This window comes from Dyella sp., assembly GCF_035486915.1.
In the GTDB taxonomy this organism is placed as follows: Bacteria; Pseudomonadota; Gammaproteobacteria; order Xanthomonadales; family Rhodanobacteraceae; genus Dyella_B.
Genome location: NZ_DATHMR010000017.1, coordinates 1 through 57,671, shown reverse-complemented (window position 1 = coordinate 57,671; position 57,671 = coordinate 1). Strand labels below are relative to the sequence as shown.

At 58.2% G+C, this 57,671-nt stretch carries 46 protein-coding genes, 1 pseudogene and 1 riboswitch (1 of these 48 running past the window's edge); of the genes and pseudogenes, 9 read left to right on the top strand and 38 right to left on the bottom strand.

Annotation, left to right across the window (positions count from 1 at the left end):
• From VK725_RS02060 to VK725_RS02040, 5 genes are all read right to left on the bottom strand, one after another.
• Positions 1 to 276 carry part of the coding region annotated (locus VK725_RS02060) for a DHA2 family efflux MFS transporter permease subunit (RefSeq protein WP_325316398.1) on the bottom strand (this coding region is incomplete at its 3' end). Its footprint begins 1,239 nt before the window's first position, so 276 of the 1,515 annotated nt are shown.
• A gap of 11 nt (positions 277 to 287) precedes the next feature.
• Positions 288 to 1,526 carry an HlyD family efflux transporter periplasmic adaptor subunit gene (locus VK725_RS02055; RefSeq protein WP_325316397.1) on the bottom strand — a complete coding sequence of 413 codons (1,239 nt, stop codon included), beginning with the start codon at positions 1,524 to 1,526 and terminating at the stop codon, positions 288 to 290.
• Between the two features lie 43 nt (positions 1,527 to 1,569).
• Positions 1,570 to 3,060 (bottom strand): efflux transporter outer membrane subunit, encoded by a 1,491-nt coding sequence (locus VK725_RS02050; RefSeq protein WP_325316396.1) that lies wholly within the window; start codon positions 3,058 to 3,060, stop codon positions 1,570 to 1,572.
• 45 nt (positions 3,061 to 3,105) lie between these two features.
• Positions 3,106 to 3,615: a MarR family winged helix-turn-helix transcriptional regulator gene (locus tag VK725_RS02045; RefSeq protein WP_325316395.1), complete on the bottom strand. Its 510-nt coding sequence runs from the start codon at positions 3,613 to 3,615 to the stop codon at positions 3,106 to 3,108.
• Positions 3,616 to 3,722: 107 nt separating this feature from the next.
• Positions 3,723 to 4,313 (bottom strand): TetR/AcrR family transcriptional regulator, encoded by a 591-nt coding sequence (locus VK725_RS02040; protein ID WP_325316394.1) that lies wholly within the window; start codon positions 4,311 to 4,313, stop codon positions 3,723 to 3,725.
• A gap of 137 nt (positions 4,314 to 4,450) precedes the next feature.
• On the opposite strand from VK725_RS02040, the gene VK725_RS02035 reads away from it, so the two are divergent.
• Entirely contained in the window at positions 4,451 to 5,161 is a 711-nt protein-coding gene (locus tag VK725_RS02035; protein ID WP_325316393.1) for an SDR family oxidoreductase, read from the top strand.
• Positions 5,162 to 5,283: 122 nt separating this feature from the next.
• Here the strand turns inward: VK725_RS02035 and VK725_RS02030 are convergent, their stop codons facing one another.
• From VK725_RS02030 to VK725_RS02010, 5 genes are all read right to left on the bottom strand, one after another.
• Positions 5,284 to 7,368 carry a S46 family peptidase gene (locus VK725_RS02030; RefSeq protein ID WP_325316392.1) on the bottom strand — a complete coding sequence of 695 codons (2,085 nt, stop codon included), beginning with the start codon at positions 7,366 to 7,368 and terminating at the stop codon, positions 5,284 to 5,286.
• Between the two features lie 139 nt (positions 7,369 to 7,507).
• Positions 7,508 to 8,500: a DedA family protein/thiosulfate sulfurtransferase GlpE gene (locus tag VK725_RS02025; RefSeq protein ID WP_325316391.1), complete on the bottom strand. Its 993-nt coding sequence runs from the start codon at positions 8,498 to 8,500 to the stop codon at positions 7,508 to 7,510.
• A 154-nt stretch (positions 8,501 to 8,654) separates the two neighbouring features.
• The gene (gene aqpZ, locus VK725_RS02020; RefSeq protein WP_325316390.1) at positions 8,655 to 9,356 is read right to left on the bottom strand and encodes an aquaporin Z; all 702 of its coding nucleotides are present in this window, start codon (positions 9,354 to 9,356) and stop codon (positions 8,655 to 8,657) included.
• Positions 9,357 to 9,639: 283 nt separating this feature from the next.
• Positions 9,640 to 11,028: an HdeD family acid-resistance protein gene (locus tag VK725_RS02015; RefSeq protein WP_325316389.1), complete on the bottom strand. Its 1,389-nt coding sequence runs from the start codon at positions 11,026 to 11,028 to the stop codon at positions 9,640 to 9,642.
• A 40-nt stretch (positions 11,029 to 11,068) separates the two neighbouring features.
• Positions 11,069 to 12,241: an MFS transporter gene (locus VK725_RS02010; RefSeq protein ID WP_325316388.1), complete on the bottom strand. Its 1,173-nt coding sequence runs from the start codon at positions 12,239 to 12,241 to the stop codon at positions 11,069 to 11,071.
• Between the two features lie 121 nt (positions 12,242 to 12,362).
• Between VK725_RS02010 and VK725_RS02005 the strand changes: the two genes are divergently transcribed.
• On the top strand, positions 12,363 to 13,067 hold the full coding sequence (locus VK725_RS02005; RefSeq protein WP_325316387.1) for a class I SAM-dependent methyltransferase: 705 nt from the start codon (positions 12,363 to 12,365) through the stop codon (positions 13,065 to 13,067).
• 85 nt (positions 13,068 to 13,152) lie between these two features.
• Here the strand turns inward: VK725_RS02005 and VK725_RS02000 are convergent, their stop codons facing one another.
• From VK725_RS02000 to VK725_RS01985, 4 genes are all read right to left on the bottom strand, one after another.
• Complete coding sequence (locus VK725_RS02000) at positions 13,153 to 13,524, bottom strand: HU family DNA-binding protein (protein ID WP_325316386.1); 372 nt, start codon at positions 13,522 to 13,524, stop codon at positions 13,153 to 13,155.
• Positions 13,525 to 13,666: 142 nt separating this feature from the next.
• Positions 13,667 to 14,437, bottom strand: a complete 771-nt coding sequence (locus VK725_RS01995; protein ID WP_325316385.1) for a sulfite exporter TauE/SafE family protein — start codon at positions 14,435 to 14,437, stop codon at positions 13,667 to 13,669.
• Between the two features lie 195 nt (positions 14,438 to 14,632).
• Positions 14,633 to 14,983, bottom strand: a complete 351-nt coding sequence (locus VK725_RS01990) for a hypothetical protein (protein ID WP_325316384.1) — start codon at positions 14,981 to 14,983, stop codon at positions 14,633 to 14,635.
• Between the two features lie 97 nt (positions 14,984 to 15,080).
• Positions 15,081 to 18,536, bottom strand: coding sequence for a response regulator (locus VK725_RS01985; protein WP_325316383.1), 3,456 nt, complete (start codon positions 18,534 to 18,536; stop codon positions 15,081 to 15,083).
• A gap of 377 nt (positions 18,537 to 18,913) precedes the next feature.
• Here VK725_RS01985 and VK725_RS01980 point away from each other — a divergent pair, with 377 nt between their 5' ends.
• Positions 18,914 to 19,849 (top strand): MBL fold metallo-hydrolase, encoded by a 936-nt coding sequence (locus VK725_RS01980; protein ID WP_325316382.1) that lies wholly within the window; start codon positions 18,914 to 18,916, stop codon positions 19,847 to 19,849.
• Here the strand turns inward: VK725_RS01980 and VK725_RS01975 are convergent.
• The 13 genes and pseudogenes from VK725_RS01975 to cmk all read right to left on the bottom strand — a co-directional run bounded on the left by VK725_RS01975 (position 19,839) and on the right by cmk (position 39,001).
• Positions 19,839 to 20,285, bottom strand: coding sequence for a GNAT family N-acetyltransferase (locus VK725_RS01975; RefSeq protein ID WP_325316381.1), 447 nt, complete (start codon positions 20,283 to 20,285; stop codon positions 19,839 to 19,841). The genes VK725_RS01980 and VK725_RS01975 overlap by 11 nt on opposite strands.
• Before the next feature lies 1 nt (position 20,286).
• Positions 20,287 to 20,640, bottom strand: coding sequence for a tRNA-binding protein (locus VK725_RS01970; protein ID WP_325316380.1), 354 nt, complete (start codon positions 20,638 to 20,640; stop codon positions 20,287 to 20,289).
• Positions 20,637 to 21,926 carry an FAD-binding oxidoreductase gene (locus tag VK725_RS01965; RefSeq protein ID WP_325316379.1) on the bottom strand — a complete coding sequence of 430 codons (1,290 nt, stop codon included), beginning with the start codon at positions 21,924 to 21,926 and terminating at the stop codon, positions 20,637 to 20,639. The genes VK725_RS01970 and VK725_RS01965 overlap by 4 nt, the downstream gene beginning before the upstream one ends.
• A 63-nt stretch (positions 21,927 to 21,989) precedes the next feature.
• The gene (gene pbpC, locus VK725_RS01960; RefSeq protein ID WP_325316378.1) at positions 21,990 to 24,386 is read right to left on the bottom strand and encodes a penicillin-binding protein 1C; all 2,397 of its coding nucleotides are present in this window, start codon (positions 24,384 to 24,386) and stop codon (positions 21,990 to 21,992) included.
• Between the two features lie 56 nt (positions 24,387 to 24,442).
• The gene (locus tag VK725_RS01955; protein WP_325316377.1) at positions 24,443 to 30,499 is read right to left on the bottom strand and encodes an MG2 domain-containing protein; all 6,057 of its coding nucleotides are present in this window, start codon (positions 30,497 to 30,499) and stop codon (positions 24,443 to 24,445) included.
• A 238-nt stretch (positions 30,500 to 30,737) separates the two neighbouring features.
• A complete protein-coding gene (gene galU / locus VK725_RS01950) occupies positions 30,738 to 31,607 on the bottom strand; it encodes a UTP--glucose-1-phosphate uridylyltransferase GalU (protein ID WP_325316376.1) in 870 nt (289 codons plus the stop codon).
• Positions 31,608 to 33,503 carry a nucleoside-diphosphate sugar epimerase/dehydratase gene (locus VK725_RS01945; protein WP_325316375.1) on the bottom strand — a complete coding sequence of 632 codons (1,896 nt, stop codon included), beginning with the start codon at positions 33,501 to 33,503 and terminating at the stop codon, positions 31,608 to 31,610.
• Positions 33,490 to 34,536 (bottom strand): glycosyl transferase family 4, encoded by a 1,047-nt coding sequence (locus VK725_RS01940; RefSeq protein WP_325316374.1) that lies wholly within the window; start codon positions 34,534 to 34,536, stop codon positions 33,490 to 33,492. The genes VK725_RS01945 and VK725_RS01940 overlap by 14 nt, the downstream gene beginning before the upstream one ends.
• A complete protein-coding gene (gene lapB, locus VK725_RS01935; protein ID WP_325316373.1) occupies positions 34,529 to 35,704 on the bottom strand; it encodes a lipopolysaccharide assembly protein LapB in 1,176 nt (391 codons plus the stop codon). Before lapB ends, VK725_RS01940 begins: the two co-directional genes overlap by 8 nt.
• Entirely contained in the window at positions 35,701 to 35,961 is a 261-nt protein-coding gene (locus VK725_RS01930; RefSeq protein ID WP_325316372.1) for a DUF1049 domain-containing protein, read from the bottom strand. The genes lapB and VK725_RS01930 overlap by 4 nt, the downstream gene beginning before the upstream one ends.
• Before the next feature lie 156 nt (positions 35,962 to 36,117).
• Positions 36,118 to 36,444: pseudogene (locus VK725_RS01925) on the bottom strand (integration host factor subunit beta); the annotation flags it as partial.
• Positions 36,445 to 36,485: 41 nt separating this feature from the next.
• A complete protein-coding gene (gene rpsA, locus VK725_RS01920) occupies positions 36,486 to 38,159 on the bottom strand; it encodes a 30S ribosomal protein S1 (RefSeq protein WP_325316371.1) in 1,674 nt (557 codons plus the stop codon).
• A 161-nt stretch (positions 38,160 to 38,320) separates the two neighbouring features.
• Entirely contained in the window at positions 38,321 to 39,001 is a 681-nt protein-coding gene (gene cmk / locus VK725_RS01915; protein ID WP_325316370.1) for a (d)CMP kinase, read from the bottom strand.
• 108 nt (positions 39,002 to 39,109) lie between these two features.
• Between cmk and VK725_RS01910 the strand changes: the two genes are divergently transcribed.
• The 4 genes from VK725_RS01910 (at position 39,110) to ykgO (ending at position 42,801) form a co-directional block, all read left to right on the top strand.
• Positions 39,110 to 39,367: an acyl-CoA-binding protein gene (locus VK725_RS01910; protein ID WP_325316369.1), complete on the top strand. Its 258-nt coding sequence runs from the start codon at positions 39,110 to 39,112 to the stop codon at positions 39,365 to 39,367.
• Between the two features lie 82 nt (positions 39,368 to 39,449).
• Positions 39,450 to 41,468, top strand: coding sequence for an NADPH-dependent 2,4-dienoyl-CoA reductase (locus tag VK725_RS01905; protein WP_325316368.1), 2,019 nt, complete (start codon positions 39,450 to 39,452; stop codon positions 41,466 to 41,468).
• 232 nt (positions 41,469 to 41,700) lie between these two features.
• Positions 41,701 to 42,612 carry a LysR family transcriptional regulator gene (locus VK725_RS01900; RefSeq protein WP_325316367.1) on the top strand — a complete coding sequence of 304 codons (912 nt, stop codon included), beginning with the start codon at positions 41,701 to 41,703 and terminating at the stop codon, positions 42,610 to 42,612.
• A 63-nt stretch (positions 42,613 to 42,675) separates the two neighbouring features.
• Complete coding sequence (ykgO, locus tag VK725_RS01895) at positions 42,676 to 42,801, top strand: type B 50S ribosomal protein L36 (protein ID WP_008215056.1); 126 nt, start codon at positions 42,676 to 42,678, stop codon at positions 42,799 to 42,801.
• 81 nt (positions 42,802 to 42,882) lie between these two features.
• Here ykgO and VK725_RS01890 read toward each other — a convergent pair whose 3' ends face one another.
• Positions 42,883 to 43,530 carry a TetR/AcrR family transcriptional regulator gene (locus VK725_RS01890; protein ID WP_325316366.1) on the bottom strand — a complete coding sequence of 216 codons (648 nt, stop codon included), beginning with the start codon at positions 43,528 to 43,530 and terminating at the stop codon, positions 42,883 to 42,885.
• A gap of 60 nt (positions 43,531 to 43,590) precedes the next feature.
• On the opposite strand from VK725_RS01890, the gene VK725_RS01885 reads away from it, so the two are divergent.
• Complete coding sequence (locus VK725_RS01885; RefSeq protein WP_325316365.1) at positions 43,591 to 44,370, top strand: CPBP family intramembrane glutamic endopeptidase; 780 nt, start codon at positions 43,591 to 43,593, stop codon at positions 44,368 to 44,370.
• Positions 44,371 to 44,455: 85 nt separating this feature from the next.
• Here the strand turns inward: VK725_RS01885 and greA are convergent, their stop codons facing one another.
• From greA to carA, 3 genes are read right to left on the bottom strand one after another with little or no spacing between them, the layout of a single operon-like run.
• On the bottom strand, positions 44,456 to 44,932 hold the full coding sequence (greA, locus tag VK725_RS01880; protein ID WP_325316364.1) for a transcription elongation factor GreA: 477 nt from the start codon (positions 44,930 to 44,932) through the stop codon (positions 44,456 to 44,458).
• The gene (gene carB, locus VK725_RS01875) at positions 44,929 to 48,156 is read right to left on the bottom strand and encodes a carbamoyl-phosphate synthase large subunit (protein WP_325316363.1); all 3,228 of its coding nucleotides are present in this window, start codon (positions 48,154 to 48,156) and stop codon (positions 44,929 to 44,931) included. The genes greA and carB overlap by 4 nt, the downstream gene beginning before the upstream one ends.
• A 1-nt stretch (position 48,157) precedes the next feature.
• Complete coding sequence (gene carA / locus VK725_RS01870; protein WP_325316362.1) at positions 48,158 to 49,285, bottom strand: glutamine-hydrolyzing carbamoyl-phosphate synthase small subunit; 1,128 nt, start codon at positions 49,283 to 49,285, stop codon at positions 48,158 to 48,160.
• A 215-nt stretch (positions 49,286 to 49,500) separates the two neighbouring features.
• Here carA and VK725_RS01865 point away from each other — a divergent pair, with 215 nt between their 5' ends.
• Entirely contained in the window at positions 49,501 to 50,205 is a 705-nt protein-coding gene (locus VK725_RS01865; RefSeq protein WP_325316361.1) for a 2OG-Fe(II) oxygenase, read from the top strand.
• Between the two features lie 12 nt (positions 50,206 to 50,217).
• On the opposite strand, the gene VK725_RS01860 is transcribed toward VK725_RS01865, so the two are convergent.
• The 7 genes from VK725_RS01860 to hrcA form a co-directional block, all read right to left on the bottom strand.
• On the bottom strand, positions 50,218 to 51,225 hold the full coding sequence (locus tag VK725_RS01860) for a sodium:calcium antiporter (protein ID WP_325316360.1): 1,008 nt from the start codon (positions 51,223 to 51,225) through the stop codon (positions 50,218 to 50,220).
• A gap of 1 nt (position 51,226) precedes the next feature.
• Positions 51,227 to 51,456: riboswitch (yybP-ykoY riboswitch) on the bottom strand.
• Positions 51,457 to 51,501: 45 nt separating this feature from the next.
• Positions 51,502 to 52,317, bottom strand: coding sequence for a 4-hydroxy-tetrahydrodipicolinate reductase (gene dapB, locus VK725_RS01855; protein ID WP_325316359.1), 816 nt, complete (start codon positions 52,315 to 52,317; stop codon positions 51,502 to 51,504).
• 78 nt (positions 52,318 to 52,395) lie between these two features.
• On the bottom strand, positions 52,396 to 53,520 hold the full coding sequence (gene dnaJ, locus VK725_RS01850; protein WP_325316358.1) for a molecular chaperone DnaJ: 1,125 nt from the start codon (positions 53,518 to 53,520) through the stop codon (positions 52,396 to 52,398).
• On the bottom strand, positions 53,517 to 54,095 hold the full coding sequence (locus VK725_RS01845) for a TMEM175 family protein (protein WP_325316357.1): 579 nt from the start codon (positions 54,093 to 54,095) through the stop codon (positions 53,517 to 53,519). Before VK725_RS01845 ends, dnaJ begins: the two co-directional genes overlap by 4 nt.
• Before the next feature lie 62 nt (positions 54,096 to 54,157).
• Positions 54,158 to 56,092, bottom strand: a complete 1,935-nt coding sequence (gene dnaK / locus VK725_RS01840; RefSeq protein WP_325316356.1) for a molecular chaperone DnaK — start codon at positions 56,090 to 56,092, stop codon at positions 54,158 to 54,160.
• Positions 56,093 to 56,211: 119 nt separating this feature from the next.
• Entirely contained in the window at positions 56,212 to 56,748 is a 537-nt protein-coding gene (grpE, locus tag VK725_RS01835; protein ID WP_325316355.1) for a nucleotide exchange factor GrpE, read from the bottom strand.
• 80 nt (positions 56,749 to 56,828) lie between these two features.
• Positions 56,829 to 57,671: heat-inducible transcriptional repressor HrcA (gene hrcA, locus VK725_RS01830; RefSeq protein WP_325316354.1), on the bottom strand; the 843-nt coding region annotated here is incomplete at its 5' end.

Below are 57,671 nucleotides of genomic sequence, written 5' to 3'. Positions count from 1 at the left end.
CATTGTCGCGGTTAGAAAAAGCTTCACCTGCCCGATGCGCTGCGACAGCCACCCTGTGAGAGGCAGCGCAATGGCATTGGACACCGCGAACGACGTAATCACCCACGTCCCCTGGTCCGGCGACACGCCAAGATTGCCGGAGATCGTCGGAATGGAGACATTGGCGATCGACGTGTCGAGCACGTTCATGAAAGTCGCCAGCGATACAGCAATCGCTCCGATGGCGAGCTTCGCGCCCTGCAACGGCGGATGATCGATATGTTTGTTGTCGCTCATGGCAAGCGCTCTTAGTGAGCCACCGCGACGCGGGGTGCGTTACGTAAAGCGGGCGCTCCGGCGATCACCGCCTCCGCATCGCTACCGGCATTCTGCGCAATGATCTTTGCGATTTCCCCATTGGCCTCAGAACCGTAGTCTTCGAAAACCGGTGTCTGATAAACCGTATTCGGCGCTTGCTCCAGCGCAGGTCCATTCTGGTTGTGCAAATCGACTTCGGCCAGAACGGACAAGCCTATACGCAGCGGATGTGCCTGGAGCTCCTTGGCATCCAGCGCAATACGCACCGGCAAACGCTGCACGATCTTGATCCAGTTGCCCGTCGCATTCTGCGGTGGCAGCAGCGAGAACGCAGAGCCCGTGCCGGCCGAAAAACCCACGACTTGGCCGTGATAGGTCACCGATGAACCGTAAACGTCGGCGTGTAGCGTCACCGGCTGGCCGATGCGCATATGCTCGAGTTGCACTTCCTTGAAGTTGGCGTCGACCCAGATTTCGTTCAGCGGAACGACCGCCATGAGCGGCGTGCCCGGCGCGACGCGCTGCCCCACCTGCACGACACGCTGAGCCACATAACCGGTAACCGGTGCCGGCAATGTATTGCGTGCATACGCGAGGTACGCATCGCGCACTTTTGCAGCGGCCGCCAGAACATCGGGATGATTGGCAATCGAGACATTCCAAGTCAACGCCTGATTGGCGGCCAATTGTTGATTCGCGACCTCATAGGCTGCTTCTGCATTGCTCAAGGCATCGCGTGCATGCGTGATCTCTTCGGTCGAGATCGCACCCGATTGCGCGATATCCATGCGGCGATGATAGTCATCCTGCGCACGTGCAAGATCCGACTTGCGCTGCGCCAGCACGGCTCGGTACTGGAGGGTGTCCACGTAGAGCGTGCGCACCTGGCGCACGGTTTGACCGAGCGCAGCTTCAGATTGCTGCAACGCGATCCGCGCATCGGCCGGATCGAGTTTGACCAAGGGCTGACCTTGCTTAATCGTCTGCGTGTTGTCCGCGTTCACGGCAATCACCGTGCCGGTCACCTGCGGCGTAACTTGCACGACGTTACCGTTGATATACGCGTCGTCGGTCGACTCGTAGTAACGCGCGACAAGCACGTAATACGACACCGCAGCTGCCGCGACAACCGCGATACCAAGGGTAATAAGAGCGAGGATACGGCGGCGAGGACCTCGACTCGGCGGTTCACCGCTTTCGGTGGAGATCGATGAAGCTTGGGCGTTCATGGCAATGTCCGGGGGATATGAGGAGAGATTGACCAGCGTTGAATTACGGGGAGGCTTGCGTGCGATTGACGGCAGCAACGTCTTGGGATGACGCGATGTATCCGCCACCTAGCGCTTGAATGAGGGCAACCTGCGCATCCAGCCGCTGCATGCGCAGAGTCGCTACGCGCTGACTCTGCTCGAGGCGCGCGACGTCTGCCGAAAGCACTTGCAATTGCGGATCGAGTCCGGCCTTGTAGCGGATGATCTCCAGATCGTAAGCACGGCGGCTTGCGTCATAGGCGCTTTGCGCCGTGACTTGCTGCTGCTCGACGGCGTGAATGGTCGCAACCTGCGTGGCCACATCGTTTAATGCACCAATCAGCGTCTGGTTGTAATCGGAGATGGCGGCGTCATAACCGGCATACCGGTCTTTCAACTGTGCACGCAACGCACCGCCATCGAACAATGGCAAGTGGATGGCCGGACCGGCTTGCACCGATCGGCTGCTTGAATTGAACAGGCGACCGAAGCCGAATGCGTCGTAACCAACTGCTGCCGCCAGATTGATGTCGGGGAAAAAATCGGCTTTGGCAACTTTGACATCGTGATCCGCCGCATCGATACGCCAGTGCGCGGCAACAATGTCAGGGCGGCGCGCCAGCAGGTCAGCTGGCAAGCTATCCGGCAGTGAACTGTCTGGCGCGGCCAGCAAAACGGGTTGTGTTATCTGCAGACCGCGATCCGGGCCTTTGCCAAGCAACGCGGCAAGCTGATAACGCGTAGTGGCAATCCGGCCATCCAGCTCCGAAACATCGGTTTGAGTGGCGTCGATGGTGACATCGATGGTGCGGCTTTCGACTTCGTTGTCGAGCCCGGTTTGCACGCGTGCCTGCGTAAGCGAGCCGATCGACTTGCGGCTGGCGACCTCGTTCTGAGCAACGTCGCGCAATGCATATAGCAGGGCGAGATGCACGTACGCATGCGCAACAGAGGTAGAAAGAACCAGTCGTGCCTGTTGCTCTTCGGCTTCGGCGGCCTTGCGTTCGGAAATGGCCGAGCGCAGTGCTTCATGATTCTTGCCCCAGATGTCCAGGTCATAGGAAGCGCCGAAAATCAGCGAATTTTCGTTCTGCCAGCTATTGCCGACCGGTGGCGGCAAAAAAGTGTTGCCGCTGAAGTGCTCGCGGGAAAAAGTATCCTTGACGTCCGCGCTCGGACCGGCGGCAGCGTGTGCCTGTTCGGCATAGGCGGATGCTTTTGCGACGCGAGCTTTCGCTTGGGCAAGCGTTGGGCTATTGGCGACCGCTTCGTTGATCAAGGCCGTCAATTGCGGATCGCCGAATCGGTAGGACCAATCCATAGCCGGCCACGTGCCGCCTTGTGCAGGGATACTTATCGCGGTCGTGTAATCGGAAACAGATGCCGGATGGCTATCGCTGCGAATACCGCGATAGTTCACGCACGCACTGAGTGCAACGGCCAGCAAGGAAACACCCAACACGCGCATCACTTTGCGCGGTGGCGTTGAAGCGACGAAGCCGGACGGGTTCATAAAGGATGTATCTCAAGGAGGAAGGCAATACCGTGCGCAATGACGTCACGAATTTCGGCGGGAGCGAAAGTCATGGCTTTGCATGGGGGAACGAACATGGTTCTGGCAGTTGTCGGCCATGCGCTCCAGGCCGCGTTGCAAAGCCAGCAGATCCGTCTTGCTGATGCCGGTAGTCAGGGCATCCACAATGTGCTGTGTGATCTCGACCGTACGGCGCGCAATACGCTTTGCCTGGTCGGTGAGTGCGATGCGTACAATGCGCCGGTCGTCCGTGCAACGACGGCGCTTCAGAAGGCCGCATTTTTCCAGCATGTCCAGCGCATGGCTCACCGTGCTGGCATTCACACCCACGACTGCGGCAAGGTCATTGCCAAGCATGGCCGGTTCAGTCGCGAGCAACATCAGAATCTCGGCCTGTATGCCGGTGATGTTGAATTCCTCTTTCATGTGCTGCGTCGTCAGACGCTTGAACGCAGACGATGTACGTACCAGTGCATGAGCAACATTGTCGTGCTTATGACGCGCAGCAAATCGGCGCGCTCTGTCTGTCTGCATGCACGCAGCACCCTGATGGGTCACTAAGGCAAGCGCACCGCGAGCGGGTGCGTCGGAAGCTTTCTTGCTGGTTCTTGAAGTAGCCACGTCGCATGCCTGCCTGCTTGCTATAAAGCGGCAGCTTCGGCAACAACAAGGGCGACGCGACGGCCGGATTCCAGAAAGCGATCGGACATCTCCGGATCATCCATAGCACGCGCAAGAATCATCGTGCCGATCAGACACGACACCACGGCACGGGCATTCGCCTCTCGCTGCTTGGGCTTGAGCGACTCGGGAAGCACTGAACCGACGAGCTTCACCATTTCCTTGATGCTGTCGGTCAGTTGCGCGCGCACAGGGCCTTCCGCGCGACCCGCTTCGATAGCGAGCGTAGCGAGCATGCAACCGTTACCGACGTTGTCGCGATGCGAGGTACTGAGATACCCGTTGATCAACTCTTCCAGGTTCGGACGACCCGTTTTGCTGCTGACTTTGAGCCAGCGCTCGCGCATGCGCCCTTGCCCCACCGCGAGCGCTTCGCGAGTCAGATCGTCTTTCGATTCGAAGTGATTGTAGAAACCGCCTTGCGTCAAACCGATTTCGCTCATCAGGTTGGCAACGCCCACATTTGCAATGCCTTCTTTGCGGAAGCGTTCGGCAGCCGTTTCGATGATGCGGCGACGCGTCGTTTCTTTGTGACCTTTCTCGTAGCGCATAAGCCTGATACCGGTGATTGGAATAGCAATGATTGCAATTGAATTACGGTCATCATATTATATGATACACATCATGTAAAGACCTCGGCCACCAACTGATTGGTCACCGACCTCCCCACCCCTTCGAGAGTTTTCTAATGAAAATCCAAGGCAAAACTGCCCTCGTGACTGGCGCCAACCGTGGTCTTGGCCTGGCTTATGCCAAGGCCCTCCTCGCCGCCGGAGCCGCCAAGGTCTATGCTGGCGCGCGCGACCCCTCCACAGTGACTCAGCCTGGCGTGGTGCCGGTAAAGCTGGATGTCACCTCGTTGGACGACGTGACCAAGGCGGCGGCGCAACTGTCGGATGTCGATATCGTCATCAACAACGCCGGTATCGCCCTGATGGGTACGAATTTGCTTGAAGACGGAGGCGAAAAGGACCTGCGCGCGCAGTTGGACACCAACGTGTGGGGCATCCTGAATGTGAGCCGTGCGTTTGCGCCAGTACTACGTGCGAATGGCGGCGGCGCCCTCGTCAACATGCTTTCGGTGTTGAGCTGGCTGAGTCGTCCGCATTCGGCCACTTATTCCATATCGAAAGCGGCCGCATGGGCATTGACGAACGGATTACGCAACGATATGCGCGATCAGGGAACGCTGGTGATCGGCGTGCACGCCGGACTGATCGACACCGACATGGCCAAAGAGCTGACAGGCCCGAAGACGAGCGCCGACGACATCGCACTGCGCGTTATTGAAGGGCTGCAAAATGGCGATGAAGAGGTGCTTGCCGATGCAGTGTCGCAAAAGGTAAAAGCAGGATTTGCCGTTTCGCCGTCGCCTTACCTGCTCGATCAACGCGGCTGATCGCACCGAACCCCACCTGCACGGTAATTTGCTTGCGCGGTGCCAGAGACGCACAAGTGTCGGCACAGAAACATTCACAAAAAAACCGCCTCACAGTTGAGGCGGTTTTTACGTGTAGCCGGTTAGAAATGACCTTGTGTCAACTCATCTGCCAGTCGCGGCTGGTTGTAAACCTTGCGGACCGCTTCGATTAGCGCTGCCGTATCCACCGCAACAGCGCGGTTACTGCTGTCGTCAAATACGAAATCGCCGCCGATGGAATGAATGTTTCCATCGAAGATCAGACCGACGGCGTGTCCTTGCCTGTCGATGACGGCACTCCCTGAGTTACCGCCAATGATGTCGTTGTCCGACACAAAGTTCATAGGCGTCGCCATATTCAGTTTGCTTTGCGCCTGCACCCAGCTATCGGGGAGCTTGAACGGATCGGCACCGGTTGCGCGCTTGTACAGGCCATCAAAGTGCGTGAAAGGCGCAACCGCCACTCCTTTTTCATTCCAGCCTTCCACTTTACCGTACGACAGACGCAACGTGAACGTCGCATCGGGATAGGTGGACATGCCATCCCGATCGAAACGCGCTTTTGCAATCGTCTCATCCGCTTTGTCGGTGGGAGCTTTGACGTCGTCCTCATACGCTTTGCGGATCTTGCGCGACTCCGGGTCGATCGCACGCGCCAGCACGATCATCGGATCGTTGGACGCTTCGATGGCCTTCTCGCCGCCCTCCCACAACTGTTTACGCAAGCTCGCGTCAGACAGTTTGCTTGCACTTACCAGTTGCTGCGCCAATTGCTCGGGAGATTGTTTGCCAAGTATCTGATGCACGGTTAGATCGTCCGCACCAAGTGTCTGCCGAAGTTTTTCGAGCGACCACGAAAGCACCGTTTGCTCGTATTGTGGATAGAAAGGAACGTCCGATTCCACCTGCTGTTGCACGGCCGGGAGATTGGCATCGCGAAACTCCGGCAAACGCTCACCGTCAGGCTTGATGCGCTCTGCTGCGGCGCGCACCAGCGTGCGTGCGTCGTCAAAAAGTTGGGCGCTTCGGGCACCAAACCCGAATCCGGCTTCGAGCTCTATATAGCGCGACTGCAAATCTTTCCTGCGTTCTTGAGCACGCTGTAGATCGGTCCACGGATCGCCATATTTGACATGCCGTTCGGGTGTGGCCGCCATCCACTGACGCAAGGCATCGTCCTGTTGTTTCTTGTGGTCGATAAAATTCTCGTTTGCAAGCGTATCAAGCCATCCATTGAACACCTTGATTGAATTTTCCCACGAGAATTTTTGTTCTTGAGCCTCCTTCGCCTGCTCAGCGCCCTGGCGACTGTATTGCCAAAGAACGCCGCGTAATTCGGAAGCCACTCGATCCAGTGGAATAAGAAACGAGTCGCGCATGACAGACAGTTGCATCCACGGGACGCCACGTTGCGTCATACCCGGATTGCCAATCACAAATGTCATGTCGCCCGCTTTGGGGCCCTGCGGGTCGAATTTGAAAAATTGCGGCGTATTCGCTGGCTTGTTGTCGACGTATGCGCGAAAGAACGCGACATCCAGGTCGTAGCGCGGAAAGTTGAAGTTGTCCGGATCGCCACCGAAAAATGCGATGCTTTGCTCTGGCGCAAAGACCAGTCGCACATCCTGATAACGGCGATACTTGTACATCGCATAACGCCCGCCGTTGTAGAGCGTGACCATATCGCAACGCCACATCTTGGCATCGCCGCTCACACAGGCCTGTTCCAGTTTGCTACCGATCGCGCGCTCGGCCTTGATGCGATCTGCACCGGTTTTACCATCGGTGGCGGCATTCACTTGCGCAGTGACGTCGGTGATCGACTCAAGCTGATTGAGCTCGACGTCGGGGCATTTGGGCTCATCGTCCTGCTTCAACGCACTGTAGCCATTGGACATGAAGTCTTCATGCCCTTTGGAGAGTTGTGACAGGCAGGAGTTTGCGCAATGGTGATTGGTCATCACCAAACCATTGGCGGAAACAAACGAGCCCGAACAGCCTTCTGCGAGCCGCAAGGCTGCGTGCTGCACCAGATCGATCCATTGCTGGCTGGGTGTAAACCCGTAACGCTGTTGCATCTGTGTGATAGGCAGGTGATCCAGCGTCCACATGCCTTCATCCGCCATCGCGGCGCCTGCCCCACTGGCAAGCAGGCCCGCCAACGCACAACAAAGCACTTGCTTCATGACGATCTCCTCATGGTCTGAGGGACTCGGCAGCAGTCCGCGGCAATGTTGCTTCGAGTATGAGATCGTTGTTACGGCATAACAACGTGACCAACGGCAGAGGGGCGATTTGGCCTTATCGGCAGCAGCGTGTTGTGTATCAGTGCACGTGGCCTGGCACTATGGTTGCTTCACTGAGATCGACCTGCTCCGAAAGCGGCAGCTGACCGATGTCATAACCCGCGTCCGCCCATGCATCGAGACCACCCAGCAGCGGACGCACACGACGATAGCCTTGCATCAGCAGACCTTTCGCCGCTTTTGCAGCAGACACTTCGTTAGGGCAACTGCAATAGATCACCACTTCCTGTTCGATCGAAACGTGGTTGAGCTCCTGATCGATACCCCGCAAGTCAGCCATCAGCGCGCCGGGAATAACGCGGGTATCAATCAGCCGCGAGGCTTGCGAACGCACATCGACCACGATGGGCGCCTTCCCTTCTTGGATCAACTGATGCAGTTCATCCACGCTGATGCGGGCAAGACGCAACGCGAGCAGTAACCGCCGACGCTGCCACCATTTGAGCAACACATAAGCCATCAGCAACGCAGCCAGAAATTCGACGGCAAGCGTGCCTGCGCTCGCCAGCGCCATCAATACGCGGTCGATCTCATGCGCAAAGGCATAACCCAGCCCGACGACCACGCCGATCCAGAGCAGAGAGCCAAGGCTGTCGAACCACACGAAGACGTGCGGTCGCAGCTTCATCGCACCGACCAGCGGCGGCGCGATGGTGGAAAGGCCCGGTACGAACTTGGCGATCAGCAGGATCTGCCCACGCCAGCGTTGAAAGCGCAGCTCCGACTGCTTCACACACGAATCGGGCGAGAGAGAAATGCGGCACAGCGTGCGCATGACCGTCGCGCCATAATGGCGCCCGGCCCAATACCAGGCCAGATCGCTGATAAGACACGCAATCAGCGCGACTGCGATGACCGCAACCAGCGGCAACTTGCCTGCAGACGCCAACGCGCCGGCAACCACCAGGGTCGGCACCGCGGGCACAGGCACACCTGCCTGCTCCACCAGCACATTGAGGAAGACCAGTAGCAAACCGTATTCGGCGATCAACGCGATAATCGTGTGCGTCACCGTAGTGACCCTCGATGAGGAATTCCGCAAATCGGATGCCTGCATCGTTGGGGCAAATGACGCTGAATGCAAGATGCACGACTGCTTGCCGCAGTGCAAAAAAGTCATTCCGGCCTAAGCCGGAATGACGGGATAGCAAACGTGCCCGATGGCGTCAGGGCTTCGCGTCTTCAGCCAGCAGCGCACGATAAATCAGGCCGCCTACGGCACCGCCGATCAACGGGACCAACCAGAACATCCACAGCTGATGGACCGCCCAGGTACCCTGGAACAGCGCCACGCCCGTGCTGCGAGCCGGGTTGACCGAGGTATTGGTCACCGGGATGCTGATCAGGTGGATGATGGTTAAGGTAAGGCCGATGGCCAGCGGGCCAAAGCCCACCGGTGCGCGGCGGTCGGTCGAGCCATGGATGACGATCACGAACATGGCCGAGAGCACGAATTCGCTAACCATACAGGCCTGAAGCGAGAAGCCACCTGGCGAGTGCTCGCCGTACCCGTTGGAGGCAAAGCCGCTGGCGGTAGCATCGAAGCCTGCCTTGCCGCTGGCAATCACATACAGCACCGCCGCCGCAGCGATGCCGCCGATGACCTGAGCCACGATGTAGGGAATGACATCCTTGCCGCTGAAACGACCACCCGCGAACAAGCCGACGGTCACGGCAGGATTGAAATGCGCCCCTGAAATGCCGGCGCAGGCATAAGCCATGGTCACCACGGTGAGCCCAAAAGCCAGTGCAACACCCAGGAAGCCGATACCCAACCCCGGGAAAGCAGCCGAGATCACTGCGCTGCCGCAGCCTCCAAGTACCAGCCAGAACGTTCCGAAAAATTCGGCACTGAGTCGCTTGAACATGGTCGTCTCCAATCAATGAAATGGTTAGCGGAACACGCGCTATGTATTTCTTTCTTGCGACGCCTGCTGCCCTGGAATCATGGTATCCAGTGCTGCCTTCCGAAGGCTGCCCGCCTAATACCACGACGATGAGCCAGTAAGGAAGTGGTTTCTCGTATCAAGAACCAAGCCTGCGCAAAGCGGGCGATATTGCTCTATTTGTGCAACAAAAAGCTGTCGGAGAAAGATGATTTTCATCGGCCTTTAGCCATTTCGCGAACGGGTTCGCCCAGATATCGAACGATCACTGTTGCGCACCACCTTTGCGCTTGCGTTCGTTTATTTCGTGACGAATCGTTTCGATGTTGCGCATAGGCTCGCGGCGGCGAACCATTTGTGCATAGCGCCAGAACCGGCCGCTCTGACTGAATAATGTGGACCAGCCCAACGGCGTCGGCTGAATAGCGGCGCGCAAGGTACGTGCGTAATCGAGCACGAGGCCAGGCGTCCAGGCCATCGCTCGAGCGCGGCGCTCCAACTGCGCTGCCACCCATAACTCCGGATTGAACATGGCACGCAGCAACGCACCGAGGCCAAGGCCGGATTTGGCCAGTGATCCCTCCAGCGCCGCCTCCAGGGCATGCGCGACCGTGCTGGAGCAATTGCGGCTGGTCAGGTTGTACGTGTCGTTGCTGCGATAGCGTTCCCAGAACGCCGCCAAGCGAGCGCGGTTATACCGTCCAAAGCGTACTTCTGCGCTGGAATCGCACCAGCCTGCCGCCTCGATGGCATAACTGGGTTGAAAACGGCCGGGCACATCGTTGTCGGCCGTCGCGCGAAGCGCGCGCGAGAAATCCGTTTGCGAGCGATCGATTTCAACTTTGGGGTAATGGCTGATGTAGATATCCGGCAGTGCTTCCAGCGCAGCATGTCCCGTTGAAATCACGCCTTTGCTGTCTATCGCAGCGATATAGCGATCAATTACGGGTTGCGGCACGACATCTTCAACTGATCCGGTGGGCGTCCACACGTGGACGATCAACTCGCCTTCCTGCTCTGCAACACCCCCTTCCACCTCGGGAAGCGCCGCATCATCGGCGGCGAGGTCGTTTGACAGCCACAGTGAAGCTGCCGCATGCAGCGGAAGTCTTTTGAGGCGAAATGCCTGGCGCAACAAGCCACACCCCGAAAGAAAGATGCCCATACCAATGCAGTAAGGCACGGTGCCTGCGTAGAACGTGGGATACGGTTCGAACATGAAGACGGCAAAACCGACTTCCAGCAGTCCGGTCAGAAAGGATAACCGCCAGCCGAGGAAACGCACCACGACAGCCGCAGCCATACGGAAAATGCCATCGGCCAGAAACGCGATACCAAACACCATGGCGAGAATGACGCTGGCCGCGTGATGCTCATCCACCACCAGAAGACCCAACAGCAGAAACACTACTCCGCGTGCTTTGCGCAATACCACGCGTGTATCGGCACCCGATGGCGATACCACCAGCGTGACAACGGCTTCGATCAACAACAGATAGCCGAAAACGTGGATCGGGAAATACGTCACGCCATCCAGTGCATCGATGAAAATGGCCGCGCCCAACGCAGCCCAAACCAGCCCGACCAACGCCAGCATCAACCAGCGGCGTCGAATGAAATCGTGACCTAAAAGCAGCAGGATCAGGCGAACCACGATGGCACCTCGTGCATGTTTTTTGGCCAACGACCGGCTCTCACGTGCTGCTCCGTGATCGCATCATGAAAACGGCGAACAAGGCGCAGGCGGCCGCAATCATGCCGGGCAATCCAAATTGTGCGCTGCCAAGCATCGCCACACCTGCCACAGTCGGGCCGACCAACGCTCCGGCGCCCCACGCCAAGCCCATGACTGCGTACACGCCGACAAGATCGCCCCCCTGAAAACGGCTGCCCACCATTGCAAGCATCACGGTGTAAATACCGACGAACAAACCGCCCCAGACGAATACCATCGCGAATGCCAGGTGCGTCTCCTTCAGTGCGAACGGCCACAACAGCGCCGTCACGGCGGAAATCCAAGCAAGAATCAGCGCGAGTCGTCGCTTATCCATCTTGTCGGCCAACCAGCCGATCGGGATTTGCAGAAGGATCGCGCCAAGCATCAGCGTAGAGATCAGCTGCATCGCGCGGTGTTCGCTCCAACCCATGCCGGTCGCGTACAAGGCTATAAACGATAAACCTGCCGTTTCCACGCCGGCATTGAGAACCGTTGTGGCCATGGCAACCGGCGCGAGCTTCATGTAACGCATCGGCTGGGTTCGTTCGGCTTCGCTGCGCGCTGGCGCAAGCACCCAGGGCGGGATCACGAAGACGACCGCGGCGACTGCGATGATCGCGCCGATGGCGAAGGCGCGATCGTTCACGCCAACCTGAGACAGCAAGGCGGGCCCAAGCACCATGCCGAGGGACAAGGCGGCGGTGTAGATTGCCATCGTGCGCCCACGCGACCCTTCATCACTCAACACGTTGGTCCATGTTTCTGACATCACGAACAGCACTTCGGCGGACGCGCCCAGTGCGATGCGCAAGGGGAACCAAAGCCAGACGATCGGCCATAGCCTAAACAGAAAGAGCAGAACGCCAGCGAGGACCAGTGCACATACTGTCAGTGTGCGCGCACCGAATCGCGCCGCCAATCCTGGCAATAACGGGGCTGCCAACAACACCCCCAGCGCATGCATCGCTGCATTGATGCCGATAAACAGACTGGAATGACCGCGCGCAACGAGACTCATCGCGATCAGCGGCGCAGAAAGGCTGTACGTCAATCCAAAGGTAGTAGCCGCTGCCACGACGGCAGCCACGGATAGCTGGCGCCTCCAGCGCGGTGACGCCATCGTCGCAGTGGTTTGCGTGGAAGCCTGCATGCGACTGCCGCACCCCATCGGTTCGCAATAGCTACCGTCTTTATAACCGAAAAAACTTGCCTACCACGTCCTCGCGCTACCCCGTAGGATGCTGAATTGCATCTTCCACCGAGGTCGAGGCATGTCATCAGCCCCCAACGATCAGATTCATGAGAGGGCCATACTGCACAGCTGGGGCGAAAATGCCAACGCATGGACGCAGACGGTGCGTGAGGGCCATATCGAAAGCCGGCGCCTGATCACCGACCAATCCATCCTCGATGCGGTACTGGAGGGGCGCCCGCATTCCGTGCTCGATCTGGGATGCGGTGAGGGTTGGTTGGTTCGTGCGCTGGCAATGCAAGGTGTGCAGGCCATCGGCGTGGATGCAGTGCCCGAGCTGATCCATCGCGCGGCCCAAGCGGGTGGTGATTTTCGCGTCGCGTCCTACGAGGACATCATCGAAGGGCGGCTTCCCATACGTGTCGACACGCTGGTGTGCAACTTCGCCCTGCTCGGCAAGGAATCCGTCGAACGACTTGTTGCGTGTCTGCCGCAACTACTCGAAGAAGGTGGCCGTTTTATCGTGCAAACGGTTCATCCGTTGGTCGCGTGCGGCGACCAACCTTATATCGACGGCTGGCGGGAGGAGAATTGGACCGGATTTTGGGCTGCATTCACCGTGCATGCGCCCTGGTATTTCAGAACGCTATCAAACTGGATAGCAATGTTTGCCGCGTCAGGGTGGCGGCTAAGCGAGATGCGCGAACCGCTGCATCCGGAGACAGGTCGACCGGCTTCGGTGATGTTTATCCTGCAGGATGGCGCGCAGGATATCTTGCTTTGAACTCCGACACAGAATGCGTTGCCACGAGGTAACGCATTCCGTGATTTCCAGGCCGGAGCAAAAAGCATCCGGCCTGGAATGAAGATCAGAGCGCCGCGTCCTTCAGCTTCTTCAGCGGACGGATCTTGACCTTCACGGTTGCAGGCTTGGCAGCGAACCACTGCTCTTCCTTCGTGAAGGGATTGATGCCCTTACGGCGCGGCTTGGCCGCCACGCTAACAGCGGTGATCTTCAGAAGGCCCGGTAAGGTGAAAATGCCAGCGCCTTTCTTGTGGATCGATGCATGAGCAGTGCTTTCGAGTGCGGACAGCACTGCGCGCACGTCCTTCGATGCGACACCCGTCGACTCGGCCAAGTGAGCTACCAGACCGGACTTGCTCAGTGCTTCCTTGATCGGCTTCGGAGCGGCTGCGGCTTTGGAAGCCGACTTACCTTTTGCTGCCTTCGTCTTTGCCATGGACTACCCCATCGTTTATTGGTTTGTAGAGAAATGCCTCTCGGCGAGCAGAAATGTAGGGGAAATTTGTGGTCTCGCCAACTAGCAAATGCAAAAAAACGCATAAAAGATGCATTCAGTGGCGATTGGCACGCCCAAGAGCCTAGTGAGGCAGGCTTTTTGCCAGCATAAAGATGGCGACGGCGATGATCATCACAGCAAAGAGTATGGTCAGCGCACCACGCGTTTTGGACAATTTGTTAGCAGCCAACATGCCGAACCATCCCCCGACAACACCGCCAGCAATGAATTCGAAAGCGATGGGCCACGCCACCAGACCCGACGACGCATAGTTGAGCGCCGCGGTAAGACCGAAAGAACCCACGCAGAACAATGACGTACCAATCGCTTCGATCAGCGCCATACCACTGGCAAAAACCAGTCCTGGCACGATCAAAAAACCACCACCAATACCGAAAAAACCCGCAAGACAACCGGCCCCCAGCCCCACCGCACCCAAGCGGGGGAACATGTGCTTACGCGGATAACCGCTGCCAGAATGGCCACGACGTCCGCGCAACATCAGCACGGCGATGACGATCATCAGCAAGGCAAACAACACCAGCAGCCGATGCCCATCGATCACTTTACCCAGGCTCGATCCCAGAAATGCACCCACGACACCGGTTGCCGCAAACATAAAAGCAGCGGGCCAACGCACATTTCCTGCGCGGGCGTGTGGAATCAGATTGGCATAGGCGTTCGCGGCCACGGCCAGTGCACTGGTACCGATGGCCATGTGAGGGTCGCGCACACCCACTATATAGAGCAGCAGGGGCACGGCCAGAATCGATCCGCCACCACCTATGAGCGCAAGCGAGAAACCGACCAGAGATCCGCACAGGACGGTAAGCAAGTTATGCAACAAGGGCATGGGGTGTCGCTTATGGTGCCTGGATGGCGCTCATTAAACCTCACTTAAGGTGCTGCCATGGCTGCTTGGCCGCTTATGCCCCCGTGGTCATCGAACGAAATGATGTCCGCGCGCATGAGCGATAGTACGCTTGGTCTATAGCGCCATAGCGTCCATGTCAAAAAACCAAATACCCTTGATTAGGGTCAAATCAGCTCAATGCACCATCGCTGCCTGACTGTAGGCCATGTAAAGGCCTATCTTGTCGCCCGCTTTCAGATTAGCCATCGAATCCGGCGGAAAGTGCACTCTCAGCGCCATACCGTCGGCCATCACGTCGACGATGCCTGTCTTAGCGTCAGTGTGCGTCACTGTAGCCGGCATCGTGTGCATGCCATGCATGTTGACCATGGCGCTCGTTCGCGGGGTATGCGTCATATGCACGCCCGCCGCCTCCCCCGCACTGGGTGTGGAACCTGGTGGCGTAGTGTCCTGGGCACCTACTAACCCAGAGAGTAACAAGCTCGACAAGGACAACAAAAGACACGCGGACTTCTTCTTGCTCATGATTTGTTTGCTCATCGCACGATAAAAGCATTCAGGCCCGCAGTATGCGGGCCCAAATGTTCAGACAGTCTGAAATTGTCAGCAAGACAAATGGGTTCTAACTGTTAATTCCACATGACTCAGCGTAGCGTTGAAGCACATCGCGCATATCTGACTCAAGCTTTTCCAAGTGTGAAGTCGCTTCTTCGATACCTTTTAATTCAATCAACTTCTCGAGCGCCACACACTGATCAGCGACACTTTTCTCGCCAAGCATCAGCAACGCGCCCTTCAACGAATGAATACGTGCAAGCAGCCCTTCTTCATCATGCTGTTGCGTGGCCAGAAGAATGGCGTTCAAGTCGCGCGTGCCCGACTCCACAAAAACGCGGCAGACTTTCTCGGGAAACTTGGATTTCCACGGCGCACCGGCAGAAGGAGCGTGCGACTGACTTGTGCGCGGAAGATGCTGGAGCAACGCTTCGCGAAGCGTCTCCAATGAAAGCGGCTTGAGCAGAAGATCGGTGATGCCCGCACGCTTGCACTGGATCTTTTCGCTCGCCAACGCCGTTGCGGTAACAGCAAGGATGGGCATTTTGACGCCACGACCACGCAGCTCCTTTGCCAATTCGTAACCGTTCATGTTAGGCATGTTGATGTCGGTAAGCACAGCGCTATAACAACCATCGCGCCACAGATGCAACGCTGCCACACCGTCTTCCGCAGTATCCACCATGTAACCCAAGGCTTCGAGCTGTTGCTGAATCAATTCGCGATTAACGGGATTATCGTCAACCAGCAGAATGACACCACCGTGTTCCGAATCGCGTCCTGGTGTTTCAGGCACTGTAATCTCAAGCGACGGAAGAATTGCACGGGTTGTTTCGCCGAGGATGCTCGTGAGAAGCGCCTCACTCGAATAACAGGAAATGAAGCTCATAGGGCCGTGCTGCTCTGGCAACAGCGGCCCATCTGCCGTCGCCAGTACAACGCGCGTAGCGCTTTCTACTAGCGCTCGCTCTTCTTCTTCATCCCATGGACGCTGCTTGCCAAAAATGACTAGTGCATCGGCCTGCTTGAGCCATTCGGAATCCACATCCGAGGGTTTGGTTGCGACCTGCAATCGAGCGCCCCAGCGAGTAAGAAGCGCCGTGATCTCTGTACGCCACTCTGCTGCCGCAGAAAGAAACACAATTCGACGCTTCGCCAGGGGATGAGGATCTGCGGCTTGATGCGACGCGTCTATAGCAACAGGCAACTCGAACGCGAATACGCTACCAACACCTTGTGTGCTTTGGACGTCGATGGATCCGTCCATCAACTCGCTGATCTGCTGGCACAGCGTCAATCCCAAACCGCTGCCACCGAATCGCCGCGAGATGCTGGCATCGGCCTGGGAAAATGGCTGAAAGACCTGCGCTCGCTGTTCCTCGGTCATACCAATGCCCGAGTCGATAACTTCGAAACGCAGTCGGGCTGTTTCGCCAATGCGGGGCGACACCGATCGAGCGCGAAGAATGACGCGCCCAGACTCCGTAAACTTGACGGCATTACTGATCAGATTGTTGAGAACCTGACGGATGCGGTGAACATCGGCGGTATAAGCTTCTGAAAGATCCGCATCGATCCCATAGTAAAGCTTCAACCCTTTGTGCTCAGCGGCCGGCGCATAAAGCAACGCCGTTTGTTCTATCAGCGGCCTAACTTCAAATGACACCGGATCAATGTCCAGCTGGCCAGCTTCGATGCGTGAGAAATCCAACACGTCGCTGATGATGTTCAGCAGCGTTCCCGCCGAAAAGCGAATGCGTTCCAGACGCTCACGCTGGGAAGGTTCCAGCTTCGATCGTCCAAGCAATTCAAGATGACCGAGAATGCCATTCAGCGGCGTACGTATCTCATGGCTCATCGTTGCTACAAAGGCTGTTTTTGCGCGGCTCGCGGATTCCGCCGCCAATTTTGCTTGTTCCGAATCTTCTCGAGCCTTGCGCAAATTCTCCTGAATTTCTCTTCGCGCTGTGACATCGCGGAACACACAAAACAATGCGGCACGATTTTGGTAAATGATGGGCATGGCTGCAACAAGCAGATGCAGTTCCCCATCGCCCCCCTGACTTGGCAGCGCGAGCTCGAACTCCCTGGCATCAGGACGACCACTAAGTGGTTCTGTTGCGTGGGCATATTCACGAAGTACTTGCCGATAAAGCGTTGCCTCGGAGTCCGCAATAGCAATCGCGAAGCCCTGCACCGCGTCGTTTTGCAATAGCGGCACCGCATTGTCCAATCCAATGACGCAGAGACCGATTGGCGAAGTCTCTATCATCGTGCGGTTGAGCTCTTCGCTCTGATACACGCGTTTTGCACGGGCGAGCGCAGGCGCGAACACGCTGCGATCCTGCCTGATCAACAACAGCCACAGTGCTGTGAGCAGCAATATGGCCAAAGCAATCGTTGCGAGAAGCGGCCGTTTCTCTCCTTGCAAAACGTCCCACCAGCCATACCCGCGTACGAGTGTCCAAGGCGTCCCGGGAACTCTTTGCGCAATAAAAAACGCGCCTCCCTTCCGATAATGAGCGATCTTGTCCTCCGACGGCTGTAAAACCAGCAGCGGCTTGATGGCTGCTGCAACGTTCTGGCTCTTTTCGGACGTACCCGTTCCAAACACCACCTGACCATCGTTCGTGATGACAGCCAAATCCGCCGAATTGACCTGTTGCATCTGATCGACGAACGGCTCGATCGGCTCATAGATCACGAAAGCGCCAATGGGCGTATCGCCATCCATCGCAACAAGGGAACCAACGATGGAAGGTCTTCCGGTCGAAGGATTGGTACCTAGGGAGGAAAGTATCTTCGGCAACTCGGTGCCGTAGAAAGGCAACCTTGGATTTCCCTGATGCAGATCTTTCAGTGCCTGCAAATCATTGAAATCGATGTTGGGAGCGGCAAGCTTCGAAAACAGTGCGGCATGATCGGTCCGACCTGCCGCCGCATCCAAATCGACGGCCTCCAGGTTGTTTCCGAAAGCAAACAAGGTTCCGCTTGGGTCGTAGAAATAGCCCATTGTCCCGGGTCGCTTGCCACGATGAATAATAGACGTGCCGCTCACCATGGACAGTTCTTCGGCGAGCCCAAGGTAACGGCTGACCTTCTCCCGCGACCAATTCTCCACTCCACTGCCCACGACGAGATAAGGTACGGCATTGGGGCTAGCCTGCATGACCGCTTGATCATCGTGCGCGACAAAGTTGTCTACCTCCTTTTCGCCTGCGGACAGCAAATCAGCGGATTTGTTTTTCCACGCATACTCGATCAAATTGAGAGAGCGCACATACCCCGCATCACGCTGGATGAAGACCGAATCAAGCGCGAGCTTGGCATTGCGAAAATCGTCCAGCTGATCGGCCTTGTAGTCTTCGATGCTCAAGAAGATTGCGGCTAGCATGATCAGCAGGATGACCGCCGACAAAAAAGCGCCGCCACCGTAAAGCAAGTGCCGCTGATGCCGCTCCAGGGCAGCAATGTCTTGCTGACCTGTCGGGGCGTCACGATGCGCGGGCTCGGGTATTGTCATCTCGATGGTCCGGTAACTCTGGGTAGGTATTCAGCACGGCGCGGCAGAGAAAGAGAGGTTCTACCGATCACAAAGCGGAAGCATCGACATATGGGCAGTTTAAATCCCCGCATCGCTGCCCTGGCATAGGCACGTAGAGGCGCCAGTCCCGCTCCTATTCGGATGGCCTTCCCTGTAGGAAAGCTCCCTTTTACCGCGCCATCCTTAGTCGAAAGAAGTGTTAAGGAATTAACACGATTTTGAGGATCGTACGAGGCAATCGCACTCAGAAATATCGGACACTTCTTAAAATCGGACCGACGTGCGGGGCCACACGCCTTTGTTGGGCTACCCGGGCATCCTTGGCGCGAACGATGCTTTTGACTCATGGAAACATTATGACTTCACACGACATTTACACTATCGATACCGGCTTCGTCCGACCCCGATTCGATGCGGCTTACCTTCTCGTCCATGACGGGCATGGCGCCTTTATCGATTGCGGCACCAATCACTCGGTGCCACGGCTGCTCGATGCGCTTGGAAAAGCGGGTTTGGATCCTGAGCATGTCGACTGGCTGATCCTCACCCACGTTCATCTCGATCATGCGGGTGGCGCAGGTGAGCTGATGGCACAGCTTCCTCGTGCGAAGTTGGCCGTCCATCCGCGCGGTGCGCGACACATGATCGATCCATCGCAACTTTGGGCAGGTGCGATGGTGGTCTACGGTGAGGAGGTCATGTTGAAGTCCTACGGCCGTCTGCGCCCCGTAGCGGGAGAGCGCGTTGTGGAGGCGCCTGATGGTCACGTCATCGATCTCCGCGGGCGCAAATTGCGATGTATCGACACACCCGGTCACGCGCGCCATCACATGGCCATTTACGATCAACAGGCCAATGTATGCTTCACCGGCGACACTTTTGGACTTTCCTATCGCGAATTCGATACGGACAAAGGTCCTTTCATTTTACCCACCACAACGCCCGTGCAATTCGATCCCGACGCACTGCATGCATCGATCGATCGACTTGCCGCGCTCACGCCCGATGCCATGTACGTCACTCATTTCGGGCGCATTGAAGGTGTCCCACACCTGGCCGCAGATCTGCATGAATCGATCGATGCGATGGTGTCGGTTGCGCAGCAAGCGAATGGCAAATCCGACCGGCATGCCGAATTGACCAGAGGACTGACTGAACTCTATGCCGATCGCACAGCGAAGCACGGCTGGCACGGCGATCGCGAGGCGCTGATCCATTGGCTCGGCATGGATATCGAGCTCAACGCACAGGGGCTTGGCGTGTGGCTTGATCGGGCAGCCCCTAGCAAATAGTCAGCGTCTTGACGTAGCAGTGCTGGGTCTTGCGCCGCAAATAACCTAATCGCTCATAGAAGGGATGCGAGGCATCTCGGTTCACGTTGGAACGCACACTGATGGAATCGAAACCGAGTTGCCGCGCCCATTGCTCGGCGTGCTCTACCAGTAGTCGCCCTAGACCTGTCCGACGGGAGCTGACATCGACAACCAGGCCGACTATCTCTACACGTTCACCTAATTCAAGCGTACTGCGGCGTTCCACGGCAACCCAGCCAAGCAAACAATCCGTTCCTTGTGCAACACAAATGTGATGATTGGGAAGCGATGTAAGCGAGTTCAGACGATCACGCATGACCACAGGCGATGACGCATATCCAAGCTCTTCGGCCAAACGAGCGATCTCGGGCGCATCTTCCGCACGTACTTCGCGCAGGAAAAAGAAGCCCACCATTTCAGGCCAGCCTCGCGCCATTGGGAACAGATCGCTCGATCGCAGTAATCACAACACCATGCTCAGTATGAAACCCGGTAAGCAAAAATTGGGAACGGAACGGGCCTATCTGCTTTTCCGGAAAGTTGATTACACCAACGATCTGACGACCGATCAGTGATTCAGGGCTGTAAAGCGCGGCGATCTGCGCGCTGGTTTTGCGCTCGCCATACGGCCCGAAATCCGCCCAGACTTTCCATGCTGGCTTGCGCGCTTCGGGAAACGGTTCCACGCGCGTCACGGTGCCGGCGACAAGCAGTACTTTTTCGAAATCGGCCCAGCTGATTTCGCTTACCTGTGCGATGTGCTCGCTCATCCTTCCAGACTCGTCTTGAACCAATCGTTGAATTCATACCACCAGTAGCTCGCCTGTGCGCCTATGAATCCAAAGGGCTTGAGGGTATTGCTCAAGCCGTAATCGGCAAACTGCTTCCAGCCTTCGTCACCGTCGACAATCGCCGATGCGAGTAACTCGCCTGCTGCACATGTCGGCGCAAGACCGTGGCCGCCGAATGCTTGTGCCCACCATAGACCGTCGCCGCTGCTTCCAATCTGCGGCATCTGATGACGCGCATAGCTCATCAATCCCGACCAGGCGTAGTCGATGCGCACATCCCGCAATGATGGAAATACGCGCAACAAGTCACGTGTCAGCACACGTTGCACCGCGCGTGGAGAGCGGTTGAGCACCGATATGCGTCCACCCCAAAGCAGGCGTGTATCGGGCAATGGCCGGTAATAGTCGAAAGCAAACCGTGTGTCGTAAACGGCTGCTTTGGTTTGTAGCGACTCGCCTAACCGTTCGCCCAATGGCTCGGTCACCATCACATAGGTTGCGATGGGAAGCACAGCGCGATCGATCTGTCTGCGCAGACCCGCCAGGTAACCGCCGCAGGCGAGGATCACATGCTCCGCCTCCAGCTCGCCTGATGCAGTGCTTATGAGCCAGCGATTGTTATTTTGGCGGAGGCGCCATACGTCGCTCTCTTCGTGAATGCGAACGCCCAGCCCCGACGCGGCAACAGCCAGTCCGATGGCATAGTTCAGCGGATGCAGGTGCAGTGCGTTACGTTCGTAGAGGCCATCGTGATAACGCTCGCTGCGTACGAGTTCGCGCAGTTCCTCTTCGGCCAGCCAGTCCCAGTGAATTCCGTAGTGATCAGCCAGCGATTGCTGGCGTTTACGCAACACGTTCGGGTCGCGGAACCAGTTCGCCCAGATGATGCCCTGGTCGACCATGTCGCAAGCAATGGTGTAACGCTTGACGCGCTCGCGTATGCGATGCACGGCAGCCGTCGTCAGATCGAAGATCTTCTTGGAGCGTTCTTCGCCCAGTTGATGACGCAGTGCCTCTTCACCCAGCGAGTAACCGCCAAAGACAAAACCGCCATTACGGCCCGACGCACCAAAGCCGATCTGCTTGCTTTCCAGCACCACCACATCGCGTTCTCCACGCTCAGCCAGACCGAGTGCCGTATTGAGGCCTGCGAAGCCACCACCAATAATCGCCACGCGCGCTTCGTTTCGCCCTTGCAGCGGCGCAAAGCGTTCGTAAGGTGTTGCGGTCGCCTGGTAGTACGACAGTGCCGGTGGCTGATTCATGCCTTTTGCGTGTGGTCGGGGCGGTTCGACGGTCGAGCATAGCGCGGAACTGCGCTGTAGGGCTCAGTCGACCAGATTGATGTCCAGAAGCCGCTGGTCGGCTCGGCCATGATCGTCTACCACGCGTATGGTGTAGCGCCCTGCGCTATGTGGTTGCCAGTACATCAATTCGTTTGGGGAACTGCGGCCGACATAAGCGTCGTCCACAAACCAGTAAAGCGAATGCGCATCGGCATCGCTGGTCGCGGTAAACGGAATGCGTTCCTCGTCCAACTGTTTCAGACGCAGGGTGTAAGTGCTGCCGCGCAGGGGTGACGTAATGCTGGGCGCACCGCCGTCAATACGCTGTCCACCTTGGCAAGCCGGATTGGTCGGTGGCGCGCGGCGAGGCATACCCGCCTGCTGGAAAACACGCTGAAGATCGGATGGCCAGAATTCGTAGACCTCCACGTGCGTGTGCTTGCCGTCGTACGGTGGACAGGCCGCATTCCCCGTCGCATCGTCGATGACAACCGGGCGATAGATGTCATCGACCTTGATCGGCGACTTGCCGGGAATAAACCACGTCATGCCCTTCTGCGGGCACCATTGCGTCGGCAGATTTCCGCTGGCCAGACAAATCTGCACGCGCTTGAGATTGGCCGGCATATGCCGAATGGGTTCACCCATCGGTACGTGTTCGGCATGCAGCGCATCGATAATCTGGAAGAACAACGGTGCTGCCGTATCGACGCCAACGAACGCGGGGTTGCCGCTGCCGTCGAAGTTCCCTACCCACACCACTAGCGTGTACGGACCAACATTACCCGCCGTCCACGCATCGCGAAACGCCCATGATGTACCCGTCTTCCAATACACCGGCATGCGCATGGATTGCATGCCTACGGCGTCATCGGGTCGAGGATTCTGCCGAAGAATATCCATCACCATGAAGGTGGCCTCTTCGCTCAGCATGTGTGTGCCTGTCACTTGGGGCTCATCGGCACGCAAACGCAGTGGGCGCAATACGCCCTGGTTGGCTAGCATCGCATAGAGACCTGCCAGTTCCTGCATGCTGACCTCGCCACCACCCAGCACGAGCGAAAGACCGTAGTGCTGCTCGCTCGCCAATCGGCTGATACCGCTTTGCTGCAGGAAGTCGTAAAGACTCGGCTGGTGAAGTTGTGACGCCACCCACACGGCCGGGATGTTGCGACTTCGAATCAGCGCCTGTGTTGCAGTGATCGGTCCGAGAAAATGGCCGTCAAAGTTTTCAGGCGTGTAAGGACCAAATGCCGTCGGCACATCGCGCAACACGGTCTGCGGTTGCAGGACGCCTTGATCGAAACCCAGTGCGTAGATAAATGGCTTGAGCGTCGAACCGGGTGAACGTTTCGCCAATGTTCCGTTGACCTGCCCTTGGATGGACGCATCGCGATAGTTGGCCGAGCCGACCATAGCTTTGATGCTCATATCGCGCGTATCGACCAGAATCGCCGATGCGTTGTTGATGCCGCGAGACGCATTGCGCTTGACGTATAACGCGATCTGACGCTGCACACTTTTTTGCAGATCAAGATCGATCGTCGTTGGCAAGATCGGATTGCCGCTATCGTCGCTGACTTGCTGGCTGACCAACGCTTGTTCCACGGCATGCGGTGCTTCAAACGGCAAGCGGTTGAGTGGTCGGAGCGTCAACGGTAGTGCAAAGAGCGGTTTCCACGACGCATCCTGCGGATACTTGTTAACCCATGCGTCATAGAGACGGTTTCGTGCATCCGTCACACCGCGACTGACCAACGCGTCGTTGGATGCGCTTTGTCCCGCTTGCAGACGACGTGATGGATCTTGCGGAATAACGACGAGCGTCAATGCCTCGGGCAGTGTCAGCTGGTTTGCCTGCTTGCCGAAATAAACGAGACTGGCCGTACCAGCACCCTGGACATTGGCGCCATAAGGCGCATCGTTGAGGTAAGCCTCAAGTATCTCGCGCTTGGAATAAAAGAGCTCCAGCTGCACTGCCCTGCCCAGCTGGCGAAGTTTTCCCATCGGCGTGCGGGTGTTTAGGCCCCACAACAGCCGCGCCAGTTGCATCGTGATGGTTGAACCACCCTGTGGCGCGCCATGACGTACATACGTCACCCACGCACCGCGCAGCAAACCGTAGGGATTGAAACCAGGATGCCACGCGTACCATCGATCCTCATGCAGCAAAACACCCTGAACCAGCTGAGGCGAGATGTCCTTCAGCGGCACCCACAAGCGATATTGCTGATCGCTTGAAAGCGTCAATCGCAGCAATCGACCCTTGTCATCATAAACAGCCGTCGATGAAGGAAACCAACCACGCAATGGTCGATGCGGCCATAGGCGACAGCCCACGAGCAGACCAAAAACAAGCGCTGCGCCCACCAACCAGTTCTGCCAGCGCAGGATCCAGCGCGTGACAGTTTTCAGCGAAGTGCGAATGACGGTTAGCATGTTTGCGATGCGTGCGTAAAGCGCCCTCTCCATCCGAAGAGAGGGCGCCTGCCTGCTTAAGGCTTATCTACCACGGTCAAAGCTGCACCACCGGCGGAACGCGCCTGGATGGATCGGTCGTACATCGACTCGGCATACGCAGGTGGCACGACAAACTTGCCCGCGTTGGTTGCGCGAATGCGATAGACGAACTCGTGCACGTCCGGCGTCGCCGTGCCGTAGATCACCACACGGTCTTCGCGAATGTCCGCGTAATCGAGCTGCCACGTCGACTGCGGCAATCCAATCGTCGAGCGCCATGCCGGAGTCGGCGGTGGATTGCCATTGCCCGAATCGCTGTTGCCGTTATCGCCAGCGTCGCTGCCGGTGTTATCGCCGCCGTTGTTGTCGCCACTGTTGTTGTCGGCATTTTGCTGACCATTGGCTACTGGCGGCGGTTCGATGACCGGTTCAAAACCACCCGGCAGCAAATCCACGACCGCCACATTGCCGACGCCATCATCACCCGTGGCACGAATGCGAACGTGCACGTTGATCTCTTGGCCAACGGTTACGCTATCGACAGCCTTGCCTTGGTCATCGGTGTAATCGCGTATGACCTCAATGCCATTCTTGATGGCTTCCGATGGCTGCCGGCTGTCGTACCCACCCTGACTGACGACGTGCCACGCAGGCAACGTGCTTTGATTGATAAAGCGCAATTTGCTGGCGGAGGCATCCCAGCTTCCGGCCTGGAGCAGATTGCCCTGGATGCTGGAAATGGTTTTGGCGCTTCCGTCCGCATGCACTTCCTGGATACCCAGCTTGTCCAATTCTCCCGAGGTCTGACTGGCGTAGCTGTCCAGCGCAAGAATGGTCATCGATGACGACAGCGTGTTGTAGTCATCGTGTGCCAGCGGCCACGCGAGGTTTTCGAAGACGCGAGGCGGAAGCGCCTTGACGCGATCGGGGAAGTGCTTGGAAAGCAAGTAAAGCACCGTGGCGTCGCGAACAAGCGGATCGTAGTAGTAACTGTAGAAGTACTTCTCGCTTGCCTCCGAGCGCACTAGCGCTTTCTCGGGGCCAGCCATCAAACGATTGGCTTCGTCATCCTGCTTGAGCAGTTTGTACGACGCAGCCAACCATGCCGCCGCAAGATCGTTCTGCCAATCTTGCGGATAGGCATCTTGCAAGCGCTTCTGGATCGATGCCAAGGCATTGGTGGTGACGTTGCCCTGACGCGTCAACAGATACGCGGCATAAGCACGCTGACGCAGTAAATCCAGCGAATCCATGCCGTTGTCGTTGGCGAGCTGCTGCAGGTACTTGTTACCTGCATCGAGCATATCCTGCGGAACCGGCGTGCCGTGATCGCGCGCCTCCAGCATGAAATTCATGGCGTAGTTGGAGACAAACGGTTCCGAATCAGGCGTCGCCGACCACAGCCCAAATCCGCCCTCGCTATTCTGACGCGAATGCAACACGTCCAGAAGCTTCGAGACCGCCTCGGCGTTGCTGATTTTCTTTTCGGCAAAGACGGGTTGCAGGACATGGCTGAACACCGGAACCTGTGGCCACTTGTCCATGATGAGACGGGGCATCGCCGCGCTCACGATCTGCTCACTGCAATAGTTCTGGTAGTTGACCAGATAGCTGGTGATGCCCTGCGCCAACACGACGGGCAATGGCGAGATGGCCGCATCGCGCGTTGCGTAGGCATCGTACATCGGCCTGAGCGCGACTGTGTCGATCTGGCTGCGCGTAGCAACCTGGCCAACATCGACCTGGGTGCGATACGCAGACGCCGGCCGTACCGACACATCTACCGCCTGACTGGCCGATTTGTCGCCATAGGCCGCGGTGAAGGCCATGTGCCCCGAGCCAAGTTGATCTGTTGCCTTGACGCGGAATTTCACGACACCCTCGCGCATTTCGGCGAGGCTTACGTTTTGCGTCGGCGACCCGACCACTTGCAACCGCGGACCGGTTTTCAGCGTCACGGCGACAGGCACCTGCTTACCGCCCAGCCCCGTGAGATTGTTGGCAACGCCAACGCTGATATCCACTTGATCGCCAGGAGCCAGCGTCGTGGGTACGTTTGGCGACAGCACAAAGTCGCCGCGCACCGTCGTCGCGCCTTCGTAGGTGCCCACACGATCCTGCGAGACCGCGACCGCCATCACGCGCAACTTGCCGTTGAAATAGTCCGGCACGGTGTACGTGAAGTCTTTCTCGCCGTCGATATCGACAATGCCCGACCAGAACACTACCGGCTTGTCGCGCTTGCGCTTGAACGGATTCAGTTGTTTGCCGATAGCGGCATCGGCATCGCCGCCTGGCGCAGCCGCGCTTGCCATCAACTTTTCAAAGTCCGGCAGGATGAGATCGAGGATCTGCGATGTCTGCACCTCCAACATCTTCTTGCGGAAGAAGTACGTCAGCGGATCGCCGAGCTTGTAGTGCGCCACCTGCAGGATGCCTTCATCTACTGCAAAGACAACGGCTTTCGCGGGATGATCCGCATGCAACTTGAAGGTGACCGTATCGCCTGGTTTCACCACATTGGGCGACTCCACCGTGATCGGATCGCGGCGCGCATCCAGATTCACCGAGAACGGCACGACACCGTAACTCAGCGGGCTCATGAAAATTTCATCCGAGGACGGATCGCGGATGAATTGCACGTTGATGTAGCCGTTACCCTCGAAGTCCTTGGGAATCGTTATCTGTTGAACGGAGCTTGTGGTGTCGGCATGGAACCACGCATGCGCGTAGACCTTGTCGCGCTCAATGGTGATCAGCCCGCTACCCACATACGGTGCATGGATGGAAATATTCACCGTATCGCCGGGCTTGTAATCCGGCTTTTCCAGACTCAGCTGCAGCTCGGCATTGCGATCGAGTGAGCGTGACAGATTGGCATCGCCGGCCACCGAATAGCTCACGCGATTGACTTCGATGCGATCACTACCGCGCAGAATCACCAATGCATAGTTGCCCGCCTTGTCGGTGGGTAACGTGTAATCGAGGCCGCCCGCAGGAATCAGCAGCGGCTGTTCGTTGACCGGGATTTCCTTGAGACGCGATTGATATTTGTAAACGCCCGAATCCTGCTTGGTGAGCACGGACACGTAACGGCGCTCGATCAGCTGCGCTTTCAAACCATCCAGCTTGATCGACTTCGCCTGCGGGTCGATCGCGACCAAATGCACTTTACGCACGGCGTTGCGATCGACATAGTCGAGGTCATCGTCGCTGCGATAACCCACCAGCCAATCGTTGCTGGACACGAGGCTTTGCGTTGCGGCAGCCACGCTGCGGCCGCCATCGGGCTCGTGCGCCTTGACGAGGAAGTACAGCTGATAGGTGGCATCCGCGTACTTCTTCAAATCCAGGTCGAACTGGGCATGACCGTTGTCGTCGGTCTTGCCGTCCTGCAAGGCTTCGTCGTAACCATCCTTCGCACGATGGACGTCGTAGAAGTGATAGTCAGGCCAGCTGTGGAACGCGGGCCATGCGGGACGCAACGTGAGCGATGCTTCCACACGACGATTGGCCGCCGGTGTGCCAAACAGATTCTGTGCGTCGACGATACCTTTCAGGCCATCGGGTTTGACCCAGCCCTCGGTCACCTGGCTCGACAGCTTCGCTTCGACCTTCATGCGATCGGGCAGGAATTCCTTCACCTGAACCGTGGTATTGCCGATCTGCGTATCTGCCTTACCATCGCGCACGATGTACAGGTTGACCGTCCACGTACCAGTCGGCGCTGTTTCGGATGGCGTATACATCAACTCGCCAAAGCCGGAGTCATCCATCTTCAACGGAATTTGCTTGACGGTCACACCGCGCGGATCGACGACTTCCGCCTGTAGCGGAATGCCCGCCACATCCCGCACCCAACTTGCGGCTCTGACGATCAAGCCGATATGGATGTCATCGCCAGGGCGATAGATCCCGCGATCGGAGAACAGGTAACCGGACAACGTACCCGGATTCACTGCACTGGCTTCGCCGCCAATGTCGAAGCGCGAGTAATCGAGCTGCCTGTCGCTGCCGCCTACGGGCAGAAAGGAAAGATCGTCGGCTTTCTTGACCACATACAGCGAGGGTTGCTTTTCACGGTCCAGCCCCTTGAAGGTCGGAAAATGCACCATGCCGTCGGCGCCCGTTGTCTCAGTGAACAACGTCTGTCCATTGACGGCGAGCACGGAGACGTCGGCGCCTGCAACGGGTTGGCCGGTACGAATGGACTGCACGAAGACATCCTGACTGCCATCCAGCGCACGCTTCACCAGCATGCCAAGATCCGTCACGACAATCAGGCGGCTATCTTCGGCTGTGTTGTTGGAGTCGTCTGCGCTGTTATCGTCGCTCGATGCATCAGGGTCCGGTTGCGCGCCGGTAGGTGGCGGTGCAATGCCCTGCTTCGCGAAAGCCTTGGCTTTTGCGGCTTCGTCAGCCTGTTTCTTTTCCGTGGCAGGATCGAAGTCGTACAGATGCAAAAGGAATACACCGCGCTTGCCTTCCTGGAGGTATTGACCAAGATCCACGCCCTCGTAGTGCGCATGCGCAGGATCGCCGGTAGGAAACGCGCGCTTGACCTCATAACGGTCGACGATGTGTTCTTCACCGAATCCGTAGATAAGCTGCGGATGGCTGTAGTTGCCCTGATTGAGGCTGACCAGATGCTGCAACTGATCCGGCAGCACGCGTCCAACTTCCAGCCGCATGCCGGTCATGTTGCGCGATACGACAGAAATGCGCTTGCTGCCGCTGAGCGAAAGCAGCGAGCCATCTGCCATGAAGTGCAACAGTTTCGGATAGTCGGGCACGGTGACGATTTGTACCGCTGGCGCGCCAAGGATGTATCCGCCAAAGGACTTCAATCCCTTGTCGACACGCACATAGATGCGCTGACCGGGATCGGCGTGGAACTTGAAGCTCTGCAATTCCTGATAGTCGTTTTCGGTGGGTACGACTTCCAACGGAAGCTCTTGCGACTTGCGCAACGTGTCTACACCAACTTCGCCCGTGCTCCAGTCGTATTGGCTGTCATCGGGACTGTCGACGCCCGGCTTGTGCGCGGGCAACACCCATGCATGAACCAGACGTGCCAGATCGCTGTCGCGCACGGCACCGTTTAGGTTGACGACCATCACCTGTTCGGGTTCGTACTTGTCGTTATCAACCAACGTTGGACTGATGTCCTGAATGCTCAGGCTATATAGACCGGGCACACGGACGCTGGCGCTTTGATCCGCGTTGGTGCCCTCGCCACCGCGCGAGCTCTGTACGCCACTATCGAGCTTCAGCGACACCGAACCATCGTCGCGTGGCAAATCCAGCGGCTGCGAATGAATCCATGCGTGCAACTTGTACTGATCGTAAGTAACGCTGAACTTGAGTGGAGTGGAGGCCTTACCACTTTGCCCATCCAGCGCCAGTTCGATGCGCTTTTCGAATTGCGCGCTATCGACTGGATAGTTGAAATTGACGGGGATGATGGTTTTCTTGGCCGTCGGGTCTTGCGGGTCCTGATAAAACTCGCCGCGACCGAGCGTGGCCGAAAATGGCTGCGTATCGAATTCGAAGTGATCGTCCGCGAGCAGCACATGATGCGCGAACGCTTGCAGGATATCGAAGCGAACCTTGTAATGCTGCCCCACGGGCCAGTCGGCGGCTGGCGTAAAGCGCAAGGTCCGGTCATCCACCCATGTCCATTGCCCCTTGGTATCGGGCTGCATGGTGATGCCGGTGGCGACCTGCTTGCCGACCAGCTCAATCGGTGCTGCGGATGCCGAAAAATCAACTTCAAGCGGCTGGACGACCAGCGGCAGCTTAGCGTAATCGGTTATCGCAGGCGCATTGATTTGCCACGTGATGCGTATCGGTTCGGGCGGCCGCGGGCGATGCTTGTACCACTGCCACCCGTACCAGCCGCCTGCGGCCACTAGAACCGCCGCCAGAACGGCCGAAGCGGAGCGCAAGGGATGTCGCCGCACGACGTGCATCCACGTCGGGGCAGACCAGGCGACGTTGCCAACCAGCGGCGCCAGTATCCAGCCCAAGGCGTTCAGCACACCGCGCACGAAACGCACGGGCAGCATAAGCAGAAAACGCAGCAAATCCATAATGCCTTCCGATTTTCAATCCGTGTGTGACCTCGGCGTTTTGCACGCCGCGGCGTTCGCTCAGCTATAGGGAAGGCTCACGCCGGCAGGCATGAACCACTACGAATAGGATTCCCCATGCACATACTGCTCATTGAAAATGGCAGCTTGCCGTCAGGATTCTGGCACGGCTATACGGCCCCGGGCAGAAGCATGACGAAAAAAATAGTAGGCGCCGGGCTCGGCGCCAAGCCAGCGGTCAGTGCGACTTGAACTCTTGAACGACTTTGGCGAGCACGGGGTCCTGCATGGCCATATGCATGGTGGCGCGCACCAGGCCGGCTTTGTTCCCGCAGTCAAACCGCGTGCCCTCGAAACGATAGGCAAGTACCTTGCCCTGTTCCTTCAAAAGCGCCTCGATGGCGTCCGTCAACTGTATCTCGCCGCCAGCGCCAGGCGTGGTCTGTTCGAGTAGCTGGAAGATGCGCCCGGGTAGCACGTAACGGCCGACCACCGCCAGATTGGAAGGCGCATCGGCAGGCTTGGGCTTCTCGACCATGAAGCGGATACGTGCGCTTCGGCTGTCGATGGGTTCGGCATCGACGATGCCGTATTTGTCGGTCTGGTCGTGCGGCACTTCTTCCACCGCAATGACGCCGGCGTTTTCTACGTCGCCCAGTTCGGCCATCTGGCGCAAAGCGCCCTTGCCCTGATTCCAGATCAGGTCATCGGGGAGCACGACGCCAAACGGCTCATCGCCCACTACGGGTTTCGCGCAAAGCACAGCGTGGCCTAGACCCAGCGCCTCGGGCTGGGTCACGAAAATCGCGCGCACGTGTTTAGGAAGCGTGCCTTGCACCAGCGCCAGCAGCTCGTCCTTGCCCTTTTCCTGCAACTTCGCTTCAAGCTCATAAGCCTTGTCGAAATAATCGGCGATGGCGTGCTTGTAGCGATTGGTGACAAAGATCAGCGTATCGGCACCGGCGTCGACCGCCTCATCGACCGCGTACTGGATAAGCGGCTTGTCCAGTACCGGGAGCATTTCTTTGGCGACAACCTTGGTGGCGGGCAGAAAACGAGTGCCAAGACCGGCAACCGGGAATACCACCTTGCGCAACGGCTTGCTCACTCACTTCTCTCCCATTTCATTGCGACGAATCGAGATCACGTTGTCCGGCTGCGCCACATCGGTCCAGCAAAAGGACGGAAGCAGGTTGGAGACACAGCGCCTCAATTCTTCTTCATCGTAACTGCGCACTGCGTCGGCAGCCCTTGTCATCTGTACTTGCAGCAAATCCCACGACACGGGTCGGTGCTGCGCAAGGAATATCTTGTTGTGAGCGGTCGCGCTGTAGTTCTCCAGCGGATGGAACAGCTCTTCGAACAGTTTTTCGCCGGAACGCAAACCGGTGTAGACAATGGGTATCTCGGTACCGGGCTTCTTGCCAGCAAGACGAATCATCTGCTCGGCAAGGTCGCGGATTTTCACCGGCTCGCCCATATCCAGCGCAAAAATCTCGCCGCCCTTGCCAAGGGCCGCCGCCTGCAAAATGAGTTGCGTAGCTTCCGGAATGGTCATGAAGTAACGCGAGATTTCCGGGTGCGTCACGGTCACCGGACCGCCCGAACCAATCTGCTGACGGAACAGGGGCACAACCGATCCGGCCGAATCAAGTACGTTGCCGAATCGTACGGTGATGAAGTGGGTACCGGAGCTTGCATTGAGATTCTGGCACCAGATTTCGGCAATTCGTTTGCAGGCACCCATCACGCTGGTGGGATTGACTGCTTTATCCGTGGAGATAAGCACGAAACACTCGACACGCGTTTCGTGTGCGAGATCGGCCACGTTGCGTGTTGCCAGCACGTTGTTTCGAACAGCGGTGCGCAACTGTCCCTGCAACATGGGCACATGTTTATACGCCGCCGCATGGAACACCACCTGCGGCCGTACATCTGTAAACAGGCGGCGCATGGCAATGGGATCACCGCAATCGGCAAGCACGCTGTTGAGCAGAAGCTCGGGATAAGCGGCACGCAGTTCCTGCGAAATCTGATACAGGTTGTATTCGCTGGATTCTACGATGGTCAGCGCATGGACACCCAGGCGAGCCATCTGACGGCAAAGTTCCGAACCGATGGAGCCACCGCCACCTGTCACCAGCACGCGACGGCCCGTCAACGTTTCGCGAATGCGTGTCCAATCCAGTTCCACGGCGTCGCGGCCCAGCAAGTCCTCGATCGACACTTCCTTGATCTGGTTGAACTGGGCACGTCCCGCTACGACGTCTTCCAGCTTGGGCACAGTGCGATAAGGCAAACCCGTGCGATCACACAGATCGACGACATGTCGCATCTGCCGTGCACTTGCGCCGGGCAACGCGATCAAAAGCATTTGTACGGCGGCTTCCTTGGCGACATCCGGAAGTTGGTCCAGAGTGCCCAGCACGGGTTTGCCGTTAATGCGAGCACCGCGCAGCGAACGCTGATCGTCTACGAATCCAACTACGACATAACGACTGTCGCGATGTAGATCCCGCGCGAGCGCTTCGCCGGCACGATCCGCACCGACGATCAGCACGCGCTGAGTTTTGGCGTTCATGAAAAGATCAATGCGACTGTCTTTCCAGAATCGGTACGCAAGACGCGGGGTGCCAAGGAACAGCGCGAGTATGAACGGATACAACAGCAATACGGAACGGGGCACACCTTCCAGACGTCCATACAGGAATAGCGCGACACCGATGGCCACCGTGCCGACGATGGCGGCGCGCAAGATATTCCATAGATCAGGAAGGCTGGCGAATCGCCATACGCCTTTGTATAACCCGGTCCACGCGTAGATCAGCCCCTGGACAAACAGCACGATCGGAAATTCGAAGAGCCCGAACGTGACCGGAAGTTGCGGATCGATGGCGTAGCGAAGTTCCTTGGCTACCCACCAGGCAAGTGCTGTGACCAGCAGGTCGTGGGCGACCACGGCCACTCGCGGGTGAACAACGCCTACTAGTTTACGTATGGACATGCCGAACCTTGTATCGATCTCGCCGGATGAAACGACGTTTAGCGACGAGCCAAACTGCCGTAGCGATCGAATAAGTGAGGACGCAAGCGATTAGCCCCATCCCTGGTTGTTCGAACGCCCATGCTGCAAAGGGCGCCGCTACAAACAGATTCCACCCGAAATACCACGCCGCTCCCACAGCATGTGTATGCCCCCTGCGCACAATCCATTGGTACAGATGTTCGCGATGGGCAGTGTACCAGCGGCGCCGGCGCAGAATTCGTGTAAGAAGAGTAAGGGTCGCATCCGACACAAAGGCTGAACTGAGGATCAGAGAGGCCCAAACCAGTGACCAGCTCGCCTTCCAGAGCATGGCGACCATCGCAAAAACAAACAGACCTAGACTGCCGCTACCTACATCACCCATGAAAATGCGGGCTGGTGAGCGATTGAAGCACCAAAACCCCAGGCATGCCGCTGCGATGCAGGCCGATGCGCCGGCTAGTGCTGGCTGGCCAGCGAGCCACGCCGGTACGGCCATGCCACAGGCTACAAAGATGCCCTGCTGGGCCAAAAGGCCGTCAATACCGTCCATGAAGTTATGCAGATTGATGCTCCATGCCCCCGCCAAAACGAGCAGCGGCAGCCAGAACCAGGCGGGTCCGTCCATGAGCAGTGCGACGCAAAAAATGGCGACGGCAAGAACTTGCACACCAAACCGTGGAAGCGCGGGCAACGAGCTATGGTCGTCCCACCATCCAATCCACGCAATCATCACGACTGCGACGATCAATGCAATGACGGTATGCATCGGCCACGCAGGTTGGACCGACAGCAGACACAAAGGCACCGTCAAAACGACCGCGACAATAATGCCGATACCGCCACCGCGTGGCGTCGGCACCTTGTGCGAGCGCCGCTGACCGGGTTGATCGAACATGCCACGGCGATGCGCGTAAGCAATCGCTGCTCGCACTACGCCCAGAGCCAGAAGAAAAGCAATCAGTACGTAAAGTGCAATCGGGGCGAGCGTAGCCACGACAGCATCACTCATTGGCCACACCGTGAATCGGCCTGATCGTGCTCCAACCTTTGCAACTGGGGCACTGCCAGTGATGCGCTTTCGTCCCGAAGCCGCAATGGCTGCAGCGGTACATCGCCTGCCCTTCGAGCAACTTGTGTGTGAGGTCGCGAAGGATCAGGAAATTCTCGCGCGCTTCTCCCTCGATCTTGTCCATCGTTGCATCGATCAGGGCCATCAGACCGCGCACAGAGGGACGCTGACGCAATTGCGAAGTAAGAAATTCGATCGCAGGTTTTTCGCCATCGCGCTGCTCATAGAGGTGCGTCAATGCTAGAACCGGCGAAATACCGTGATAACGCGCAAGAATGTCGCGCAGGAAGCGCTCTGCGCGTTCCATTTGGCCGGAGCGCGCATAGCTGTCGAGCAGCGGCGGCAAAATTTCGGGCACGAAGGCGATGTCCGCGTCGACCGCGCGTTCGTAAACGTCGACGGCTTCAGCATGTTGTCCTTCTTCGGCGTGCAGACGCCCCGTGAGCATGAAAGCACGCACGCAATCGGGTTGGCATGCAAATGCATGCTGCAAATAGTCGCGCGCTTCCGCGCGCGCGCCATGCTGACGCGCTTGCTCGGCGAGTTCGCAATAGAACTGCGCGATGGTGGTTTCTTCTTCTTCCCCTGTCATCGTTTCGAGACGACGCGCATGCTCGATCGCTTTGTGCCAGTCGCGTTCGTGCTGATAAATCGCGATCAGATGACGCAGCGCGGACGGCGCATGCGCATTCATCGCAACCAGATCTGAAAACAAAGCTTCCGCACGATCAAGCAAACCGGCACGCATGTAGTCTTCGCCAAGCTCAAGCAAGGCAACAGTCTTCATGCCCTCGGACAAGCCCGGCCGGGACACCAAATGTTGATGAAGACGAATCGCGCGGTCCACTTCGCCTCGACGCCGAAAGAGATTACCTAATGCTAAGTGCGTTTCTACGGTGTCTCGGTTGTATTCGGCGAGTTTGAGGAATACCTCGATAGCTTTGTCCTGTTCCTCGTTGAGCAGGTAGTTCAAGCCACGGAAGTAGTCGGAAGATAGCTCGCTGACCTGCGCGCCCGAACGGCGCACACCGGCACGCCGGGCTGTCCACCAGCCGCTTAAAAAGGCCGCCGGTATGAGTAAAGCCAGCAGCGGGTAGAAGGCGCTCATGATGTCTTTGATACCTTCGCGCCCGGAGCCTTGGCAGCATGCCGTCGTTCGCGCCGATGTCGGGTCGTCACGCCGAGCCAGGCCGTCAATCCCCCAAGTACCCAGCCGAGCGCCAGCACGGCGAGCAAGGCCGCCCCCTTGGGAACCTGGACACGCGCGAAGGCGAGGTCATAACCGACGAGATCGGCATTGAGAGCCCCGAGTACAACACCCCCGGCGATGAACAACAGCAGTAGTAGCGTCACGATCAATCGCATTGCACAACTTTACCTGATTGACTGTGAGTGGCACAGGCATGACGGCACGTCAATTCAGTTGCAGTCAGCGCTGCGCCATTCGCAAAAAAAAGAAAGGCAGGGTCGACTATAAGTCGCCTGCCTGTCGGAATACGTGCGTGTCGAGCGTGAAACGGTTTAACCGCCCTTGTGCTCCAGATGCATGTTGACGCGCTCGCGCAGCTCTTTGCCGGGCTTGAAATGCGGTACATGCTTGCCGGGCAACGCAACCGCGTCGCCAGTTTTGGGATTGCGACCCATACGTGGCGGACGGTAATGCAGGGCGAAACTGCCGAAACCGCGTACTTCGATACGTTCGCCGGTAGCCAAGGCCTGACTCATCTGTTCGATGACGTTCTTGACTGCCAACTCGACGTCGCCAAACGCAAGGTGGGTCTGGCGCCTAGCTAGCGCCTCAATGAGCTCGGATTTGGTCATGGGTCCCCAATGTCCGTGACGTGGAACGAGTAGGGGCGGCGTTGCCGCCGCCCCACTGCAAGCACTGCTTAGTCAGCCTTGTTGAGCTGCTCTTTGAGCAACGCACCAAGCTTGGTCGTGCCACCGGACGCCGACGAATATTCCGCCATCACGTCTTGCAGCTCTTCCTCATCCTTGGCGCGGATCGACAGCGACAACTGGCGCCCCTTACGGTCCATGCCCGTGAACTTGGCTTCAACCTTGTCGCCCACCTTCAGATGCTGCGTAGCATCTTCGATGCGCTCCTTAGCGATGTCGTTTGCGCGGAGGTAACCCTCCACACCATCACCCAGATCGATCACCGCACCCTTGGCGTCAACTTCCTTCACGGTGCCGTTGACGATGGTGCCGCGCGGATGGACGGCCATGAAATGACCGAACGGATCCTGCTCCATCTGCTTGATGCCGAGCGAGATGCGTTCACGCTCCGGATCAACAGCAAGCACCACGGCTTCGATCTCGTCGCCCTTCTTGAAGTTGCGAACAAGGTCTTCACCCGACGCCTGCCAGGAGATGTCGGACAAGTGCACCAGACCATCGATGCCGCCATCCAGACCGATGAAGATGCCGAAATCGGTGATCGACTTGATCTGACCGGACACCTTGTCGTTCTTCTTGTGCATCGCTGCGAACGCTTCCCACGGATTGGAACGCGTCTGCTTGATACCCAGCGAGATGCGGCGACGCTCTTCATCAACGTCCAGCACCATCACTTCGGTTTCGTCGCCAACCTGCACAACCTTGGCCGGATTGACGTTCTTGTTGGTCCAATCCATTTCGGACACGTGGACCAAGCCTTCGACGCCCGGTTCGATCTCAACAAAGCAACCGTAATCGGTGACGTTGGAGACCTTGCCGAACAGACGGCTGCCGACCGGATAACGACGCGAGATGTTGACCCACGGATCGTCGCCCAGCTGCTTCAGACCCAGCGATACGCGATTGCGCTCGCGGTCGTACTTGAGCACGCGAACATCCAGCTCGTCGCCGACGTTGACGACTTCAGACGGATGACGCACACGCTTCCACGCCATATCAGTGATGTGCAGCAGACCGTCGATACCACCCAGATCCACGAACGCGCCGTAGTCGGTGAGGTTCTTGACGGTGCCCTTCACCACTGCGCCTTCGGTCAGGCGTTCCAGCAGCTTCTCGCGCTCTTCGGAGAACTCGGTCTCGACAACAGCGCGGCGGCTGACCACAACGTTGTTACGCTTGCGGTCGAGCTTGATGATCTTGAATTCGAGTGCCTTGCCCTCGAGGTAAACCGGATCGCGCACCGGACGAACGTCGACGAGCGAACCGGGAAGGAACGCGCGGACATCTTTGATGTCGACGGTGAAGCCACCCTTTACCTTGCCCGAGATCATGCCGGTGATGGTTTCTTCCTTGTCGAACGCTTGCTCCAGGTCGTCCCACACCATCGAACGCTTGGCCTTCTCGCGGAAGAGCTTGGTCTCGCCGAAGCCGTCTTCCAGGGCATCGAGGGCAACCTTCACCTCATCACCCACCTGCACTTCCAACTCGCCCTTCTCGTCCTTGAACTGTTCGATCGGGACGATGCCTTCGCTCTTGAGGCCAGCGTTGATCACGACGACGTCATTGCGGATTTCCACAACGATACCCGTGACGATGGCGCCCGGCTTCAGCTTGGAGATGGCCTGTTGGCTCTGTTCAAACAGCTCGGCAAAACTTTCAGTCATGTTGATTCCGTAAATAAGAAAAGGCCCTTATGCACATGCGCCGTCGGATATTCGCGCATGGGCGAGGCCCACCGGTTATGGGTGATTTGGAAATCGCTTCCTCACACCGTTGACCACAACCCCATGCCGTGACATGGAGCACCAATACCGCCGCAACCGTTTCACGGTTTGACGACGGTCAAAACCTTTGCGACCACATCCTCGATCCCCATGCCGGTGGTATCCACCAACACCGCATCGCGGGCGGGTTTGAGCGGCGCGACAGCCCGGGATGCATCGCGGGTATCGCGCGCTTCAATTTCGCTCTGAAGGGATGCAAGTGTAACGCTTAGCCCCTTTTCCTTCAACTGCTTATAACGTCTTTTCGCCCTTTCGGCCGCGCTAGCGGTGAGGAACACCTTGAACGGGGCATCGGGAAAGATCACCGTGCCCATGTCCCGGCCGTCGGCCACCAGCCCGGGCGGCTTGCGGAAGCTCAACTGCAGCGCTACCAAGGCTTGGCGGACCGAAGGGACCGAGGCAATGGCCGACGCGGCAGCCCCTGCGGTCTCGGTCCGGAGCTCATCCGTGGCATCATGACCATTGACAATGACGCGGGTCTCGCCATTATCAACCGCCGCGCGGAACTGGATTTTGGTCGTCTCCGCGCATCGGGTGACCGCCTCGGCATCGGACAGGTCCAAACCTGCCATGCCCGCTGCATAGCCCACTGCCCGGTATAACGCCCCGGAATCAAGCAGACGCCAGCCCAGATGCTCGGCTACCAGCCGACTGATGGTGCCTTTGCCTGATCCGGAAGGTCCGTCGATGGTAAGTACGGGCGCAGGCGGACTCGCGGGCATGGGATGACCTGATGGCACGGGAAGTGCTTAGCTTAACTTGTTTAATGGGGTACTAAGCACATGCTAGCCAGCTCTCAACTCATCGACGTTTCGTCGCAAGCACCCGCCATGAATGATCTCCGTAGCGAGTTCGAACAGGCCGCTAGGGACATCAAGCGGTTTGGCGAACGTCCCGACAACGACACCCTTCTGCAGCTCTACGCGTACTACAAACAGGGTTCTGACGGTGATGTCCATGGCTGCCAGCCGGGTTTCTTCGATTTCATCGGTACCGCCAAGCAGGAAGCCTGGGCAAAACTGAAGGGCATGCCGCAAGACGAAGCCATGCGGCAGTACATCTCCCTGGTACGACAATTGCTGCCGTAAGGGTCACCTGACCCGCATGGGCCACTTGCGCCCACAGAGATAAATCGGCACATTCATACGATCGTTTGAACACGGTCGTCGCATGAACTACCCCCATCTCTTCGCCCCGCTCCGAGTGGGCAACGCCACCTTGCCCAACCGCATCCTGATGGGATCGATGCATACCGGGCTGGAAGACAAAGCCGCCGATTTCGACAAGCTCGCCGCGTATTTCGCCGAACGCGCGCGCGGTGGTGTGGGCTTGATGGTGACGGGCGGCATAGCACCTAGTATCGAGGGCTGGTTGAAGCCCTTCGGCGGTCGCCTCACGATGCCTTGGCACAAACCTCGGCACCGTAAAGTGACGCAGGCTGTGCACGCGGAAGGCGGGCGCATCTGCATGCAGATTTTGCACGCAGGCCGTTACGGTTATCACCCGTTGTCCGTTGCACCCTCGCGCATCAAATCGCCGATCACACCATTCACACCTCGTGCACTCAGCGCGCGCGGCGTCAAACGCACCATCAACGATTTCGTTAGCTGTGCCAAGCTGGCACAAGATGCCGGTTATGACGGTGTCGAAGTCATGGGTTCGGAAGGCTATTTGATTAATCAGTTCATCGCCGCACGTACCAATCAGCGCAACGACGAATGGGGCGGCGATGCAACGCGTCGCATGCGTTTTCCGGTGGAAATCGTACGCCGCATGCGCAAGGCCGTTGGCCCGGATTTCATCATCATCTATCGCTTGTCCATGCTCGATCTCGTCGAGAACGGCCAAGATTGGCAAGAGATCGTGACGCTGGCGAAAGCGATTGAAGCAGCCGGTGCCAGCATCATCAACACGGGTATTGGCTGGCACGAAGCTCGTGTGCCGACAATTGTGACGAGCGTGCCCCGCGCAGGTTTTGCGTGGGTCACGAAGAAGTTGAAAGGCGAAGTGTCCATTCCCCTCATCACGACCAATCGCATCAACATGCCCGACGTGGCTGAGCAGATCATCGCAAGCGGTGAAGCTGATATGGTGTCGATGGCGCGCCCCCTGCTCGCCGATCCGGAATGGGCAGTCAAGGCAAAGGCCGATCGCAGCGATCGTATCAATACGTGCATTGCCTGCAACCAGGCATGCCTCGATCACGTCTTTCAGAATCAGCGCGCGAGCTGCATGGTCAACCCCCGTGCATGCCATGAAACCGAATTGAAGATCGTGCCCGCTCAAACGCGCAAGCGCATAGGCGTTGTCGGTGCCGGCCCGGCGGGCATGGCATGCGCAGCAACACTTGCCGAACGCGGTCACGATGTCACGTTGATCGATGCAGCGAATCAAATCGGCGGTCAGTTCAACTACGCCAAACGCATCCCGGGAAAGGAAGAATTTCAGGAGACGTTGCGCTATTTTCGCAACCGCCTGACCGACGTCGGCGTACACATTCAATTAGGTGAAACCGCCAATGCCGAATCGATTCGCGCGCAGCGTTTTGACGACGTCGTGATTGCAACCGGTATCACGCCGCGCAAGCTAAGTTTTCCCGGAAGCGATGATTCGCGCGTACTGAGTTATCTCGACATCCTGGCGCACGACAAACTGGCTGGACACCGCGTTGCGATCATCGGTGCAGGCGGCATCGGTTTTGACGTTGCGGAATTCCTGACCGAACACGCGCCCTCACCCACCACCGATATCGCGCGATGGACGCAAGAATGGGGCGTGGATATGACACTGGAAGAACGCGGCGGATTGAAAACCGCGCAACCTGAGCCTCCCGCACGACAGATCTGGCTGCTTCAACGCTCGGAAGGTCGTCCTGGCGCGCGCTTGAACAAAACCACCGGGTGGGTGCATCGCGCGACGTTGAAAAACAAGAAAGTCACGATGGTCGGCGGCGTCGCCTATGATCGATTCGATGACGAGGGTCTGCACATCACCATCGACGGCAAGCCGCAGGTGCTACCTGTCGACAACGTCGTTATCTGCGCGGGCCAGGAACCGAACCGAAGTCTCGCGGACGCACTGACCTCCCACGGACAGCGCGTGCACGTAATCGGAGGTGCCGATGTCGCCGCCGAACTGGACGCCAAACGAGCTATCGCGCAAGGTACACGACTTGCCGCGGAACTCTAAAAGAGTTCTGTAAGGCTTTATTTTGGAACGCAGAAAAGGAAGCGCCCCGCCAGCGATGCGTCGGTAGTGGCTCTGGGGAGGGAGGCCGAATACCGCGGGGGTAGCATCGCTGCGGGGCGAGGGTCAGCGGCACTCGGGGGGAGGGGTCAGTGCCGCGACGGAGATCATATTATGATCGACACGATACAGAATCAAATATATATTTAGCCCCCTATTAATACGAAAGTCATATATGTTTGATTTTCGCCAATTGCGCTATTTCGTGGCGGTAGCCGAAGAGCTCAGCTTTACGCGGGCTGCGCAGCGCTTGTATTTGTCGCAACCTCCCCTGTCCCAGCAGATCCAGGCACTTGAGCAGGATCTAGGCATTCGGCTGCTCGACCGGGATAAGAGGAATGTCAGCTTGACCGCCCCCGGCCAAATCTTCCTCGAACAGGCGCGTCAGATTCTTGCGATGGCAGAGGAAACGCGGGTCAAGGTGACAGAAGCCGCAGCAGGATTCAGCGGGCATCTCAAACTGGCTTACACCGTATCGGTGTCCTTTCACCCCGCTCTGCCGCAAATCCTGCTGCGGCTTGGCCAGAACGCACCGAATGTTCGTGTATGGCTTAGCGAGATGTATACCGAGCCTCAATTTACAGCGCTGCGCGCCGGTCAGATCGACGTCGGTTTCGTGCGTGACGAACCCAGCCACGAGGAAGACGCTCACGCTTTGCGGCTGGATGTTATCGATCGCGAGCCGCTTCTGCTCGCCCTGCCCTCGGGTCACCGTCTGGCTGGACGTCCAAGCCTGGAAATAGGCGAGATCGCTGGCGAACCGTTTGTAATCCAACCGCGCGAACTTGCCGCAACGCTGTACGACAGACTGGTTCTGCTCGCCGCCAGGGCTGGTTTTCATCCGTTGGTACGGCAGCAGGCCCAGCAGATCAACGGCCTGATCGCACTGGTTGCCGCGGGCATCGGCCTGGCGCTTGTCCCTGCCAGCATGCGGGCCGTCCAGCTGGCAGGGGTGAGTTATGTCCCTCTGGCCGATCCGGACGCCTACCTGCTTCTGGCCGTTGCCAGTCGCATTGAAAACCCCTCGCCGGTGGTCCAGCAGTTCCTTCAAACGGTTTCTGAGGCCAAGCAAGTCTTAGGCTTGTGATAAGTGATTCAAATAGTTATACTTCTACGCTTTCTTTGACTCACATCGTTTCAGGAGCCTGCCGTGAAGGTGCTTTCCTCTTTGAAGTCCGCCAAGCAGCGGCACCGTGACTGCAAGGTTGTGCGCCGTCGCGGCAAAGTGTTCGTGATCTGCAAGAGCAACCCGCGCTTCAAAGCGCGTCAGCGTTGATTAGCGCTACGAATACATGAAAAAGCCGCTGCGAAGCGGCTTTTTTTATGCCCAAATGCAGGGCTTCCATGCATGCGATTTTCATCGGTGCCGCAAATAAGCCACGAAACCGCGCGCCAGCTCAGCCTTCAGCTCTTTCTCCGAAACCGGAGCCACTACGTGCCACATGGACGATGGATCGAGCGCATAACCTTCGATCGCACTAGCTGCTGTAAGCACCGCAAATTGAAGCGCGCGGCGGGGAAAGCGGTGTTCAATCTCCCCTCTAAAAGCCAGCAAAGCGTCCACGATGAGGCTGATGTTTTCGGCCACATGCAATCGACTCTCTCTCGCAAAATCAGGGTCCGCATCCGTCTCCACGAATTTCGCCAACGCTCGCATCAAGCGAGGATGGCGTTTGTATTGCTCCAACAATCCGTTCATTAGCTCCGCAGCGCTTTCTTCCAGGGTCTTCCGAAGCAGCGCTTTTCCAAGGAGCTCGCGATTGGTCTCATTGCTTTTGCGCAGCATGTGCAGGAAGGCAGATCGCAGCAATGCATCCTTGTCCGCAAAGCGCCGGTAAACGCTCGCCGGAGCAACCTTGGCCGCGGCGGCTATTTTCGGAATCACTGCGCCTTCCATACCCTCCTGATCCAGGATTTTGATCGTTGCCGCGAGCAGGCGGTCCAGCGTTTCCCGACTTCGCTGCTGCTTGGGCTCGTGCTCGGGGCGTTTTTTTGTCTTCGGCATGACTAGACAGTAAGCAGGAAATATGTAAATGTAAATTCACATTTACTTTTTGGGGTCTCCATGGACGTGCAACGCACCGTTGGCGTCGCTCAAGACATCGTGGCCATTACGCTTGCGGCGGTCGTACCTTTCGCCGACTTGCGTGGGCTAAAGCGACTGAAGGAATTCAGCAGCAGCACAGCCCGACTCGCCATCTATCGCAAGATAGTCACCTCGACATCGCTGGCGACGGTCATCGTGCTCGCGCTGACCTCATTCACAACCTTGTTTTGGGTAGCACCACGAGCCGGTGAAGCGTTTTGGCTCTTCCACAATCGGATTGCTCACTATGCAGCTGCCGTATGCGTAACAACCTTTTTCCTATTAGCGCTCTGGCCCGGCATTAAATGTGCATTCAACCCAAGCGTTCGACTGCGCTATCGCAAAGCGATGCCTTCCTTGGTCTTCATGATGCCAGTGACGACATCAGAACGACTATGGTGGGCACTCGTCAGCGTCACTGCGGGTGTATGCGAAGAACTGCTGTACCGAGGATTTCTGCTTCAATATCTGCGAGGACATCTCTATGGAGGTCCTGCACTCGGTATCACACTTGCGTGGTTGCTTAGCTCGCTCGCTTTTGGATGTGGTCACATCTACCAAGGAGCGACGGGCGTCGTGAGAACGATGATCGCTGGCTTGATGCTTGGCCTGCTCGCCATTCTCACCGGAAATCTTTTGGTGCCGATCGTGGTTCATTGCGTCCTCGATCTGCAGATTCTTCTTATGTACCACCCTATCAAAGACGCACCGGAAGAAGCATCGGCTCTTATCTCCGGGTTCTGTCCTCAGAATCCGTAAGTGCCGCTGGCGGCGATTTGAAACAAACAAGGCTCCGTATTTCTACGGAGCCTTGTTTGTACAAACTTAGTTGCTTTTGGAACGCCTATTGGTAACTGACGCCCGTGATTTCGTAATGCTTCACACCGTTGGGTGCTTTGAACTCGAAGCTATCGCCTGCGCTTTTACCGATCAGCGCGCGTGCAATCGGCGAGGACACGGCGATCAAGCGCTGCTTGATGTCGGCTTCAAGATCGCCAACGATCTGATACGTCACCGCCTCACCGCTGTCTTCGTCTTCCAGGTCCACCGTGGCACCGAACACAACCTTGTTGCCCGGCGTCAGGCGCGACACGTCGATGACTTCGGCCGTCGACAGCGCGGCTTCCAGCTCGGCGATGCGACCCTCGATGAAGCTCTGCTGTTCGCGCGCTGCGTGATACTCGGCGTTTTCTTTCAAATCGCCGTGTGCGCGGGCTTCGGCAATCGCCGCGATGATCTTCGGGCGCTCGACCGACTTCAAACGATCCAGTTCGCCGCGCAAGCGTTCCGAACCTACCTTGGTAATGGGGGCGCGACTCATGCGCTCAGCTCCTTGTGAAGTTCCTGCAGACTGTGCACTTCGCCGGTATCGTGGAAATCCAGCGAATGCACCAGCGCGCGCGCGCCTGCGACGGTGGTTGAGTAGGTAACGCGATGCTGCAAGGCTTCGCGGCGGATCGAGAACGAGTCGGCGATCGCCTGCTTGCCCTCAGTGGTGTTGACGATATAGACGATTTCGCCGTTCTTGATCAGATCGACGATATGCGGGCGACCTTCGAGCACCTTGTTGATGCGCTCGCACGCAACGCCATGGCTCGTGAGGTAGGCGGCTGTACCGGACGTGGCGACAAGACTGAAACCGCGCGCCATGATGTCTTTTGCAATAGACAGCAGGCGGTCCTTGTCAGCATCTCGTACCGAAACAAACACTTTGCCTTTGGGCGGTGTCTTGATGCCGGCTGCATCATGGCCGCGTGCAAACGCAGCGCCGAAGCTGCGACCCACACCCATCACTTCGCCCGTCGAACGCATTTCCGGCCCGAGGATCGGATCGACGTTCTGGAACTTCAGGAACGGGAAGATAGCTTCCTTTACTGAGTAGTAAGCCGGAATGACTTCGCGTGTGGTTCCCTGCTCCGCCAGGCTGCGGCCAGCCATGCAACGTGCCGCGATCTTAGCGAGGGGAACGCCTGTCGCCTTGGAAACGAACGGCACCGTGCGCGATGCGCGCGGATTCACTTCCAGAATGAATACTGTGTCGCCCTGAATCGCAAACTGCGTGTTCATCAGGCCAATGACTTTCAGTTCCTTCGCCATCAGGCTGACTTGTCGACGCAGTTCGTCCTGGATCGCAGGTGACAGCGAATAAGGCGGCAGCGAGCAGGACGAATCGCCCGAATGCACGCCAGCTTCTTCGATGTGCTCCATGATGCCGCCAACGAGCACGTTGCCCGTCGTGTCGGCAATGATGTCGACGTCCACTTCGACCGCGTGATCGAGGAAGCGATCCAGCAGCACGGGCGAATCGTTCGACACCTGCACGGCTTCGCGGATGTAGCGCGAAAGATCCGCGTCGTCGTACACGACCTCCATCGCGCGACCGCCCAGCACATAGCTGGGACGCACGACGAGCGGATAACCGATCTCGCGCGCCAGCGCCAACGCTTCATCGGCATTGCGCGCAGTGCGATTCGGCGGCTGCGTCAGACCCAGCTTGGTGATCATTTGCTGGAAGCGTTCGCGATCTTCGGCCAGATCGATCGAATCGGGCGATGTACCAATGACCGGCACGCCGGCCGCTTCCAGTGCACGAGCGAGCTTGAGCGGCGTCTGACCGCCGTACTGCACGATGACGCCTTTCGGTTTTTCAAGGTCGACTATTTCCAGCACGTCTTCGAGCGTCAACGGCTCGAAATACAAGCGATCGGACGTGTCGTAGTCGGTCGAGACCGTTTCCGGATTGCAGTTGACCATGATGGTCTCGAATCCGTCTTCGCGCAGTGCGAGCGCAGCATGCACGCAGCAATAGTCGAATTCGATACCTTGACCGATACGGTTCGGACCGCCGCCCAGCACGATGATCTTGTCGCGGTTGGTCGGATTGGCTTCGCACTCTTCCTCGTAGGTCGAATACATATAAGCCGTGTGCGTGGCGAATTCGGCGGCGCAGGAGTCCACGCGTTTGTAGACCGGGCGAACGCCCAACGTGCGGCGCAGATGACGAATCGCCGCTTCGTTCGTGCTGGTCAGCTCGGCGATACGCGCATCGGAAAAACCAAGGCGCTTAAGTTCGCGCATGCGCGATGCGTCCAGCGCAGAAAGGCCTTGCTCCTGCACTTCCTTTTCAGTCAGAACGATGTCTTCGAAGGCCGCGAGGAACCATGGATCGACACGACTCAGTTCGTGGACTTCTTCAAGCGTGAGGCCTGCACGGAACGCATCGGCCAGATGGAACACGCGATCCGGACGCGGCTCGCGCAGTTCGCGCTTGAGCGTTGCCAGACCATCTTCCGTGTCGATGTCCAGACCCGTCGGATTAAGACCGGTCTTGCCGATTTCCAGGCCGCGCAACGCCTTCTGCAGCGATTCGTGGAAACTGCGGCCCATCGCCATCACTTCACCCACCGACTTCATCTGGGTCGTGAGACGTGCATCGGCCTGAGGGAATTTCTCGAAGGCAAAGCGCGGAATCTTGGTGACGACGTAGTCGATGGTCGGCTCGAACGATGCCGGCGTGAGACCACCGGTGATGTCGTTCTTCAGTTCATCGAGCGTGTAACCGACAGCGAGCTTCGCTGCGATCTTGGCAATGGGAAAACCCGTCGCCTTCGAGGCCAGCGCCGACGAACGCGACACGCGCGGATTCATCTCGATGACAACGACGCGGCCGGTTTCGGCATTTACACCGAACTGCACATTGGAGCCGCCCGTATCCACACCGATCTTGCGCAGCACGGCGATGGAGGCGTCGCGCAGGCGCTGGTATTCCTTGTCAGTGAGTGTCTGTGCGGGCGCGACGGTGATCGAGTCGCCCGTGTGGACACCCATCGGATCGAGGTTTTCGATCGAGCACACGATGATGCAGTTGTCCGCTTTGTCGCGAACCACTTCCATCTCGAATTCTTTCCAGCCGAGCACAGATTCTTCCACCAGCACTTCGTGTACCGGCGAAAGCTCCAGGCCGCGCTTGACGATCTCTTCGAATTCTTCGCGGTTGTAGGCAATGCCGCCGCCCGAACCGCCCAGCGTGAAGCTGGGGCGAATGATCGTCGGATAACCCACGGTGGTCTGGATTTCCACAGCCTGTTCGAAGGAACGCGCCACTGCTGCTTTCGGGCACTCCAGACCGATTTCCGACATCGCGACGCGGAACAGCTCGCGGTCTTCGGCCATGCGAATGGCTTCGCGCGATGCACCGATCAGTTCGACTCCGTACTTCTCGAGTACACCGTTGTCGGCCAGATCGAGTGCGCAGTTCAAACCGGTCTGGCCGCCCATCGTCGGCAGCACAGCATCCGGGCGTTCTTTCGCGATGATGCGTTCCACCGTCTGCCAGTTGATCGGCTCGATGTAGACGGCATCGGCCGTCTCCGGATCGGTCATGATCGTGGCGGGGTTGGAGTTCACCAGGATGACGCGGTAGCCCTCTTCCTTCAGCGCTTTGCATGCCTGCGCGCCGGAGTAGTCGAACTCGCAGGCCTGGCCGATGACGATCGGACCGGCCCCGATGATGAGAATGCTCTTGATATCGGTACGTTTGGCCATCTCAGCGGGCCTCCTGCATCAGCTTGGCAAAACGATCGAACAGATAACCAATGTCGTGCGGACCTGGACTAGCTTCCGGGTGGCCTTGGAAGCAGAACGCTGGACGATCGGTAAGTGCGAAGCCTTGCAGCGAACCATCGAACAACGAGGTATGCGTAATGCGCACATTGGAAGGCAGCGTCGCGGCATCGACCGCGAAGCCGTGGTTCTGCGAGGTGATCAACACGCGACCATCGTCGTGATCTTTCACCGGATGGTTTGCACCGTGATGACCGAATTTCATCTTCAATGTCTTCGCACCGACCGCAGCGCCCATGATCTGATGACCTAGGCAGATGCCGAACAACGGAATCTTCGCATCGAGGAATTCGCGCGTGGCGGCAATCGCGTAATCGCACGCGGCCGGATCGCCCGGTCCGTTGGAAAGAAACACGCCATCGGGCTTCATGGCCAGCACGTCGGACGCAGATGTTTGCGCGGGTACGACAGTGATCTCGCACCCCTGCTCGGCGAGCAGGCGAAGAATGTTGCGCTTCACGCCATAGTCGTAGGCGACGACCTTGAAACGCTTCGCCGGCTGACGGAACGCCGTGCGGTCGAGGTCATAGACGCCTTCGTTCCAGCCGTAAGACTTGTCGACACTGACTACCTTGGCCAGATCCATGCCGTTCAATCCGGGGAACGCGCGCGCCTTGGCGAGCGCCGCGTCGACATCGATCGATTCGCCAGCAACGATGCAACCGTTCTGTGCACCTTTGTCGCGAAGAATGCGGGTAAGACGGCGCGTATCGATACCAGCAATGGCGACGATGCCGTGGCGCTTGAGGTAATCGGGCAGGCTTTCGGTGCTACGCCAGTTGCTTGCGCGGCGAGGGACGTCGCGAACGATCAGGCCGGCGGTGTGGACGGCGGTCGATTCGGCGTCTTCGTCGTTGCAGCCAGTATTGCCGATGTGGGGGTACGTAAGGGTGACGATCTGGCGGGCATAGGAAGGATCGGTGAGGATCTCCTGATAGCCCGTCATCGCTGTGTTGAAAACAACTTCGCCAACGGTGTCGCCAGTCGCACCCACGGAGTGGCCGTGAAATACGCTGCCGTCTTCGAGGGCAAGCAGAGCGGAAATGGGCATGTGGGGCCGCCTTTAGGTGCAGCAAAGTCCGCAAGCCGCAACAAAGCAGGCTTGTGGACCTTGGGTCATGGAGAGTCTCGGGCGGGTATAAATTTTAAGCGGTGGCGGCCTTTCTGTCCACCTAAACCGGTCATGAAAAACGCGCCACGACGCGTCAGGTGTGTCGCTCTCGCGCTAGACTGGCGGCTACTTAGCCGGTGAACCTCCCATACTTCATGAATGCGACTGTGTTGCTCGATCCGATCCGACTTGACCGTCCCGATACGGATATACGGGAGCAACCCTTCCCGTTCATGATTGCGCACGGCCAGCTGCCGGATGATGCACGCGGCGACCTGGAGCGCGACTTCCCCAAGTACGCCAGCGCAGGCTTCTTCCCTTATGACCCGGTGGACTGTGGCCCGTCGGTCAATGCGCTTGTCGAGCAGATGACCACGCCGCAGTTCGCCAGCGCGATCGGGCGCCATCTGGGCATCGAAAATCTGGGCCAATATCCGACGCTGGTGACCTTGTGCCGCGCGCTGAACAAGCGTCACGGCACCATCCATACGGATAGTCGCTCGAAAGTCGCCACCGCCCTGCTCTACTTGAACACGCAGTGGCCGGACACTAGCGATGGCTGCCTGCGTTTCTTGAATCGAATCGACAACATCGACGATATGGCCGCGCCCGAACTCAAGCCGCTATATGGCGAGTTCGCCGTGTTCAAGCGTTGCGACAACTCCTTCCACGGTCACCTGCCCTACGAAGGGGAGCGCCGCGTGATCCAGGTGGCGTGGCTTACCAGTGAAGAAGAGAAGTTGCGTAAGACCAAGCGCGGAAAGTTTTCGCGCGCCTTCAAGAAAATCTTTGGCGTACTGGACCGTAAGCTGGGTGCCGATCGCGATCGCAGCGCGTCGCACAAGACGCGCGACGCGTAAACCTTTCGCTCTTCACGCGCTGAAAAAGTGCCACCCCACGTAAAGGGCGAACACCCCGTAGAGCAATCCGACCGGCACCAGCCAACGCCCGTCGACGCGTCCTCGATGGAACAGCCAACACAGATAGACGATCGCAAGCGTGGTGACAATGCCCGACGCGATCAGCGGCTTGTCGAACATCCACGGCGTCGCAAACAGGCCCAAGGCGCTGGGCACAGTGGCCTGAATCATCATCGCGCCCGAAATATTGGCAAGCGCCAAGCGTTCTTTACCCTGACGCACCCAGATAAGCGCGTTCATCGTTTCAGGTAATTCCGTCGCAACCGGGCTCAGCAGGAGCGCTACCAGATGCGGCGGCAAATGCATCGCCACGCCAATTGATTCGATTTGCGATACGAAAACGTGGGAAGCGACAGCAATCACCACTAGCGCGAACACGGTCTGTATCACGACCATTGTCAACGTCGGCACTTCCGAACGGGGCTGAAATTTCAGTGGCTCAAGCGCTTCATCATTAGACGTTTCATCGTTGTGATTAAGCTCCCGCCACACGTAAAGTGCGTAGGCAGCGAGAAACAGCACGCCAAGCCATGGCTTAAACGCGAAGGCGATCAGACCAAGCGTGCACTTCACAACAAAAATCGAAAGAAACCACGCCTGATCGCGCGCAAGCCGCGTTTCTCCCGCGCGTACTCGTGTGTCGTTTCGACCCAGACGGCGGCAATTGATCCACAAGGCGACGCCGACCACGGCATAAGCAATGGTAGCGAGCACCAGCGGACCGCCCATCGCCGCGCCGACGCCGATATCGCGAACTTCAGGCGTTCGTCCAAGGATTACCGCAACGAAGGTCACTGCGCTCTCGGGCAACGCCGTACCGAATGCCGCAAGCACAGTGCCGGTGGCGGTCGCACTCAGATTGAGCTTTTGCCCCAGCCATTCGATGCCGTTGACGAAATACTCGCAGGCCAAATAAATGACCCCGGCGGACAGCAGGAAGAGCAGCGTCGTGATGAGCATGGAACATTCCGGGCCGGGCGAGCGAGAAAACCCATGGCACACGCACGTCCTCGCCCGGCGGGGTGAGTCGTGTGTGGCCAAAGGTCTCGCCGGACCATCGCTGACGTGACTGTCTGCGACAACCATCCGCGCCATGAAGCATCAAGGCTTCAAGTATGTTGACGCGGATTCCCCGGTACGAAGGCGTGGCGCCTTGTGCAGCGAGGATGGCTACTCCCCAATGACAACGGGGCGGATGGTACAGGGGTCCGGGAATACGAACAACCGGTCGACGGTCTATGCGGTCGTTTTTGCCTGCCGCGACTGCAGCATTTGATCGATGCTGTAAGCACCTGGCTGGTGACCTGCCAGCCAAGCCGCGGCTTCCAGCGCACCGCGCGCGAAGATCGAGCGGTCGGTGGCGCGATGGCTCAACTCTACGCGCTCGCCCTGACCTAACAGCAAAGCCTCGTGTTCTCCGACAACATCGCCGCCGCGCACGACGGCAAAGCCGATCGCACCACGAGGACGCGCACCCGGCCGTCCCTCGCGCGCGAATACGCCATCTTTCTCCAGCGTGGTTCCACGCGCATCGGCGGCGACATGTCCTAGCGCAAGCGCGGTGCCTGAAGGCGCATCTTCCTTTCGCGAGTGATGCGATTCGATGATTTCCAGATCCCAATCCGGCAACGCCGCAGCGGCTTCGCGCAGCAGGCGTGTCAGCACCGCAACGCCGAGGCTGAAGTTTGCTGCATGCAACACTGCGATGCGCGAGGCAGCTTCTGTCACCCGTTTTTGAAGCGATGCATCGATGCCGGTAGTGCCGGTAACAAGCGCCGCACCGTGTTCCACGCAATGCGTCAAAGCCGCGGCAAGTCCATCCGGACCGCTGAAGTCGACGATCACATCGGCGTTACGTGCCGACTGCCAGTCGTGGCTATAGCGAATCGACGTGGACAGCTCGCCGAACACCGGTTTGCCATCATGATCCGATCCCGCGGAAACACCCGCATGCACCAGCTCGAAGCGGCGATCTTCGCGTACCAGCGCGAGCAGCGCCCGGCCCATGCGGCCGGACGCACCATTGATGGCAACACGGATAGGTTGCGTCATGCGACTGTTCCTCGATCTATCGGAACAGGGTAGCGCGTTTGCCCGAACTGGCAACAAGGCCGGGCGACAAGTAGTGCTTTACGAGGTGACGCGCGACCAGAACTGCTTGACGCCATCGACCCAGGTCTTGGCACGTGGCGTGTGCTTGTCGGCCTCGCCATTGGCAAAGGTTGCTTCCAGCTGTTCAAACAAGTCGCGCTGTTCGCGTGTCAGACGCACCGGTGTTTCGACAACGACACGGCAGATCAGATCACCCGTACGACCGCCACGCACCGATTTCACACCGCGCCCGCGCAGCGTGAACTGCTGACCCGTTTGCGTTTCGGCGGGAATCGCAATCGGCACTTCGCCATCAAGGGTGGGAACCTGCAGCTCCGCACCCAACGCGGCTTGCGCGAAGCGAATAGGCAGTTCGCAATAAAGGTTGTTGCCTTCGCGCTGGAAGATGGCGTGCTCGCGCACACGCACTTCCACGTACAGATCGCCGGGTTCCGTGCCTGCCGGGCCGGCTTCGCCCTGCCCGGTCAGACGGATGCGATCGCCATTGTCGACGCCTGCCGGAATATTCACGGACAACGTGCGTGTTTCTTCCAGACGACCTTCACCGTGGCACTCCTTGCACGGTTTCTCGATCGTGCGACCGCTGCCTGCGCAATGCGGACACGTTTGCTGGATGGAAAAAATCCCATTCTGCATGCGCACGCGACCGTGGCCGCCACAGGTTCTGCAGGTAACGGTTTTACCATCGTCCGAACCGCTGCCATTGCAGTGATGGCAATTCACCTGCGTGGGAATGTCGAACTTCTTCTCGCTACCGAACACGGCTTCTTCGAGATCCAGTTCCATGATGTAGCGCAGATCCGAACCGCGACGCGGGCGTCCGCGACCGCCGCCGCCACCGAAAATATCGCCAAAAATATCGCCAAAGATGTCGCCCATGTCGCCGAAACCACCGGCGCCACGACCGCCCATGCCATTTTCAAAAGCGGCGTGCCCGTACTGGTCGTACATCGAACGTTTCTGCGGGTCGGACAGAACTTCGTAGGCCTCCTTGGCCTCTTTGAATTTTTCCTGCGCGTGCGGATCGTCCGGGCAACGGTCCGGGTGATATTTCATCGCCAGACGACGAAAGGACTTTTTCAGCTCCCCTTCGGTAACCGTTCGTTCGACACTCAGAATTTCGTAATAGTCACGCTTGCTCATTGCTTGATCCGCGATTCGATGCGCCGATCGGGAATGAACCAGATCGCAGCCACCGTGGCATAAAGTAAACACGACACCCACGGCGCCACGAACGCCAGCAAGATGCCAATCAGGTACATGGTGACGGCGACCTTGCCTTTCCAGTCGCGGCCTACCGCTTGTGCCAGCAGGGATTCACGGCCACCGTTGGCAGCGATCAGGCAGTACTGCAAAGGCACCCACGCGATCGCACACATCAACAGCACAAAGCCATACAACGCCACCGGTAACCGGGCGAAATGGTTTTCGCCCATCCAGCCTGTTGCCACCGGCATCAACGACAGCCAGAACAACAGATGGAGATTCATCCAGAGCACACCGCCATTCACTTTCTCGGCGGCTTGCAGCAAGTGATGATGATTGTTCCAGTAAATGCCCACGTAGACGAAGCTCAACACGTAGCTCAGGAACACCGGCCACTGCGGGAACAGCACGTCCCAGCTGTCGCCGTGCGGCACCTTCAGTTCCAGCACCATGATGGTAATGATGATGGCCAATACGCCATCGCTGAAGGCTTCGAGCCGCCCCTTTTCCATCGCCTCCCCTCCAACGGCAACGAGCGCCCTTGCGGGCGCTCGTTTTCAACTACTTTAACCGATCAAGACGACTTGCCGTCGTTCTTCACTTCCGTGAATTCCGCATCGACCACATCATCGGGCTGCGACGAACCGCCCGGACCCGGGCCGTGCTGCTGCTGTGCACCGGCATCGCCCGCACCACCCTGCGCAGCGGCCTGAAGCGCCTGCGCCACCTGCTCGAGCTTGGAAATCTTCGACTCGATGGCCGCCTTGTCGTCGCCGTCCTTGACCTTTTCCAGGTCGGACAACGCGCCTTCGATTTCGCTGAGCTGAGCACCCGGCACCTTGCCGCCATGCTCTTTCAGCGCACTGCGCGTGGCATGCACCAACTGATCGGCCTTGTTGCGCGTACCGACGAGCTCGTGGAATTTCTTGTCTTCTTCCTTGTTCGCTTCGGCGTCCGCCACCATGCGCGCGATTTCTTCTTCGGACAGACCCGAGCCGGCCTTGATCTCGATCTTCTGTTCCTTGCCAGTCTTCTTGTCCTTCGCCGACACGTGCAGGATGCCGTTAGCGTCGATGTCGAAGGTCACTTCGATCTGCGGCTGACCACGCGGCGCCGCATCGATACCTTGCAGATCGAACTTGCCCAGCGACTTATTGGCGTTCGCACGTTCGCGCTCGCCCTGCAGCACATGCACGGTCACAGCCGTCTGATTGTCGTCAGCCGTGGAGAAGACCTGCGACGCCTTGGTCGGCACCGTAGTGTTCTTCTCGATCAGCTTGGTCATCACGCCGCCCATCGTTTCGATACCGAGCGACAGCGGAGTGACGTCGAGCAGCAGCACGTCCTTCACGGAACCGCCGAGCACGCCGCCCTGAATCGCAGCGCCAACGGCCACGGCTTCGTCCGGATTCACATCTTTGCGCGGTTCCTTGCCGAAGAAGTCCTTCACCGACTCCTGCACTTTCGGCATGCGGGTCTGACCGCCGACGAGGATCACTTCGTCGATGTCGGACACGCGCAGGCCGGCGTCATTCAATGCGGTGCGGCACGGTTCGATGGTCTTCTTGACCAGATCTTCCACCAGCGCTTCGAGCTTGGCGCGTGTGAGCTTGATGTTGAGATGCTTCGGACCGGAGGCATCGGCCGTGACGTACGGCAGATTCACTTCGGTCTGATGCGAGGACGACAGTTCGATCTTCGCGCGCTCGGCGGCATCTTTCAGACGCTGCAGTGCAAGCGGATCCTTGCGCAGGTCGATGCCCTGATCCTTCTTGAATTCCTCGATCAGGTAATCGATGACGCGCATGTCGAAGTCTTCACCACCAAGGAACGTATCGCCGTTGGTAGCCAGCACTTCGAACTGCTTCTCGCCGTCGACTTCGGCGATTTCGATGATCGACACGTCGAACGTACCGCCACCAAGGTCGTACACCGCAATCTTGCGATCGCCGCCCTTCTTGTCCAGACCGTAAGCCAGTGCGGCAGCGGTCGGCTCGTTGATGATGCGCTTCACTTCCAGGCCGGCGATCTTGCCGGCGTCCTTGGTCGCCTGGCGCTGGCTGTCGTTGAAGTAGGCCGGCACGGTGATCACCGCTTCGGTCACCGGCTCGCCGAGATAATCCTCAGCGGTCTTCTTCATCTTCATCAGCACTTTCGCAGAGATTTCCTGCGGTGCCATTTTCTTGCCGTCAGCCGTCGCTACCCATGCATCGCCGTTGTCGTGCGCAAGGATGCTGTACGGCACGATGTGCAGATCTTTCTGCACTTCGGCGTCGGTGAATTTGCGGCCGATAAGGCGCTTCACCGCATAGAACGTATTCTTCGGATTGGTGACGCTCTGACGCTTGGCGGGCGCACCGACCAGCACTTCCCCATCCTTGGTAAACGCCACAATCGAAGGTGTGGTGCGATCGCCTTCGGAATTCTCAATCACTTTGGCGGTGCTGCCATCCATGATGGCGACGCACGAGTTGGTCGTGCCCAGGTCGATGCCTATGATCTTGCCCATATGTATGCTCCGGAAATCTCTTGTGGCAGCCCCTCGGCCGCGAATGGTTGAGAGATGGGGTTGCGCTGAAAGCGTTCAATACCAGCTGAACCCCGCAGTACTGGAATTGCAGGCCGTGTTCAGTCGTCCTTGGCCACAGCCACCAGTGCCGGGCGCAGCAATCGATCGTTCAATACATAGCCTTTCTGCAGCACGGTGACGACGGTGCCAGGCGCCTTGCCCGGGGCCTCCACCATGCTGACGGCGTGGTGACGCTCCGGATCGAGCGGTTGATCGACCGGATCGACCTGCACCAGGCCGTTGTTGCTGGCGATACGCAAGAGCTCCTTCAGCGTAAGGCTGAGGCCTTCGCGTACGGCATTTACATCGCCGCCTTCGACCGATAGGCCACGTTCCAGACTGTCGTAGACCGGCAGCAGGTCGTTGAGCAGCTTCTCGTTGGCAAAGCGGCGCGCCTGCTCCAGATCGCGGTGCAGCCGGCGGCGCTGGTTTTCCAGCTCGGCTTTCTCGCGCAGCACGGTCTCGCGCAGGTCCTTGTTGCCCGCTTCGAGCTCGGCGATCTTGGCCTTGAGGGAATCGAGCTCGGCGCCCGACGACTCAATCTGTACGCCGCTTTCCGGCGTTCCGGTGGGCGACTGCGAATCGCTGTTATGCATGAATAACTCCAACGTCGTCCTGGGCCGGTACGTGATACCGACCATCAAAAACTGCGGGTAAACCCGCCTCCCGAGGCGTTTTATAAGGCCGTAGCCGCCCTATTCAAGGCTTCACTCAACAAACCGGCGGTGGCCTGCACCACGGGAATCACCCGCTCGTACGCCATTCGGGTTGGCCCGATAACGCCAACCGCACCCAACAATCTACCCTGAGCACCGTAACTGGCCGTGACGACGCTACAGCCATCGAGCGCGGCGAAACCCGATTCCTCACCAATGAATAATCGCACGCCGGGCGCCTTGGCGCAGACTTCCATCAGCTGAAGCAGCTCATTCTTCTGGTGGAACGCCTCGAAAAGCTCGCGCAGGCGATCCAGATTGGCCAGCTCCGAATACGCCATCAGGTTGGTCTGGCCGCTGATCAGCACATCTTCGTTTTGCGGGGCGAACGAAGACGCCGCCAACTCGACCGCACTGGAAAGCATCTGGTGGAGTTCGCTGCTGGCTTCACGCAACTCGCGCAGCAGGTGCGCACGGATATCGTCCACGCGCAGGCCGACGAAATGTTCATTGATGTAGTTGGCGGCTTGCTCCAATTCGCTGCCATCCAGCGCTTTAGCCAGCTGAATCACGCGGTTCTGCACCTGGTTGTCCGAGAACACCAGAATCACCAGTACGCGTGCATCGGGCAGCGGCACGAAGTCGATGTGCCGCAGCGGGAAGTCAGTTTGGCGCGGCACCGTCACGACGCCGGCGAAGTGCGTCATCGCCGACAGGAGCGCCGAAGCATTGCCGACCAGATCGCGCACGGTGGTCGGACCGGGCGGCAACTCGCGTTGCAGCCGAACCATTTCGTCGCGCGGCAAAGGTTGCAGTTCGATCAGGCTGTCGACGAAAAGCCGTAGACCGCGCGGCGTGGGGAT

What these genes read in the sequence shown, in the direction of transcription:
- VK725_RS02055 (WP_325316397.1), bottom strand. Translation starts at nt 1,526, where the DNA reads ATGAACGCCCAAGCTTCATCGATCTCCACCGAAAGCGGTGAACCGCCG.
- VK725_RS02050 (WP_325316396.1), bottom strand. Translation starts at nt 3,060, where the DNA reads ATGAACCCGTCCGGCTTCGTCGCTTCAACGCCACCGCGCAAAGTGATG.
- VK725_RS02045 (WP_325316395.1), bottom strand. Translation starts at nt 3,615, where the DNA reads ATGCAGACAGACAGAGCGCGCCGATTTGCTGCGCGTCATAAGCACGAC.
- VK725_RS02040 (WP_325316394.1), bottom strand. Translation starts at nt 4,313, where the DNA reads ATGCGCTACGAGAAAGGTCACAAAGAAACGACGCGTCGCCGCATCATC.
- VK725_RS02035 (WP_325316393.1), top strand. Translation starts at nt 4,451, where the DNA reads ATGAAAATCCAAGGCAAAACTGCCCTCGTGACTGGCGCCAACCGTGGT.
- VK725_RS02030 (WP_325316392.1), bottom strand. Translation starts at nt 7,368, where the DNA reads ATGAAGCAAGTGCTTTGTTGTGCGTTGGCGGGCCTGCTTGCCAGTGGG.
- aqpZ (WP_325316390.1), bottom strand. Translation starts at nt 9,356, where the DNA reads ATGTTCAAGCGACTCAGTGCCGAATTTTTCGGAACGTTCTGGCTGGTA.
- VK725_RS02010 (WP_325316388.1), bottom strand. Translation starts at nt 12,241, where the DNA reads ATGCAGGCTTCCACGCAAACCACTGCGACGATGGCGTCACCGCGCTGG.
- VK725_RS02005 (WP_325316387.1), top strand. Translation starts at nt 12,363, where the DNA reads ATGTCATCAGCCCCCAACGATCAGATTCATGAGAGGGCCATACTGCAC.
- VK725_RS02000 (WP_325316386.1), bottom strand. Translation starts at nt 13,524, where the DNA reads ATGGCAAAGACGAAGGCAGCAAAAGGTAAGTCGGCTTCCAAAGCCGCA.
- VK725_RS01995 (WP_325316385.1), bottom strand. Translation starts at nt 14,437, where the DNA reads ATGCCCTTGTTGCATAACTTGCTTACCGTCCTGTGCGGATCTCTGGTC.
- VK725_RS01990 (WP_325316384.1), bottom strand. Translation starts at nt 14,983, where the DNA reads ATGAGCAAGAAGAAGTCCGCGTGTCTTTTGTTGTCCTTGTCGAGCTTG.
- VK725_RS01985 (WP_325316383.1), bottom strand. Translation starts at nt 18,536, where the DNA reads ATGACAATACCCGAGCCCGCGCATCGTGACGCCCCGACAGGTCAGCAA.
- VK725_RS01980 (WP_325316382.1), top strand. Translation starts at nt 18,914, where the DNA reads ATGACTTCACACGACATTTACACTATCGATACCGGCTTCGTCCGACCC.
- VK725_RS01975 (WP_325316381.1), bottom strand. Translation starts at nt 20,285, where the DNA reads ATGGTGGGCTTCTTTTTCCTGCGCGAAGTACGTGCGGAAGATGCGCCC.
- VK725_RS01970 (WP_325316380.1), bottom strand. Translation starts at nt 20,640, where the DNA reads ATGAGCGAGCACATCGCACAGGTAAGCGAAATCAGCTGGGCCGATTTC.
- VK725_RS01965 (WP_325316379.1), bottom strand. Translation starts at nt 21,926, where the DNA reads ATGAATCAGCCACCGGCACTGTCGTACTACCAGGCGACCGCAACACCT.
- pbpC (WP_325316378.1), bottom strand. Translation starts at nt 24,386, where the DNA reads ATGCTAACCGTCATTCGCACTTCGCTGAAAACTGTCACGCGCTGGATC.
- VK725_RS01955 (WP_325316377.1), bottom strand. Translation starts at nt 30,499, where the DNA reads ATGGATTTGCTGCGTTTTCTGCTTATGCTGCCCGTGCGTTTCGTGCGC.
- VK725_RS01945 (WP_325316375.1), bottom strand. Translation starts at nt 33,503, where the DNA reads ATGTCCATACGTAAACTAGTAGGCGTTGTTCACCCGCGAGTGGCCGTG.
- VK725_RS01940 (WP_325316374.1), bottom strand. Translation starts at nt 34,536, where the DNA reads ATGAGTGATGCTGTCGTGGCTACGCTCGCCCCGATTGCACTTTACGTA.
- lapB (WP_325316373.1), bottom strand. Translation starts at nt 35,704, where the DNA reads ATGAGCGCCTTCTACCCGCTGCTGGCTTTACTCATACCGGCGGCCTTT.
- VK725_RS01930 (WP_325316372.1), bottom strand. Translation starts at nt 35,961, where the DNA reads ATGCGATTGATCGTGACGCTACTACTGCTGTTGTTCATCGCCGGGGGT.
- rpsA (WP_325316371.1), bottom strand. Translation starts at nt 38,159, where the DNA reads ATGACTGAAAGTTTTGCCGAGCTGTTTGAACAGAGCCAACAGGCCATC.
- cmk (WP_325316370.1), bottom strand. Translation starts at nt 39,001, where the DNA reads ATGCCCGCGAGTCCGCCTGCGCCCGTACTTACCATCGACGGACCTTCC.
- VK725_RS01910 (WP_325316369.1), top strand. Translation starts at nt 39,110, where the DNA reads ATGAATGATCTCCGTAGCGAGTTCGAACAGGCCGCTAGGGACATCAAG.
- VK725_RS01905 (WP_325316368.1), top strand. Translation starts at nt 39,450, where the DNA reads ATGAACTACCCCCATCTCTTCGCCCCGCTCCGAGTGGGCAACGCCACC.
- VK725_RS01900 (WP_325316367.1), top strand. Translation starts at nt 41,701, where the DNA reads ATGTTTGATTTTCGCCAATTGCGCTATTTCGTGGCGGTAGCCGAAGAG.
- VK725_RS01890 (WP_325316366.1), bottom strand. Translation starts at nt 43,530, where the DNA reads ATGCCGAAGACAAAAAAACGCCCCGAGCACGAGCCCAAGCAGCAGCGA.
- VK725_RS01885 (WP_325316365.1), top strand. Translation starts at nt 43,591, where the DNA reads ATGGACGTGCAACGCACCGTTGGCGTCGCTCAAGACATCGTGGCCATT.
- greA (WP_325316364.1), bottom strand. Translation starts at nt 44,932, where the DNA reads ATGAGTCGCGCCCCCATTACCAAGGTAGGTTCGGAACGCTTGCGCGGC.
- carB (WP_325316363.1), bottom strand. Translation starts at nt 48,156, where the DNA reads ATGGCCAAACGTACCGATATCAAGAGCATTCTCATCATCGGGGCCGGT.
- carA (WP_325316362.1), bottom strand. Translation starts at nt 49,285, where the DNA reads ATGCCCATTTCCGCTCTGCTTGCCCTCGAAGACGGCAGCGTATTTCAC.
- VK725_RS01865 (WP_325316361.1), top strand. Translation starts at nt 49,501, where the DNA reads ATGAATGCGACTGTGTTGCTCGATCCGATCCGACTTGACCGTCCCGAT.
- VK725_RS01860 (WP_325316360.1), bottom strand. Translation starts at nt 51,225, where the DNA reads ATGCTCATCACGACGCTGCTCTTCCTGCTGTCCGCCGGGGTCATTTAT.
- dapB (WP_325316359.1), bottom strand. Translation starts at nt 52,317, where the DNA reads ATGACGCAACCTATCCGTGTTGCCATCAATGGTGCGTCCGGCCGCATG.
- dnaJ (WP_325316358.1), bottom strand. Translation starts at nt 53,520, where the DNA reads ATGAGCAAGCGTGACTATTACGAAATTCTGAGTGTCGAACGAACGGTT.
- VK725_RS01845 (WP_325316357.1), bottom strand. Translation starts at nt 54,095, where the DNA reads ATGGAAAAGGGGCGGCTCGAAGCCTTCAGCGATGGCGTATTGGCCATC.
- dnaK (WP_325316356.1), bottom strand. Translation starts at nt 56,092, where the DNA reads ATGGGCAAGATCATAGGCATCGACCTGGGCACGACCAACTCGTGCGTC.
- grpE (WP_325316355.1), bottom strand. Translation starts at nt 56,748, where the DNA reads ATGCATAACAGCGATTCGCAGTCGCCCACCGGAACGCCGGAAAGCGGC.